Here is a 57,671-nt window from a genome sequence, read left to right on the forward strand (position 1 = left end):
ACCGCTCCTCAGTTGAGGGAAGCGCAGACGGTCGGTAGTCACGCTCGATGACGCCGTAACCGACTTGGCCGTCAGGCGCCACCACACGAACCGTGCTCTGCGTGACGACGAGAGGGTCGGGCTGGGTAACTACGTCGACTCCATTGATGTTCTCGTTGGGCTGTAGATACGTCAACGAATAGCCGTGCAACCACGTGGCTTTCAAAATCTCCGAGGAATGGTCCGCGCGCTGCAGGGTGATGTCCATCGAGCGTGGTTCGTGGGTCGCGACCGAATGCAAACCGGTGACTCGGACGTCGGCCCCCACCTCGCAGACACCGGCCTCCTGAGTGCAGAAGGTGCGATGGTCGACACTGCCGTCCTGACGCCAGTTCACCAGGCCGTTGACCACGCGACCACTCTCGGGGAACACCAACAACAGAAAGTGCAGCCCACCCAACTGCCCGACGTTCCGTGGCCCGCTGGAATGGTCCCGAATTGCGACGCCGTCGATGTCCCAACGCTGCGAGCCCGCGGTCAGCGAGCCCTTCGTTCGGAACCCCTGGTTGTGGTGGAAGGAGGCCCAGCTCAGGCGGTCGATCCCCAGCGCGCCGTGCAGGTCCCACACCGGGGCGGCGGCTTGTAGTTCCAGGTCGAAAGACAGCCGGCGCGCCGGTCCGGCGCCCACCGGGCCTGCCGCCATTGCGCTGAGGTCACAGATAGCCCCAGCCCCGTCAAAGACCAAGCGCCAGCTGCGCAACGGAGTAGTGCACGTGACTTTGAGGTTTCCCGTCGCCGGACCTCGATTGTCTGTTGCTCGCCCCCACGACCGATCGACCAGCAACTCACCATTGGGGAGCAACGCGATTACCTGAGCCCACCACAGATCGAGGTCGCCCGGCCACCTGCCGGTGTGTACGAATACACCGACATTCTCCCGGGGAGACCACGCGTGGAAGAACATCGTCTCGCTCCAGCCCGGTGCATCAGCTGGCGCTGTATGCAACAGGTCCATTTCGGGTTCGACATTGAAGGGATTGCTGCCAGTGAGTAACCGGTTTTTGGCGGTCACGTGATGGGACACATTCGCAAGATTATAATCTGGATTAAATTTGTACAACACCCTGTCAACTTGGGTGACCACGGCTTGACCAAAAAGTCCAGAGCCACGAGCACCGACGAAACAACCAGCAGATATCCCTCGAATATTCCGCGCAGAAGCACTGGGGCAGAACTTAACTTGATGAAGTGGATGCCGATCAGCCGCACTTTGAACATTGCCCGGCTAGGACCCGCTACAGCTATCGGCCGGCGTTGACCGGCGAGACCGTGCGGCGGCCCGTTCGTGGGTCGCCCAGGACTTAGCCCGGGCGACCCACGAAGGCGATCAGAACGCGGCCACGTCGCGCCGCGATGCCCGGCTCGCGCCGTTGGCGATCACTACGGTGGGGCCAACGATCAGTGCCTGATCCGTATCCTCGGGATCCGTCGCGATTCCGTCGGAGGGCTGAACGCCGCCTTCCTCGCACATCTTCTGCCACATGCTCATACGTGTCGCGCGGCGGGGTGTGATCTTGCCGTAGGCGAAAATCCGCCACAAGGTCCAGTTCGGTGCCGCCAGATCGTTCGGTCGCCCGACGAGGTGGTGCAGCACGAACATCCAGCCCACCATCATCGCCATCATGACCGTCGTCGCCACCCATCTGAGCACGACCGGCATCGTCGAGTTGCTGGCAAGAATGTGCACCCAGCCAACTCCGAAGTAATTGATCATCATGCCGGTCGGCGACGCGAGCAGCAGCAGCCACAGTTTGCGGGTCCCATCCAGACGCGGCACCGCGTAGGCGAAAATTGCGCCGATGGTGACGAACGAGCCTCCGTTGATGAAGCCCCACCAGTATGGGAAGTTCAGGAATGTGTACGGCTGCACTCCGTAGTAGGTGTAGACGCCCAAGTTGATGCCGATGGTCTCCATCAGCGCATCAGTGAAGATGCCCAGTCCAAGCAGCATCACGAAGTGCCGGGCGCGCGCGCCATTGCGGATGACGAAATAGCAGAAGTGGGCTTCAAGTCCGAGAAACGCCACGTAGCACAGTGGAATCAGGGCGGGTACGGTGATGCCGAAGTTGGTGAAAGCGGGCACCAGGTTCTTCGCCCAATGCAAATGACCCAGCATGTCGAGCATGGGCTCCAGCAGGGAACAGATCAGACCACTGGTCAACGCCAATAGCGGCACGTAGTTCTTCCTGCGCATCGAGGCCCCCCGCCCGAGGGCCGCCCTGATCGCCCAGGGCAGCGCGAAGAGGACCACCGCAGCGCCGGCTACGAAGAAGAAGATGATCTGGGACGTTGTGCTGCATTCGAAGTCACCCGGACTTGGCACGATATTGGGTGGCCACCCCTCGTGACCTACCAGCGGCCACGCGCTGACGCTGATCATCGAACTCATCCGAATCTGACCTTTCCGCCTATCCATCGGCAATCTGTGCAATAGCGAGAGACACCCCTGGGCGCCAGTGACGGCGCTGACAGCTCCCCGCAAGTGTGGACCGGCTCACACTAACACAATGTCCATACATCGTGTATACCCTCAATTGAAGTTAGTTTAAATCCGCCGTCCGGCACCGCTGAGATGGGCAAATCGGTAGTAAGGTGGCCGCGATGACCGAAACGACGAGGCGAACGCTCGGTCGACGAAGAGTCGCAGACACCGACAGCGCCTCAGCAGCCGAGAACATCCTGGCCGCCACCACGCGCCTACTCGCACGCCAATCGTTGACGGACATCAGCGTCGCGCAGATTCTCACTGAAGCAAAAGTATCGAGGGCGACCTTCTACTTTTACTTCGCCTCCAAGTTCTCCGTCGTCAGCGGTTTGCTCGAGCGCGCGATGGAAGACATCTTCCAGACAGTGCAGCCGTTTCTTGCTCGATCCCCCGAGGACTCCCCAACGGTTGCCCTGGAACGCAGCATTCGGGCCGTGACACACGCCTGGCACCGACACCGACCGGTATTCCAGGCGACCAACCATCACTGGCATGCCGAGCCCGAGCTGCGCGATCTGTGGCTGGGGATAGCCGAGCGATTCATCGCCGCCGGGGCGGCGGAGATCGAACGCGAACGCGCCGCCGGGATGATCACCTCGCCGATACCGAGCAGAATGCTTGCGGCAACCCTGTTCTGGGGCACCGAAAGAGTGCTGCACATCGCTGGGCTCGGTGTCGAGTCGAGCCTTCGAGACGAAGAGAGCGCGGTCGACGTTCTGGTGGCCATGTGGCGAGGCACTCTGTACGCGGTCTGAATGCCGCCCGCGACTGAAGCCCACGGTTGACTTTCGCGAGGTATATTCTAATTCCAGTTAAATTTTTGTTGTATCGACATTAGATCGAGGATGATCATGGCGCTGAAGAACAAACTGGACGCGGATGTCGTCGGTGAACACCTTGCCGCCTGGCTGCCGACCGTGTTAGATGCCTCCGGGCCGGTCAAGGTGTCGAACGTGATAATTCCCTCGGCGAGTGGAATGTCCAGTGAGACAGTATTATTCGAGGCCAGCTGGCGGCAGCACGGTGAGCTGGTGAGAGAGGGTTTAGTCCTTCGGATCCCCCCTCAGGACGGCGGATTGTTCGAGACATACGATCTGGGCCGTGAACTCAGAGTGATGTCACTGCTGTCGGCACACACCGATGCCCCGATTCCCCGGGTCCTGGCCCACGAGACCACCGGCGACGTTCTCGGTTCACCATTCGCATTGCTGGAGCGAGCGTATGGCGAAGTGCCTGGTGATGATCCGCCCTTTGTGACCGCGGGCTGGGTAGTCGACCTGACCGCCGAACAGCGCGCGACCATGTTCGACGAGGCTCTGAAGGTTATCGCGGACATCCAGCGGGCGGATCCCGTGACGCTCGGCCTGACCGAGCTACTGCACGCCGACCTCGGCGACACGGTCATAGAGCAAGAACTGCAGTACTGGCAACGCTTCTACAGCTGGGCCGCCGGCGACACACGCAGCCCGACCATCGATAAGGCCTTCGAGCTGCTGGCGGCCTCCCGACCGACACGGGACAACCCGCTGGTCGTCTCCTGGGGCGACGCCCGATTCGGAAACCTCATGTTCGGCCCCGACCAGAAGGTCACCGGTGTCTTCGACTGGGAAATGGCCACCCTCGGGCGCCCCGAAGTCGACCTGGGCTACTTCTTGTTCTTCGACCGTGTCTATTCGGCCGGGATCGGGCTGCCGCGCCTGGAGGGCTTTCCGGACCGTAGTGCCGCGATAACACGTTTCGAGCAGCTCACCGGCCGCACAATGCACGACCTCGACTGGTTCGAAGCGTGGGCTGCGCTGCGGGGCGCGATCCTGCTACTGCGCGTCGGCAAGCAGATGATCGAGCTGGGCCTGCTGCCCCCGGATGCGCCAATGCCGTTCAACAATCCGGCCTCGCAAGTCTTGGCCTCCCTGCTCGATCTGCCCGCACCGACCGGCGCCGTCGGGTGGATCACCGGGCACCGCTGACCAGTCCTCGGCCCCGTTGCCGGTCGTCCTGGTCGGCGCGGGTGCTCGATGGCTAGCCGTAGAACACTCGATCAGAACACTCGGTGCAGGATGCCTTGCTCGAAAAAACCCGCACCGGAACTGTTTTCGCTGTCGAGCGACATGAAGTCGTCATAGGTTCCAAAAGACGGGCCCTCGGAGTCTGCGCCCATTGGCACAAAGAATCCGGCCAGCCTCGACGAGACCGTCACCAGCCGGCTGCCACCCTCCGCGTCTCGCAGACGGGCCAACCGGAACTGCCCGGCAGCATCGCGCCCGAATGCGACGTCGACGATGGTGACCGATCGATTCGCGTTGATAAGGAACCCATCCGACCGTAGCGAGCCGTCTGCTCCCAGAAATTTCATGACGGTGACGAAGGTGTCGCCGATGACGGCCACCAGACCCGCATATTCGATCCACTGTGCGGACTCGTCGCGGAAACCCCATGTGCGGTCGCGCATTCCCTGCGCTCGCACCGGTGCCTCGACGCCGTCGAGCACCAGGGTGCCGTTGATCTCGCAGGCCTGCTGGAAGTGCTGCAGCGGCTTGCCGGGCACCAACTCGGGAACAACCCCACTCACCGCATAGTCGGCCGCGACGAACAGCGGAACATTGACCAAATCCGCCTGTAACCGCTCATGGCGCACTGCGATCTGGCCGTCGAGCCCGAATTGGATCGACGCGCTGTCAAAGCTGCCCGGTGGCAGATCTTCGATGATTTCCAGAACCTTGCCCTGCACGGACACGCTGCACCGGGCCCGCCGGGCGCCCGTTCCGTTGGGTGATGTGGAGACATGGAACGTGCCGAACACCTGGTTATGGGTGTCCCAGAAGGACAGGTAGGCGTTGTCTTTCCAGACCGGATCGTTGGGACCGGCGGCGTCGGCGTGGATGGGTTCGGCCAGTGGCCCCCATGCCTTGGTGATTTCGGCAGCGGTCATCAGGTGGTGACTCCTATTCGTTGCAGGATTTCAACGGTTCCGGCGGCACCGTCTATGCGGATCAGGTCGCCGGTCTGCAGAGTGGACGTACCGCGGGCGGTGTTCATGACGCATGGGATGCCGAGTTCGCGCGCGACCACCGCGGCGTGGCTCATCATGCCGCCGATATCGACGACGAGCCCACTGGCGAGAAACATCAGCGATACCCAGGACGGATCGGTGGTGCGCGCGATCAAGATGTCACCGTCGTTGATGTCGGCATCCGCGGGTTCGTCGACGACCACCGCGCGACCTTCGACGACGCCTCCGGACGCGCCCACACCGGCCAGGGTGGTCACATCCTCGGCCTCTCCGCCGGTCCGCACGACCGGTTGCGGCTGCCCCTTCCACGACGACGGGACCGCGACCTGACGGTACTCGTCTCGAAGCTTGCGGCGCTGAGCCACAATGGTTTTGACGTCGGGCGGCAGGCTGGCGGATAGTTCTTCTGCGGTGAGATAAAAAGCATCGTCACGGTCGCCGAGGACACCTTCAGCGACCAACTGGTCCCCGAGACGACGCGCACAGGCCCGCACCACGTCGAGGCTTTGCAGGTATGAAACTTTCCCGACACCGCGCAGCGGCAGAAATCGGCGGGCGAGTCGCAGGACCAGCCGAGACTTGAGCCGTTGCGCACCCCTGAACGACGCGTAGAAGCGGCTCTCGGCTGGCTTGCCCGCGCGGCGCTGCGCAGCGGGATCGCTGTCGGGCGCTGCCGTATCGTCCATCGCCCGGTATTGCGCGACCAGCTTGCGCACGGGTTCAGGGTTCTCCCGCCATGTCACGCTGGACAGCTCGCCCTCACCGGGACAGTGGTAGCCGTGCCAGGCCAGAAAGTCCGAGAGTTCGAGGCTGCCGCGCGAGACGCGCCACAGGTCGGCCAAAACCCGGGCCTCCTCGTGAGAGCCGTGGCCGCGCAACAGTTCAGTGGCATCCACGCCGGCCATGGCGGCCAGGTTGGTCAGTTGCTCGTGCAACGGCTGAATAGCGCAGGCGCTGACCACGGCCTGCACGGCGAGTGTTTGCTGGAAGCGGAGAATCGCCTCTGCCATCAACGATCGGAGCTGCTCGCCGGACGCCGAATCGATCATGCCGATCGCGCTGCGCCACCACGCGTCAGTTTCGGTGCGTAGCCGCTCGATTCGCCGCGCGATGCACAGCAGCGTCCGGGGATAGCGTACGGCGATCGACGGGAGTCGCCGGATAGACGGCCTGCTGACGAAATCATCGGGAACAAAGCCGAAGAAGTCCCGGGAAAGCGCTTCGCCTGACTGCCCAGGGATCAGATCACCCATCGCGCAGAGGAAATCCACCCGCACGGCCATCCGGCCATAGAAGGCACCAGTGATCCGGTGCTCGCCACGCTCTGGGATAGCCGCCTGATTGGCCGGTAGCACACCCATGGCCACGAACGGGGCACGCAGTCCGAGTTCGCTGGCCGGAACCCACACGCTGGCGCACAGCGGCGTCATCACACCCGGGACGGCCTCAGCCAGGTTGACCGAACTCCACGACGCATCTGGAGGCGAAACGGCATGTAGGGCAGACGCCGCCACAACGCCGGTCGCTTTCGCCACGCGAGCCTCCCGCTACTGAAGTATCAGAATTTTTTTATCCGGATTAGAAATATCATATGCGCTCGTCCCGCGGAGGCATAGTGCGAAACCGTTGATTGACGCGGGAAGTTCTTCCATACCCGTGACGACGCCCGCGCACTGCCCGCGTCCTCATTCTGCTCGGGGCCCTACGCAAAAGGCAAAGCGGGCCCGCCCAGCTGAACGCCGACCGCCAAGGCCGATCGAGGGTCAAATACCGCCGCGCGAAACCAGCTGACCTGCAATGACATTACGCTGAATTTCGTTGGTTCCCTCGCCGACAATCATCAGCGGCGCATCGCGGAAGTACCGCTCGACGTCGAACTCGGTCGAGTACCCGTAACCACCATGAATCCGGACGGCATTCAGCGCGATCTCCATTGCCGTCTCCGATGCGAAGAGCTTGGCCATGCCGGCCTCCATGTCGGTGCGCTCGCCGCTGTCATAACGGTCGGCCGCATAGAGAGTGAGCTGCCGGGCGGCGGTGAGCTTTGTCGCCATGTCGGCCAGATAATGGCCGATGGCTTGATGCTTCCAGATCGGCTGACCGAAGCTCTCCCGCTGCTGGGAGTAGGCGAGCGCGTCCTCAAGGGCGGCCGTGGCCACACCGAGCGCACGGGACGCGACTTGGATCCGGCCGGTCTCGAGGCCCTTCATCATCTGCGCGAAACCCTTGCCGGGCACCCCACCGAGGATCGCCGATTCGGCGACGCGGTAGCCGTCGAAGGACAGCTCGCAACTCTCCACCCCCTTGTAGCCCAGCTTGGGCAGATCGCGCGAGATCGTGAGTCCCGGGCCGGGTTCGACCAACAGGATAGAGATGCCGGTGTGTCGCGGCGTCGCCTTTGGATCGGTCTTGCACAGCAGAGCAATCAGACCCGATCGGCGCGCGTTGGAGATCCAGGTCTTAGCACCGGTGACCACAAAGTCGTCACCGTCACGGACCGCGGTGGTCGTCATGCTCTGCAGATCTGATCCGCCGCCGGGCTCGGTGAGCGCCATGGTCGCACGCATATCGCCGGATGCCATCGCCGGGAGATAGGCTCGCTTCTGCTCCTCGGTCCCGAAAAGTGTCAGCAATTTGGCCACCACGGTGTGCCCACCCATGGCCCCCGCCAGGCTCATCCAACCGCGCGCCAATTCCTGCGTCACCAGCACATAACATGCCATCGACACCGGAGAGCCGCCGTATTCTTCGGGGATCGCCAGTCCGTATATCCCGATCTGTTTCATCTGTTCGATCCACTTCTCGGGGTACTCGTTGTCGTGCTCGACCTCGCGAACTGTCGGCTTGACCTCCCGATCGATGAACCCGCGCACGGTCTCGACGAGCAGGGTCTCTTCATCGGTCAATACAGTGCTCACGCCATCACCTCTCGCGCCAGATTTTATTCTAGATTAAACGAGGGTCCGAGCACTTGATGCATGCCCACCCTTCTTTCGATCGGCCGGAGATGACGCGGGCCAAACGGTGATCGATGGCCGAGCCGACTACCCGACGCGTTTAGCTGGCGTGCCCGGCGCGTGCCTCATCCTCACGGGTGAGACCCGAGGCCTCGATGAATTCCTGATGAAGTTCGAACCATACGGTGTGGTAGGAGTCGGCGATCGGCCTGGCCAGCCAACTGGTATCGCCGGCTTTGACCTTCGCCAAGGCCGACTCGAGTTTGTCGGCGTACGCCTTCAGCCGATTCAGATATGTTGCAGCAGAATCGATGACCGGCCGCACCATTCGATGGACGTCATCGAGACGAGCAATCACGGCTGCGTCGTAGTCGAGGTCGTCGTGGGCGTTCGGTTGACCGTCCTTGATCTGCCAGTCCGTTATGAGAGCTTTGAACTCGTTGTTGGCGTCACGGAAACTGTCGTAGATGCCGGCCAGTACATCTTGGTCGACGCCCGACCGCTCCTCAGCCAGAAGAGCGTTAAGCCGCTCGCGTCCCTCAGGACTGAGCCGGACAGTCTTTCCCTCGACGACGAGACCCTCTGAAATCAGTTGCGCCAGAGTCGATGCGACCGCTGCAGGATCTTCACCGACGGTGGCCATCAAATCCGGCTCACGCACCCGACCCTTGAGGCGGATCGCTTGCAGGACGGTTAAATCAGACATCGGTCAGTACCTTTGTGTTGTTGTCGAGTTGGTGCGCAACCAACATGGTGATGAGCGGGTGCGGGGAAACGACGTCGGTGAGGCCGGCAGCAAGCGCGTTGGCCACCGCTGATGGAGACGAATCGGTAAGCACCGGGTGATCGCCCACTGCATGGCCGCGAAGCGGGCTGACACGGCGCGCGATTTCGGCTAGCTCAGCAAGGTCCGGGGAATCAGTCTCGGACCACGCGGTGAGTTCCAGGATCCCCTCGCGCACCTCACCCTCGGCCCCATCAACCGTTATCAGCTTGCCCTCGAGCTCCGCGACGACCCCGTCTCCGCATCCGACGACGGCCGGTCTGCCTATCTCGCGGCTCACCACCGCGGCGTGCGATGTTGCGCCACCCGTCTCCGTGACGATTCCCCGCGCAGCCAGCATGCCCTGGACGTCGTCGGGGCTGGTTGCTGCACGCACCAGGATCACATCTTCCCCCTCCTCGGCGGCATCGATTGCCTCATCGACGTCGGAATAGGCTTTGCCCGATACCACGCCTGGGCACGCCGGCAGTCCGCGTGCTAATAGTGGTGCGGCTAACCGGGTTTCAGGGCGAAGCGCCGGTGAGAGCAGCGTCTCGATCTGGCCCGGTGTCACACGGCGCAGTGCCTCCGCATCGTCGATCAGCTCTTCGTGGCGCAACCGCAGCGCCAGCCGTAGCGCAGCCTGAGCGGACCGCTTGGCCGCCCGAGTCTGCAGCAGCCACAGTTTGCCCTCCTCCACGGTGAATTCGATGTCCTGGACGTCTGCGGCGAGCCGCTCCAGGGTCTGCGCCGCGCTCATGAGTTGGCCGTAGACAGCGGGCTGCTCATCCCGCAACGCCGCGATAGGTTCGACATCGACGTTGCCTGAGACCACGTCCTCACCTTGGCCGTTGGCAAGCCACTCACCGAATGGTTCGTCGGCTCCGGTGACAGGATTGCGCGAGAACAGCACCCCGGTACCTGAATCGCGCGCGAGATTGCCAAACACCATGGCTTGCACGACAACTGCCGTTCCTGCGTCGGCATCCAAGCCATGGTGTCTTCGGTACGCGACGGCCCGCGGGCTGTTCCATGAGGCAAAGACGGCTTCGACCGCTCCCCGGAGTTGCTTCCACGGATCCGCCGGTACCTCGACCTCTGGGTTTCCTCCCAACACGATGCGCCGGTACATCTCGTTGAAGCGCTGGCGAGTGTCGCGGGCGAATTCAGCGGAAGCGGCGAGTGCCAGTGCCTTCTCGACGTCATCATTGATCCCAAGGTCGAGCACGGTGTCCATCATCCCGGGCATCGATAGAGCGGCTCCGCTGCGCACGCTGACCAACATCGGCCGTGGGCCGCGACCAAAGGTGCGGGATGTCTGATTCTCCAGCCCCCGTACGTGCTCGCATACTTCGGGCCACAGCCGGTCGATGCACTGAGTGCGATCGGCGAAAAACTCCGCGCAAACGTTGGTCGTGATGCAAAATGCCGGCGGCACCGGCAACCCCTGCCGTCGCATCGAGTCGATGCCGTACCCCTTGTTTCCAAGCACCTCACGGCCAAGGCCGGCCCGGCCGTCCAGAGCGACGACCGAGGGACTCGCTCCCTCGCCTATTTTTGACATGAGATTAGATTCTAGATGAGTGTCGGAGATTTTGACACAAGATTAGATTTCCAGCGAAGTTCAGGCCACAGTGCATGACTCGGCCACGGGAGCCGGGCTGATCGCCTGATATCGGCAAATCTCGGTGACGACCAAAACCGTTCGACCAGCATCATGAATCATGATGCGCTCCACGCTCGCGAGTGATCGCGTACCGCTCCGGTCTCGCGGGGGTTCAAGCCACGCTGTATGTCCTCGCCGAGCCTCTTCGGGCCATCGAATTCGGCGCTCCGCTCGTTGCTGCTGCTAGCAAGAAGAGGGCGGCATTGCCGTAGGGTTCTCGCCGATGCTTGGTGCTTGGTGGCCGGAAAAGGCGGCGAAACCTACAACTTGTGTTGAATACTATTGAACCGTGCCTAGAAACCCGTCTTCTACGAAGGCCGACGCTGACAGCACGAACACGAAGTCGCAACGCACGCGGGCGCGAATTCTCGACGCAGCCGCCCGTGTGCTCAGCGTCAAAGGTTTCGCCGGGACGCGGCTGACAGATGTAGCGGATGACGCCGAGATACAGGCACCGGCGATCTATTACTACTTCCCGTCCAGGGAGGACCTGATCGAGGAGGTGATGTATTGCGGGATCCACGATATGCGCACGCACCTCCAGAAGACGCTGGACGCACTGCCGGCCGGCATGGCGCCCATGGATCGGATCATGGTCGCGGTCGAAGCTCACCTGCGGCACGCGCTCGAACTCTCCGACTACACCACCGCGTCGATCCGGAACTCAGGACAGATCCCCAGCCGGCTGAGCAAGCGGCAGAAAAAGGAGGAGGCCGCCTACGGCCGGATCTGGCAGGGTCTGTTCGCCGACGCCGTCGCAGAGGGTGAAGTCAATCCCGAGTTGGATCCGCAGTTGGCCCGATCCTTGGTGATGGGAGCTATGAACTGGACTGCGGAATGGTGGGACCCCCGCCGCGGATCCGTCGACGCCATTGTGGCCAACGCGCAACTTTTGGTCCGAAGTGGTCTCACCTCGGCGACTAAGGCATCCGTACCGGCAACCCAACGCGCTGCCAAGCGTGCGGCGACATCGGCACGACCGACCGGCGCCCGCGCTCGCTCCCGCGCCCGTCGGCCATCTGAGTGACGCTGCCCGACGAGACCGCTCACGTGGCACTTCCACCCCAGCCGTATCGCGCGACCGGCCTAATCCAGTCCGGGTGAAGGGATTCGACGGACTGCCGCCCCTCGACCACCGCCACCTCCAACCGGCGCGGTGAGCTTGCGTCCCCGATCACCCGCACTATGGGGCAAATTCCGACTAGTTCCTGCTGCAAGGCCCGATCGGGTGTCCCTCCGCTCATCAAGACCACATCGTCGAAAGCAAGTCGTTGCACCCGGTGCGGCGCCTCGAAACAGGCCACCTCCGCAGAACCGGGTGACAGTCGGTGGATGACCGTTCGCGGGAAAAACGTGAAGTCACCCTTCAGAAGCTTCGCTAGAAGTGGGCTACCAACCATTTCCCACCGCATTTCCAGGTTCGCCGCTACCAGCGAATAACGGCTGACCATGAGGACGCGGCGGCCGCTGTCGACGAGCTGTTGTGCGACGTCAGTGCTCTCGTAATGGCCGATCTCGTCGAGCATCAACACCGTGTGCCCGAGACTGGCTCCGCGCAGCACGTCCCAACCGGTGTGGACGCTGACCGTGCTGATCCCGGGAAGCGGCAGGCGCGGCTGCAAAGTCTGGAATCCGTCCCGGCGGGGCTTGACGCCGGTAGCGACGATCACGGCGTCCGGTGCCATTCGCCGCACCGTCTGGACGTCAGCGGGAGTCCGCAGCCGCACATCGATGGCATGCAAGCGCATCTGGTGCTCGTAGAAATCGAGCAACCTTGCGATCTCCGGCCGGGTGGGCGGCACCAGCCGGAGCTGTCCCCCCAGTGCGTCGTCCGTCTCCAACAGAGTCACGCGGTGACCGGCGATAGCGGCGCTGCGGGCCGCTTCCATGCCGGCCGGGCCACCGCCGATCACAACTACCTTCAGGCCTGGCGCGTGCCGGACGATGGTGCCGTCATCGTGGGTCAGCTCTCGACCAGCAGCGGGGTTGACCGTGCACATGGCGCGACCGCGGGTGTTCAGCCCGCCCGCACAGCTCTGCAAGCACGCGATACACGGGCGTATCTCGGCGCCGCGACCGCTTACCGTCTTGGTTATGAGCTCGGGTTCGGCGAGGGTGGCGCGAACCATGGCGACGAGATCTCCGACGCCGGAAGCCACTATCTGATCGGCCTGTTGCAAAGTGGCGATGCGACCGGCGACGATCGTGGGCAGCGTTGTCACGCGGGTCATTTGTTCGCTGACCGGCAGCATGTATCCGGGTGGTTGATGCGCGCCGCCGATCAGCAGGTCGCGCGCGTAATGCGATCCCAGCGACACGTCCCAGAAATCGACCAAAGACTCACGCTCCAGCATCGAGATGAGCGTGCTGAGGTGCGACGGCGTCGTTTGGTCCTCCGGACCGTCGGGAGATATCCGCAGTCCGACGGGATAGTCCCGTCCGGCCGCGGTACGGACCGCGCGGAGAACCTCCACCAGATATCGGCACCGATTTTCCAACGACCCGCCATAGTCGTCATCGCGCAGATTGGTCGCCGGGGAGAGAAAGCTCGAGAAGAGGTAGCCATGTCCGGCGTGTAGTTCGATGCCGTCAATCCCCCCTTCGCGCGCGCGCAGCGCGGATGCGACGAAGGCTTCGGTCAACTCGTCCATCATCATGCGGGTCATCGGCACAGGCAGCATCCCGAGGCCTGGATCGGGAACGTGCGACGCGGCCCACGGCGCTGAGCTGTCCCGGGTCAGCTGGGTCGGACCGCCATGCCAGATCTGCTGAAACAGCTTCATGCCCTCGGCATGCACGGCGGTGGTGAGCTTTGTCAGACCCGGCAGGACGCGGTCGCTGGTCAAATCGAGCATGGCCGGCGAACTCCAGTGGACCTGCGCGACATCGGCGAATGCGAGCGCTACCCCACCGCGGGCCCGAGCCAGCAAGAACGCGATCATGTCGTCGCTCACCAACTGGTTGACCGCCAGCCCGCTGCCCTGGGAGGTGCGGACCACCCGATTGCGCAGCAATACGGGACCGATGTGTGTCGAGCTCAGCACATGCTCGTAGCCGCTCATCGCGGGACCGGAGTGAAGACCACCTCTAGCTTCGCGGGACCACGAGTATTGCCGCCTCCCCGCCATTCAATATCGGCCGGGCCGCCCTCGCCGGACAGCCGGTAGTCGGGAATGGTCGCGAGGATCTCCTCGAGGACGATCAACATCTCCGTCACCGCGAGGTGCTCGCCGAGACACCTGTGACGCCCGGACCCGAACGTGAGGTGGGGGTTCGGCGTCCGATCGATGTTGAAGGAGAACGGTTCGCTGAATTTTGCCGGGTCGCGGTTGGCCGCACCGAAATTGAGCATCACTTTGTCACCGCGGTGTAGCCGTGCGCCCGCTCGATCGTGGTCGTCGACGACGGTGCGGGCCATGTGGATGATCGGCGGGTCGATGCGCAACGACTCGTGCACCGTCGCTTTCATCAGGGTGGCGTCGCTGAGCAGGCGGTCCTTGAGACCGGGCTCGGCGGCAACCCGGAATAACATGCTTCCGATGCCGTGGACGGTCGTCTCGTGTCCGGCCAATACCGTCAGTTGCACCATGCCAAGGGCGATTTGGGGCGGGATCTCTGCACCGTCGATGCGGGCATTCACAAGTTTGCTGAGTGTGTCATCGGTCGGGTTGGCACGCCTGCTGCGGATCAGTTCTTCGAGCCAATCTTCCAGCTCCTTGGCCGCCGCTCGTTTCGCCTCGATGCCCACCTTCGCCGTCGACAGGAAATTTCCGGTCAGGCGGCGCGCCACCGACCAATCCTCGCACGGAAGGCCCAGCGCGAGGCCGATCGCCAGCGACGGCACGATCTCTGCCACAGATTGTACGAGATCGGTATGCCCATCGGCCGAGAACGCCGCGATGCAGTCCCGAACTATCTCGCGTAACTGCGGCTCCATAGCCGCGACGGCGGGGGCGGTGAAAAACGGCATGACCAGTTTGCGGTACGGGGTGTGCTCCGGCGGGTCGAGTTCCGCTGGGACGACCGGCATCGATGCACCCGTTGGCGGGATCATGATGCCTGCCGTAGTGGTGTAGCGCTCGTGGTCGCGCGCCACCTCGAGCACATCGTCGTAGGTGGCGAGCAGCCAGAAGCCGCCATATTGATCACTCCACCCGACCGGACAGGTCTGCCGAATCGCCGCGAGGCTTTCATGCAAGTGGGACTGCACGGTTGGGTCGGCGAAGTCGTAGTCGATCGCTGGGCAGCGAACGCTCCCCGGGGCATCGGTGGTCATCGGGGACTCCTCACCGCGAGTCGTTCCATGGGGCAGCGCGGAAGCCGACCGAGGCAGATGCCACATTCGCCGCGCTGCGCCCTTGCGGATGTGCGGCCGCCGCAGGGCATTGCGATTCGAGCTACCGCTAATCTAACGTCGTTAGGTGCGGACCGCAAGCAATCCCTGGACAGAATGGAGCGTCTGATGCATGTGCTGCTGTTAGGGGCAACCGGCAAGGTCGGCGCACCGATCCGCGATGAATTGCGGGAGCGCGGCCACGAGGTGACCGCGGTGGTGCGCGATGGATCGCGACTGCCCCCGGCCGACGCGTCCCTACATCACCAGATCGGAGACGTCTTCGACGGCGCATTCCTCGACAACGCTGCGCAGGGCACCGAAGTCGTGCTCTGCTCGGTGGCGCTGCGTGACGAGGCCCAGCGTGATCGGACACCCGTGACGCTGATACGTCGTGCCGCCCACGCCGCCGGCCGCGCGGGCGCCCGCCTGATTGCGCTCGGCGGTGCGGGCAGCCTCCGAACGGCCTCAGGTGTCGACGTGGTAGACACGCCAAGCTTTCCCGAAGTGGCCAAGCGAGAGTCACTGGGATTCCGTGCCGCGCTGCATGATCTGATCGACGACGCCCCCGAGGACCTCGTGTGGACCATGGTCTCGCCGCCCCTCGCTATCGAGTTCGACGGGCCACGCACGGCCAGCTACCGGACCGCCTACGACGATCTCATCGTCGACGAGGCCGGCGCCTCGCGCATCTCCGCCGCCGACCTCGCCGTCGCCGTGGTGGACGAGGTGGAGAAGTCCCAATATCCGCGCCGACGATTCACCGTTGGATATTGACGGTCCGCGGCCAATACCAATCGTTGCTTGATTAGGGTGGGCGTACGTCGATAAGCTGCACGGATGACAGTCCGGCACGGGGACCTTCGACTCGAGCGCCACGGCAACGTCGCAGAGATCATCTGGGCAGCGCCCAAGCTGAACTTGTTCACCCCACACGTGGCCGAGGCGTTCGAGGCGATCCTCGGCCAGCTGCCCAGCGGCATCCGGGCTCTGTTGCTGCGCGCCGAGGGCAATGTTTTCTGCGCAGGGGTTCGGGTCCAGGAATTCACCGTCATGGACGACCGGGCCGGCACGGATTTCAGCAGGCGCCTACTCACGTTGGTCCGCCGGATCGAGCAACTGCCCATACCGACGGTGGCGGTCGTCCACGCGCTCAACCTCACGATCGGTCTGGAACTGGCGTTGGCATGCGACTTCATCTGGTCGGCCGAGAACGTCGGGATGGGCCTGGTCGAGGCCACCGTTGGCATCACGCCGGCGGCGGGCGGCACCCAACGCCTGGTCGCGCGCGCCGGCGTGGCACGAGCCACCGAGATGGTCTACACCGGACGGACCTACGACGCGTCGCGATTGCGCGAGTGGGGTGTCGTCGACAAGGTCCTGCCATCCGACCAGCTCCTCACCCAGGCCCGCGCCTTCGCCGATGAATTGGCCACGGGCCCCACCGTCGCGACAGCGATTGCGAAACAGATCATCGCCGTGGCCCGCGATCGCGGCGTGGCCGCCGCCGACGACATCACCCCGGACCTGGCCGGACCGGTTCTCATCAGCGAGGACGCGGCGATCGGGCTAGAGACCATGCTGTCGCAAGGGCCGGGCGCCAAACCCGCATTCGTTGGTCGGTGACGCTAGGCGCGCTTACCGAGCTCGGCGGCAGGCAACCACCGTGCCTGACGTTCCTTCACCGCCGTGTCGATCGCGTCCAGAATGCTGTTGGTGACCAGGTCGTAGATCTCGTCGAAGGACAGTCCACGTTCCGACAATGCTTTGGCCAACGCCGGATATTGATCGGCGTCGATGTCGTGCCGACTCTCGGGCGTGTATCCCTGCGTTTCGTGCAAGGCGCTGCCGATGGCGAAGAGCTCGAGAGCATCGAGCAAGGGCATCACCGCCGCGCCCGGAACGCCCTCCTCAACCAACCGCTGCGCCGAAGTATCAAGCATGCGGGCTCCCATTCCGAGCGAGCGTTTGCCGACGATCAGCGGGACCAACGCGGGGTGCTTGAGTAGCGCGGCACGCAACTTTCGGGCATTTTCGGGCAGCCAATGCCGCCAGTGGTCGTCAGATTCCTCCGGAGCGCGAACATCAGACAGCGCGAATTCCGCTGCGCCGATGAGGATTTCATCTTTGTTGTCGAAGTGGTGATACAGGGAAGCTCCGTTGACTCCGAGGGCGTCGGCTAACCTACGGATGCTGAGCCCTTCGAGTCCATCTTCGTCGATGATGGCCAGGGCCGTCTCCAAGACTTTCCGCCGCGAGATCAGCGCCACCTTCGGTCGAGCCATGAGTGCTCCTCCCACGATGTTGCTGACAGCTTAACCAAACGCCGTACCCGCTGCTGAGCACCGCAACGGCGGTGTCATCACGATGGCTCTCGCGCTAAGGAGCGGTCCGCGTTGTCGCGGTGATTCGTCGGACCCGGTCGTCACCGCTGTGCCGACGCCACGGTCGAACGTCGAGAGCCGTACTTCTGCTTCAGCTCGGCCTTCGGGATCTTGCCGGTGACGTTGCGTTCGAACGGCTCCACGACCAGGAAGTCGGCGGGCACCTTGTATTTGGCTAGTCGGGTCCGACAGTGTTCGGCGATGGCCGTCGTATCGAGTTGCACACCGGGCCGCGGCACGATCAGCGCGCGACCGACCTCGCCCCAACGCTCGTCAGCGATCGAGATAACCGCGGCGTCGGCCACGTCGGGATGCTCCGCAATGACGCGCTCGACCTCGGCCGGATACACGTTCTCGCCTCCGGACTTGTACATGTCCTTATAGCGGTCGACCATCGTCAAATATCCGTCCTCGTCTTGGACGAGGGCATCTCCGGTGCGGAACCATTCACCCGCGAATGCTGAGGTGTCGTCGCGGTCGCGGCGCCAGTAACCCGGTGTGACGGCCGGGCCGTGCGCCCACACCTCACCGGTCTGGCCGGGCGCGACGTCCTCGCCGTCGGGCCCGACGATCCGAATAGCGGTGTACTGCACGGGAAGTCCACATGAGCCGAACTTGGTCAGCGTGGCCGTGGGCGGAACGATGCTGACGATCGGACCCATCTCGGTGGAACCGTAACCGACACTCAGCGGCAACCCACGATCGTGGAAGGCTGTGGTGACCTCCCAGTTAAGGAAGCCGCCGCCAATCTGACCGTGCACCATGTGGTTGAAGTCAGCGTCGGCGAACGCGGGAACAGCACTCATCATCTGATACATGACCGGCGCCCCGGAGAAATGCGTGAAACCTCTGTCCCGGCCGGCCAGCAACTCGACCACTCCGACCGGATCGAACCTGGGTACTACCGCCACCGTTCCGCCCAGTGCCAGCACCGGATTCGTCATGCTGTTGAGACCGGCCGCGTGAAAGAACGGCAACACCGCCAGATAACGACTGGACGACGACAGCCCGTAGGGCTGCACCGAGTTCAGCAGCTGGTAATGCAACGTCTGATGGGTGCAGATCGCCGCTTTGGGCCGGCCGGTCGTTCCTGAGGTGTAGAGGAGTTGCACCGGATCGGTGATGCGGCTTATCGGGCGGGCGGCTCTCGGTGCGGCGGCCGCAGCGCCGGCGACGATGTCGTACGCGCAATCGGCTGGAACGCCAGACTCGTCGGCTCCGGCCACGCCGGGGAAGGATGCCAGCCGCGGGATCCCGGCCGCCGCCGCGATGTCGACAGCCACCTCGCGCATGCCGGCGTCGTGGATCAACACGATCGGATCCGAATCAGTGCACAGGAATTCCAGTTCCGGGCGAGCCAGCCGGAAGTTCAGCGGGACGAAGATCGCGCCGAGTCGCATACAGGCGAACTGCACCACTAGCACCCAAGGGTCGTTGTTCGCCAGCACGGCCACCCGATCGCCCTGAGCGACCCCCAGGTCGTCGGCGAGCGCGCCGGCCAGACCTCCAACCACCTCGTCGAGCGCGCGCCACGTCATGACCTCTCCGGTCGTGACGTCCTCGAGCGCGGGTGCGTGCGGCCTGCTGCGGCTGTGATAGCTGACCGGGTCAGAAGCCAGGTGGTGAACGCTCATAATGTCCGTCCTGCTGCGTCGTCAGTCAAGCTGCGGAATGACCGCGCTACCGATGAGTTCGACCATCTCACGGAATTCGCCCGCGGGCTGGCCACCCATGTCGATGTAGATGAGGTTGGTGGTGCTGGACAACAGCTGTGCCCAGGTGTTGAGCCGGTCGGCGACCTCTGCCGGACTACCTACGATCGCAGGGCCACGCGTGGTGAGGAATTCGAAGTCGAACGGCTTTTTGATGAATGGCGGCGGGTCCGGGTTGACCCTGCAGATGATGGTCTTCATCAGCTCGAAGTAGTTGTGGTAGCGCGGTTCCCACCGCTGCCTGGCCGCCTGGCTGCTTTCGGCGACATTGACATGCCAGCAGGCGCCGACCCGGGGTTGACGCGAGTGGCCGTACGAGGCGAACTTTTCCAGGTAGCTTTCGACCACCGGCTTGAACATCTCCGGATTGCCGAACGCCGAGGGCAGCATCAGATCGAGACCGAGTCGGGCGGCCAGTTCGAGCGACGATTCCGAGGCGCCACCGCCGATCCACAACGGTACGGCGCCGACCGGCGCGGGTTGAAGCACGAAGTCGTCGATCGGCCCACGGTGGCGCGATCCGGGCCAGTCGATCTTCTTGCCCGCCCACAACTGGGTGAGCAGTTCGATGTTCTCGGCGAAGAGCTCGTGGGAGTCTTCCAATCGGTTGCCGAACAGCGTGTAGGTGGAGACGAAGAAATTGCCGCGCCCAGCGACCACCTCGCAGCGCCCTCCGGACAACGCGTCCACGGTCGCATAGTCCTCGGCCACCCGTATCGGGTCGAGGTTCGCGACCAGCGTGACCGCGGTGGATAGTCGCAGGTGCTCGGTGCGCTCGCCGATCGCCGACAGGATCACCGGCGGTGCCGACGTTGTGTACTCCAGTCCGTGGTGCTCGCCGATATGAATGCCGTGGAAACCGACGCCGTCAGCTGCCACGGCAGCTTCGACGATGCCGCGATGCCGTTCGGCCGCGGTCTCGGTTGCACCGGTGACAGGATCGGTGACCACGTCCCCCAGCGACATCAAGCTCAAATTCATGTTGGCCTCCTGTAGGAGTAGAAAGGGTCGGTCAGGAAGTGGCGAAGCCGTGCCGCTGCATCCAGTCGTGGACGTGATCGGCGGCTTTTGACAAGTGGGAGCGCTGGTCGTTGCCGGTGAAGTAGTGGTTCGCGTCGACCAGATCGATGCGTTCCTTGTCCTGGTGGCCGATGGCGTCGAACACCTGCTCTTGGTGGCTGGTAGGCACGGCGTCGTCGGTGCCGTTGCACATCATGAGGATCGGGACCGACACCCTTGGTGCGGCGTCGCCTGCGTCGACCTGTGCGGTGTCCAGGCCCCACTGGGACAGCCAACTGCGCGCGGTGGTGAAGCGCATCAGCGCGCCCGGGCTGGTATTGGCGATCTCGGGGTCGCCGAGGTAGCTCCAGCGGGGCCGGCGTCCGTTGGGTTCGATGGTCGGGTCCAGCCAGCGAGGATCGGCCATGGTGCCGTGTACGACGAACGCGTGCTCGGCGTGTGGGCGGCCGTTCCGACGAAATTCGTCCAACTTTTCCTGAGCGAACGCGGTGATCCGACGGTTGCGCTCACGTTGCCGGTTCCGGTATGCGGCCAGAAAATCCGCCGAGTATGGCGGTTGATTCGGGTTCGCCGGATCGTAGAGATCGAACTCGGCGTCGCGATTTCGCTCGGGCACCAATTCGTCGGTAACCGAGGCATCCAAGAATTCGGTGAGCAGCCGGTGGCGACTGCGCGGGGCGGCCAGCAGCATCACGCCGTCGGCGGCCGTCAGCGTGGTTTCGGCCAGCGGCGTCGGCTCCCCCGCCGCGGTCTGGGTGATACTAGGTTTTTCCGCTTCGGCCTGGTAGCCCATCATCGGTGAGCCGCCGCCGCTCCACCCGGCCAGCACAACCTTGCGGTATCCCAGCCGTTCTTTGGCGTCGCGCACGCAGGCGCCGACATCGAGGAGATGGTTTTCCATCTGCAGCGCCGAGTCGCCCAACGTGTAGCGATTCGCGCAGCCGATGACATGCAGGCCGGTCCGCGCCAACTCGGGGAAGAACGGCAGGTAGGCCGGCGAGCCGATCGGGTGCGACGCCACGATCACGGTGTCGGAGTCACGGTCCCCGCGCAGTAGCTGGGCCTGACGCACGACATTATCGCCGATAGTCCCATACACGTCCTTGCGCGCCGCCCGTTCGGTCGACACCACCAGATAGGGCGTCCGCCGGTACTTGGACCGCTCAACCGAGACTGGTTCGGCGGTCATAAGTAGCGCACTTTCCGCATGTTGCGCATCGCGTCCCTCATTTCCTGGTCGTGGCGACCACAGCATCGTAACCATACATTGTTTGGTTTGTGAAGTCGCGGGTCAGGAACGTCGCGTCGCGCGCCACGGGATGCCAGTGTCGACCCGAGGCTCACCAGGCAGGCCGAGAACGCGCTCTCCGAGGATGTTGCGCAGGATCTCCGAGGTTCCACCCTCGATGGAGTTGGCCAACGAGCGCAGATAACCCTTGCGGACATCGTCGCCGCCGTACGCCGACGATGCGGTCGGCGCGGTCTCTGCGTAACCGTCGATCAGCAGTCCGGCCGTGCCCGAAATGTCAACGCCGAACTCAAATATCGCCTTATTAAGCTCGGCCATCTGCAGCTTGGCGATCGAGCCCTCGGGCCCGGCTTCCCGGCCGGCCTGCGCGGCCCTGACATTCGTCAGGCGAGCGGCTTCTGCCTGCGCCCACAGCAGCATGAGCCGCTCTGTGGCGACGGCCGTCACCCGCCCGGCCGCGGCCGCCGCACGGTAAGTCGCGACGGCTCGGGCGATCGTCCCGTGCCCGCGGGGCGTGGTGCGCGCGCCGATGGCGATCCGCTCACTGGCCAAAGTGGTAATTGCGACTCGCCAGCCCCCGCCGACCTCACCGAGCACATTGGCCGCCGGGATGCGGACGTCCGTCAGGAACACCTCGTTGAACTCGGCCTCACCGGTGAGCTGACGCAGTGGCCTCACCTCAACCCCCGGCGTGTGCATGTCGAGGATGAAGTACGTGAGCCCTTTGTGTTTGGGAACGTCGGGATCGGTACGCGCGAGCAACAGCCCGAACCGAGCGACGTGGCCCAGCGACGTCCAGATCTTCTGGCCGTTGACGACGAACTCGTCGCCGGCGGACACCGCACGGGTCGCCAACCCGGCCAGATCCGAGCCGGCGCCCGGCTCGGAGAACAGCTGGCACCAGATCTCCTCGCCGGAGAAACAGGGGCGTAAATAGCGGCGCTTCTGCTCTTCAGTGCCGTGCGCGTGAATGGTCGGCAAAGCCATCCCAAGCCCGATTACATTGCGCGCCTGATGATCCGGACAGCCCGCAGCAGCGAACCTGCGATCGACGACCGACTGCAGCGAGCTGTCGAGGCCGCGCCCACCATACCCGGGGGCAAAGCTCACGACCGCGAGTCCGTCATCGAAGCGAGCTTCACGGAGCGCGCGATCCGATTCGCCGTCAGCCGGATCGCTGACCGGGTGTCGCCGCAGAAAATCAGCAACAGCTTCTTCGACCGCGTCGACTTCAGGCGACGGATCACCGGGCTCCGTCTCGTTGAAGGTGCCTTCAGCGGCCGGCCGTCCGGACGCGCCAGCCATGTCGAGCAATTCGGCAAGACGGTCGCGGTGGCTGGACGGGGATCCGAATAACAGCTGAGAGCTCTTGGCGCGCTTGAGATACAGATGAGCCGGGTGCTCCCAGGTGAACCCGATACCGCCGTGGATCTGGATATTGTGCGCCGCCACTCGGGTATACGCGTCCGAACACACGCTGCGGGCCAGGCTGGCTGCGACGGACAGGTTGGCCACATCGTGCACGGCCGTCCATAAGCCGTGGTAAACCACCGACCTCGCCGATTCGACATCGACGAGCATGTCAGCGCAGCGGTGCTTGATGGCCTGGAACGAGCCGATCGCCCGGCCGAACTGCACCCGGGTGGCGGCGTGCCGCACCGCGAGGTCGAGGGCCCGTGTCGCACCCCCGAGTTGTTCGGCGGCCAGATAGAGGGCCGCCAGGTCCGCGCTGCGCTGCAGAGCGTCTGCGGCGCCACCATCGACGCCCAGCAGGTCAGCCCGTGCGTGGTCGAAGGTGACTTCAGCCAGCTTGCGGGTGGTGTCCATGGTGCTCAGCGTCTTGCGCTGGACCCCGTCGGCATCACCCCCGACGGCCAGCAGGCACGGGCCCGCTGCACTGCGGGCGGCGACGAACAACACATCGGCCGCGAGCCCGTCGACCACTATCGCGGCGGTACCGGATACCTCCCACTGGCCGGCGTGCTCTGCCGCGGCCAACGTACTGTCCGCGGAGCCTGGGCCCGACCACGCCAGGGTCGCGATGGTCGTGCCGCCGGCGATTCCCGGCAACCATCGAGCCGCGGCAGCGTCGTCATCCAGCCCGAGCAGAACGCTCGCCGCCATGCCCACGCTGGACAGAAACGGCCCACCGAACAACGCGGCGCCCATCTCTTCGAACACCACGCCGAGCTCGACCGCTGTCGCACCGCTGCCACCGAACCGCTCGGGAATTGCCAGGCCCTGCAGCCCCAGCTGGTCGGCCGCGCGACGCCAGACCGCCGGGTCGAAGCCGATATCGGTCTCCATGCACCGGCGCACCGACGCTTCATCCGAATGCTTCTCGAGGAAGTCACGGACCACCGCGCGCAGCTCCTCGGCATCCTCCCCCGGAAGGAAGTTCACACGTCTACCTCCGCGTCAGTGGACCGCGTCGAAAACCAAGGGCAAACTCTCCGGGCCGTTCGCGATTCCCGCCGCCCAATGGACCTCGGCCTCGGGGTCGGCGAGGCGCAAGTTCGTGATCCGTTTGAAGAGCTCGTCGAAGGCGATCGCGATCTGGATTCTGGCGAAATGCGCTCCCAGGCAACGGTGCAACCCGAGCCCGAACCCGACATGGCCGCCGCGACGCAGATCGAATCTCAGGTGCGAGGCATCCTCGAAGTGCGTCTCGTCGCGGTTCGCCGAGTCGAACCGCACCAGGATCTGCTCGCCCGCTTTGATCTGCAATCCGCCGACTTCGACGTCCTTGGTGGCCGTTCGCCCGAGACAGCCGACCGGCGATGTCAGCCGGATGAGCTCATCCATGTCCTGGCGGATCCAGGCAGGGTCGCGGAGCCGCGTTTCCAACTCGGGATGAATTGCCAACTGATGGGCGATACTGCCCAGCGCACCCCGCGTGGTATCCAGGCCTCCGAGGAACAGCACGGCCACGACGCCGAGTCGCTCCATCTCGGTCAGGTGTCTACCGCCTTCGACGGTGCCGGTGGAGATGGCGTTCATCACTTCGTTGGCCGGATTGGGGTTTTCTGTCTGTTCGGCAAGGTACTGCACGGACAGGGCGACGAGTTCGCCGTAGGCCTCGTCGGTTCCTTCGACCGCGACGCGGACCACCACGTCTTGGGCGTGCGCCATTCGCACGGGGTCGTCTTCGTTGAAAACAGCGCGCGACAAGGCATTTCCGACGAACGGCCCGGCGAATTCCCGGACGAAATCGAACCGACCGTTGCCAATGAATCCATCAATCAACTCGGCTGCGTTCTTGCGCAGTTCAGGCTCGAACTTCGTCAGGAAGGTGCGGGTGAAAAGGGGGTTGAGAATCTTGCGCAGATCAGGCTGATAGGGCGGATCGGCGTCCAGCGGGTTCAGTCCCACCGGAGACGGCCGAGGTGCCACACCCTTCGACGAGAAGGTGTATGGATCTTCCAGAATTCGTCGCACATCCTCGTACCGGAAGACCATGTACTGGCCACCGCCGTCGGCATCAGTGTGCGCGACAGGGCATTTTTCGCGGGCGTACGCGAGCACATCCCACTTGATCTTCTCGTGCGCGGGATTCCACATGTCAAAGTGCGGAAGCAATTCTTCGTAATCGATCCCCGGGTTGGACACCATCCACCACCACGCCCTTCATCGCCACGTAGTCACCCGCGGAGTTCGCGCGGGAGCGTAAGTCAGATTAAACCATCACCGTTTGGTTAGGGCCACCATGGCGAAATAGCTTCCATCGGTCAGAACGTGATCATGCCGCGCATGATGGTTCCGCTGAGCAAATCGTCGTAGCCCTCGTTGACCTGCTCGAGGCGGTAGGTCTTGGTGATGAGCTCTTTGAGCTTGAGTTCGCCCCGTTTGTACAACGAGAGCAGACGGGGCAGGTCGGCGTGCGGGTTGCACCCTCCGAACACGTTGCCGACGATCTCTTTTTGGCTGAGGATCACGTCGACCAGCACGACGTCGACGTTGGTCACGGTAGGAGGCGCGACGGATGTCAGGCAGGCACGACCGCCCTTGCGGGTCAGCAGCATGAGGGGCATCAGCATCTCGCCACTCATCAGGCTTGCCGTCATGATGGTTTTGTCGGCCATGACACCCCGGGTCAGCTCGGTGACTAGAGGCATCGCCTCCTCCATCGACGCGACCGAGTGGGTGGCACCGAGCAACTCGGCCTGCTGCCGGCGGAACGGCACCGGATCGACCGCCACGATGACCTCGGCGCCGGCGATCCGCGACCCCTGGATGGCACTCGACCCGACGCCGCCGCACCCAACCACGACGACGGTGTCCCCTGGACCAACCTGTGCGCGATTGACCGCCGCCCCGAATCCCGTTGCCACGCCGCATCCCACGAGCGAAGCCAAATCCAGCGGGATGTCGTCATCGATCTTCACGCACGAGTCTTGGTGAACCACGGCGTACGGGCTGAAAGTGCCCAACAACGACATCCGGGCCAAACCTTGTCCGCGAGCATGGGTGCGCGGTTTGCCGTCCACGATCGGCATTCCGGCCATGATGACGGCACCGTAGTCGCACAACACTGAATTACCGCTCGCGCACCACCGGCAGTGCCCGCATGCCGGCATGAAGGCCATCACAACGTGGTCACCCGGCTTGAGCCGCGTCACCCCAGCGCCGACCTCTTCCACGACACCGGCGCCTTCGTGTCCACCCACGATCGGAAGACCAATTGGCATGTCTCCCTTGACACCATGGTCGTCGGAGTGACACAGGCCGCTGGCGGCGAGCCTGACCCGCACTTCGCCGGGCAGCGGGTCGTCGAGTTCGACGTCCTCAACACTCCACTTCTGCCCGACTTCCCACAAGACCGCCGCCGTTGTCTTCATTGGTTCTCCTTCGTGACTGAAGAGTAAGGGAGCGTGCAGAAGTCGCGGATCTAGCGGATGTCGAATTCGATCGGCAAGGCGTACAGGACGCGGCTCATCCCGGGCCGTCGCGCGATCTCGGCCCCCGGAGCAAGCCGCAGGTTGGTGATCCGTTCCAGGAGCGTGTCGATGGCGATGCGAATCTGCTGGCGCGCCAGGTGCATGCCGATGCAGCGGTGCACGCCCATACCGAAACCGACATGCGGGTTGCGTTCCCGGGTGTAATCGAGTTCGTCGGCATGGTCGAAAACGTCGGCGTCACGGTTTGCGCTGCCGAAGTGCACCAGCACCCGGTCGCCGGCGTGCAGCTGAGTGCCGTTGAGCTCCACGTCGCGGGTCACGATGCGGCCCATCGCATTGACCGGCGAGGTGTACCGCAGGAACTCATCCAGGATCGTGCGTTCCCAGCCCGGCTTGCGCACCAGCTCCTCGAACGAGGGGTCGGTGGCCAACTGGAGCACCATGTCGCCGATCGCGACCTTGGTGGTGTCCAGACCGCCGACGAACAGCACCTGCACGACGCCGATCCGTTCGGCATCGGTCAACGGGCGGCCCAGCACTGTTCCCGTCGTGACGGCGTCGACGATGGCTCCCGGCTGCGAACTCGCCGCGCGTTTCTCGACGAATTGCACCATCAGCTGGTAGAAGTCCAAGACACCCTGAGTGTCGCCGGTGATGAAGCGCTCGTTGCACTCCGCGGCGTTGCGGAAGAGCTCGCCGTCGTCGTCTTCGAAGATCACCGACGCCAGGACGTTGGTGACAAACGGTCCGGCGAAATCCTGCATTGCTTCGCATCGGCCCGACCCGACCCAGGTGTCCATGGCGCAGCGAGCGATCTCGCGGACGCGCTCGTCGCTGGCGGCGAGCCGTTTGGGGTGAAAGAACGGATTGAGCAACTGGCGAAAGCCGTGCTGCAGCGGCGGATCGGTATCCAGCGGAGGCAGTGGCACCCCGCCATTGCCGGAGATGTTGGTGTATTCCGTGGAGGAGAAGGTCTCGGAGTCGGTCAGCACGCGCCGGACGTCGTCGTAGCGGGTGACGATGTGGTAGCCGCCGTTGGCCGAGGTGTGTGGGACCGGACAGTGCCGGCGCGCGTAGCCAAGAATCTGTATCGATCGGTCCGCGTGCTCTTTGTCGAAGAAATCGAAATCCGGTAGTAGGGCCGCTATCTCCGTTTCGGTCAGCACTGACGCGAGTTCAGCATCACTATTCGCCGTGTCGGTCATGGAAACGGTCCCCTCTCGCCGCTGGTGCAGCGTTGTGCGGCCGACCGATGTGCATGCCGACCGCGTGGAGCGATCCGGCTCTCGCTGTTTCGGAGTAGTCCGGATCACAGTCGCCATTAATCTAACGATGATTGGCTACCGCGAGCAAGCCTCGGCCGTCGGCGCGCCTTGCTTCGACTGTCACGACACGGGAACCGCCGTCCGCGCTCGACGCCAGTCAGACCCCGACCGAGGCCGGCCGCGCCGCGCGTTCACGCCAACACCGGATGAGCTCGGCATTCTCGGCCGGCGTGCTGCCGTAGATCGCGATCTCGTCGACCCCCGCCGCCCGGTACTCGGCGAGCCGGTCGGCACAGTGCTCGACGGAACCGATCGCACACGACTCGGCCATCCACTCGTCGGGCACGAGCCGTGCCGGCTCCATCAACTCGGCACGGTGGAAATCCTGATCGGCGTTCTTACCCATCAGCTGTTTGTGCGTCCGCAACTTGCCCAGCACCGACTGATCCCAACCGTTGGAGTTGGTCAGCGCCTCGCCATGCCCGGGCCACTCGAGGTAGGTGACCGCACGTGCGTGCGCGTAGGCGCGCGTGCTGAACTCGTCCAGCTCGGCGGCCACCACGATCGGGTGGCAGATACGCAGCGAGGCCGGGTCGCGATTGCGGTCGGCGCAGGCGTTGCGCAGCCGCTCCACCACCGTGCGCACCGCATCGACGGTGAGGAAGGGATAGAGCATCACGGCGTCGAACGCGTCGTGGGCGACGGCCTTGGCGAACTTCGGTCGGCCGTACCCGCACGCCCAGACCTCGGGCTTGGGAACATCACCCAGCGCATCGATGGTCCGCAGTTGGGTGCCGTTGTAGTCGACCACGCCGCCTTGCCAGAGTGCTTTGACGGTCTCGGCGTAATGAACGAAGTGGTCGTAGGACAGTTCCGGCATGTCCGGTAGCGGCACGCCGCGCCCAAGTCCGAGCACGAACCGCGGCCCGTAGAGGGCGTTCATCGTCGCGCCGAAGCTCGCTGCCACCATGGGGTGGCGCGAGGACGCCGACCATACCCCGGTGCCGACGCCGAAACGTGTTGTGCGCGCGGCGATGCCGCCGAGAATGGCCCCGGAGTCCTTGAGGTCGAAACGTTCGCTGAGCCAGCCACGGCGAAAGCCCAGGCGCTCGGCGTCCTGCGCATCCGTCAGCGCGGTACTGATGTGGGTGAAGCCGCGCTCCCGCTTGGTGGTCACCCGCCCGCAGATGAGGTAAATGCTGAGGTCGTCGACGACCGGCGCGAGTTGGCCGCTCGGGTCGTGATCCACGGTATCCATTTGCTGTGCTCCTCGGTGACGTCGCGCGTGCAGCCGTGCTCAATCCCATTGACCACCGGCATCTTTCAATCAATAACAGTAAGAGTACTTGTACGCAACGCATCAGTGCGACAATCTGCAGATGCCGGCATCGCTGAAAAGTGGAGGCCAACTCACCCGTCGAACCGTGATCGCGACCGCCATCGCACTGATCGAATCCGACGGCGTCGACACGTTGACCATGCGCAAGCTTGCCCGTGCCTGCGGAGCGGCGCCGATGTCGCTGTACCGGCACGTCGCCACGAAAGAGGAGCTGTTGCACGCCGTCGTGGATGCCTATCTCGCCGACGTCGAACTGCCGTCCACGGACGACCTGCCCTGGGATGAAGCGATCGAACGGGTCGTGCTGACCGTCGCCGCGGCGTTCGACGCGCACCCACAGCTAGCGGAGATTCTGGCAGTTCAACCGATCGATGCCGCCGCGGTGTTGGACGCGATGGAACGCATCGCCCGAGCCTTGAGGTCCGCGGGGTTCGACGACGGCGCGGTCAGAAGTGGACTGGCGACACTGAGTGCCTTCGCCACCGGCTACGCGCACCGGCGTGCCGCGCATCGCCGCGCCCCGGATGTCCGCGACCGCCGTTTCGGTCGCCTCGCCGAGGAGCCGGAACGCTTTTCGGCTCTATTGTCGGTCTCCGCGGGGGAGGGTCTCGACACTCCAGAAAACTTTCGCGTCGGGCTCGGATGCATCATCGACGCCCTGCGGCGTCAGGCGCCGGGCCCACGGCGTCGAGTCGTGTAGCCGACACGACCGGGCAACCCAAATCGTCACTGCCTCAACGATTGATCACGGAACTGAGCTGTTCGATCAGCTTGTGTTTGCGGACTTTTCCGGTCGGTGTGAGCGGCAGGTCCTCGGCGCGGTAGAACACCACCCGCTTGGGCACCTTGAACCGCGCCAGATTGTCCCGGCAGAGGTCGAGGACGTCGTTTTCGGTAATTGTCGCGTCCGGCGCCGGAACGACGACCACCCAACCGGCCTCACCCCAGCGGTCGTCGACCATGCCAACAGCGAAAGCCTGGCTGATCTCGTCGTGGGATGCCAGCAGATCCTCGATCTCCTTGGGCATCACCAGTTCGCCTCCGCTCTTGTACAACTCGCGGCTCCGACCGGTCACCTGCAGGTAGCCGTCGGCCCGCACCCGTCCAAGGTCTCCGGAGAACAACCGCCCCTGCCGCAGCGTCGCGGCGGTCTCCTGTGGACGGTTCCAATACCCGAGCATCACCGTCGGCCCGGACGACACCAACTCGCCTTCCTCGCCGGGCGGCAGATCCTTATGCGTCTCGGGATGCACTGTCGCGTAATGCACCAGAGCGTCGGTGCCTGGAATAGACGCGGCACCGGCCATTTTCGCCTTTCCTGCGGTTTCGGCGGTCAATTCCAGCGGGTCTTCGGGTCGTGTCAACGTCATCGCCCCGCCGCACTCGGTCATCCCGTAGCCGGTGACGATCTCGCTGACACCGAGACGGTCTTCGACGTTGCGCCACAACCAGATCGGCGCAGGGGCCGACCCGCAGAGCATCGCCCGCAAGGAGGTGAGGTCGTAATCGCGGCGTGCGGCACTCTCGACCAACGCGACCGCCATGGTCGGCACGCACAGGATGTCACTGGCGCGGTGCCGGTCGACACCGGCAAAGTACCCTTCGGGACTGAACGTGGGCTGCAGAACGACCGCACCGCCGGCGAACATCGCCGAGAGCAAGCCTTCGATGTAACCGAACATGTGATAGCAAGGCAACGAGAACAGGATGCGCCGCCCGTCCTCGTAGGCTCGTGTCAATGCCGACGCATAGGCGGTACGCAACACCGCGTCGTGGGTGACCAGTACGCCTTTGGGTGAGCCCGTCGTACCCGAGGTGTACAGCATGTCGCCGGGGTCGGTGGGGTGGGCCGCCAAATCGTCGGCGGCACCGCGGTTCTCGTTGCCGAGCTCACCGAGTCCGGGCACCGTCAGGCAGCCGCGGCGTGCCCGGCCGTCGTTGTCGAGCAGCACTACATCGAGCGCGAAACCGGACCGCGGTGAATCCCAGCCGGGCATGATGTCGTCCAGCATCGACTGATAGTCGAGGCCACGGAAGCCGGTCATGGTGACTAGCACGCGGCACCCGGCGTCATTGAGGACAAAGCGCAATTCGTCCTGCTGGTAGAAGAAGTTGACCGGAACGGCGATGGCTCCGACGCGAGCGATAGCGAACTTGACCGTCGCAAACTCTGGGTAATTGGCCATCACCATGCCGACCCGATCGCCCGCGCGGACACCGAGTGCCGCGAGGCCGTCGGCAAGCCGGCGTGACTCTGCCGCCACCGCAACGTAACTGAGTTCTGCATCGTCGGTGAGCACAAAGGGCCGCTCGCCGTACTGCGCAGCGCACCAATCAAGCCACTCGGATAGGGTGTGAGATCGCCAAACGGGGAATCGCGCGCGAAGCAGGTCCCGTCGCGCGGCGATGCTCGCGGTCAACGACTTACCCACACCATGTCCGCCGCTGCCCTACCCCACCGGGTTGGTGCCGAGTTTTGCATGAGACATGTCGCTGATTTCGGCCCAGCGCTTGGTTATTTCGTCCAGAGTCGGTGGTGTGCCGAATGTGACGCCGTCGTTTTGGAACTGCGCGACGCGCTGCACCAGGCCGCCGCCGACGACGAAAACCGAACCGGATTCCTGGTTCTCTTCTGAAACCAGGTAACCGACGGCCGGGGCGACGTGGTCCGGGTTCAGCTTGTCGAGCACCTCCTGGGGTGCGATATCGGCGGTCATCCGAGTGGCAGCCATCGGCGCGACCCCGTTCGCGGTGATCCCGTACTTAGCGCCTTCGATCGCCAGGGTATTGAGCAACCCGACCAGTCCGAGCTTGGCGGCGCCATAGTTGGCCTGACCGAAATTGCCGTAGAGCCCGCTTGTCGACGTCGCCATGACGACGCGGCCGAACTTCTGCTCGCGCATGTGCGGCCACGCCGCACGGGTGACGTAATAGCCGCCGTAGAGGTGCACTTGAATGACCGCGTCCCAGTTCTCATCGGTCATTTTGTGAAACGCGCCGTCGCGCAGGATTCCCGCGTTGCTCACCACACCGTGCACTGCCCCGAAGTTATCGATCGCGGTCGCAACGATCGCCTCGGCCCCTTCCCGCGTGGCCACACTGGAATAGTCGGCGACCGCACGGCCACCGGCACCGACAATCTCGTCTACGACCTTGTCCGCCATGCTGGTTCCCGATCCGGAGCCATCCCTTGCCCCGCCGAGGTCATTGACGACGACGAGCGCTCCGTTGCCGGCCAGGAAGTGGGCATAGGACCGACCAAGGCCCCCGCCGGCGCCGGTGACGATGACAACCTTGTCCTGCAATCCGGGCACTTAATGATCCTCCAGTCGGTTTCAGACGCTGACAGCTTGGTTTAATTTAGATTCAAATTTTCACTCGAGTCAACCGGCGCCCGGCAGAGTCGCGAAGATCTGGCGGTTTCGAATCCCTTGCACACGCCCACGCACCCCGCGACGCTGCAGCCGACTAAAGTCCCAATGATGGCGAACGGCGTCTCCCGAGGGGCCTACTTCGACACGGGTCTCGACGTCCTCTCCGACCTGGGCTACGGCGGGCTGAAGTTGGCCGAGGTGTGTCAGCGGCTCGGGATCAGCACCGGTTCCTTCTATCACTACTTCGAAAACTGGCCCGCCTACACCCGCGAACTGGTCGAGCACTGGCGCCAGGTAAACACTGTTCGGTTGGTGGAGTGGATTCGGACCGAACCCGATCCGCGCCGACGCATCGACCGCATCATCGACATCGGCCTGAATTTGCCCCACGGCGCTGAGGCGGCTATCCGCGCGTGGAGCAGCGTGGATGCCCACGTATATGCGGTACAAGCCGCCGTCGACAAAGAGCGCCACCAGATTCTTCGAGAGTGCGCATTCGAGATTCTGCGTAACGATCGGCAGGCGCAATTGTTCGCCGACTGGGCGGTCTACCTGCTGGTGGGCTACGAGCAGGCCACCTTGCCTCCCGACCCCGCCGCGCTCGAGTGGATTGTCAGCCAGTTGCTCGACGCCTTGGACGCCGGCCGATTTTCTTCGGTGCCGCGCAGCTGAGCGACACGCTCATATCGCCAGCGCGGCCTGATGGGCTTCCTTGAAGCTGTCGAAGGCGGTTCGCGGTGCTACGGCGTCTCCGACCACCGAGTGGGGAATGCTGAGCGCCTGTACGACTGGAAGCAGACTGAGCGCCGGCCGCATCGGCACTGCGGCGACCACCGATCCGACGGCCAGCTCATCGATCGTCTCGCCGTCCGGCCGGACGATGGTGGCCACGCCGTCCTCCAGCTCGCCGAGAATGCCCTGGGTGATGATGCGTTTCAGCCGGCGGTGCCAGGTGCGGGGGGCTTCGAAGCGATGCAAAGTTCCGCCGAACGGCATCACCGTCTCATAGCAGGTGACAAAGGTGACGGACCTGCCGTCGGCGGCCAGCGCCTCGGCGACCAGCGCCGCTTCGTTGGTGCCGAGCGCGTCGTAGACGAGGACGTCGTCGTGCACGCTGCCGGAGAGCGCCGCGGCGGTGCTGATCATGTGTTCGGCGCCCACCAGGTCCGGCGCGAACGTCGCCCCCGTTGCCAGAACGACGTGATCCGGCACGAGGTCAGCGAGCATGGCTGCGGTGACCTCCACGCCGAGCTCGACTTTGACCTGTGCTTCGGCGAGTTCGCTTACCAGATGGTCCAGCGAGCTGGCCAGGTCGGCTGCCGCGGTGAGTTCGACGGCGCGCAGCCGACCGCCGGTGCGTGTTCCGGCGTCGAGGATGCGAACTTGATGCCCGCGCTGCACGGCGATCTCGGCGGATTTGAGACCCGCCGGCCCGGCGCCGACGACCAGGACCTGCTTGCGGTGGGTAGCGGGCCGGATGCGGAGCTCCTCCTCGCGCAGCACGGCCGGATTGTGAAAGCAGCTTGCGGTCGGCGAACCGGCGAGTTTGCGGTCGACGCAGACATTGGCGGCGACACAGGGACGGATCCTATGCGCCTGCCCGGACTCCAGCTTGCGTATCAGCGCGGGCTCGGCGATATATGCGCGGGTCATCGCGACCAACTCACACTCCCCCTGAGCCAGCAGCGCCTCGGCGGTACCGGCCGAAGCGATCCGCCCGGTCCCGATCATCGGGACGGTTGTGTTCAGGGCTTCGCGCAGCCGTCGCAGATAGCGGATGTTGGCGCCCTCGGGCTGCCGGTAGTTCGGGATCGCACGGTCGTAGCTCGGCCCGCCATAGCCGACGGTGGTGTTGAGCACATCGATCTCGCCGGTGTCGAGCAGGCGTTGCAGACCTTCTGCGATACCTCGAGGGCCTTGTCCCCCGTCGTCGGGGGCACGCAGGTCGTCGGTCGGAGTCCGATAGCCGAGTATGCGGTTTTCGCCGATTTCGGCGCGGACCTGATCGATGAGGCAGCGGGCGAAGCGGGTCCGATCGCCGCTGTCAGACGGTCCCCACTCGTCCTCGCGCGAATTGTTCCACGGCGTCAGGGACTGCTGAATCAGATACCCGTGCCCGCCGTGGAGTTCCACGCCGTCACATCCCGCCTGCGCGACAAGCCGCGCCGCGCGTCGAAAGGCGTCAAGGACCTGGTCGATCTCTGCGCTGGTCATCTTGTGCACCGGCTCGCCCTCGGGCGTCTGGGTGTGGTCAAACCCCCACAACGCCGGCCGGGAGACGTCGTTGTCAGTGCGGAACGTGGCGCCGAAGTGCACCAGTTGCACGATCAGCGGCGTACCTTCCCGGTGCACCGCCTCTGCCAGACGCGCGTGCCGGTCCAGGATTTCGGCCGAGTATTCGCCGAACGGGTTGACGTAAAACGGGTGGGCAATCAGCAGCCCCAGGCCGCTCGCAGCTCGTTGCCTGGCGAACTCGATGTACGGGTCGGCCGGCAGCATCGGGTTCCGCCAGGGCTCGCTGATGCTCGTGGCGGTCATGACGACGCGGTTGCGCAACTCCACCGTCCCGACCTGAAGCGGGGACAGCAGCGTAGGAAAACCAGTCACGGACCGGTCTTCTCCGGTGTGAACACGATCGGCAGTGACTCGACGCCCCGGGTGTTGCCGCCTCCCGTCCAGCGAATCTCGGCGCCCGGAGCGACCCGGGCGTCGGGCAACCTGCTCAACAACTCGTCGACCACCGCGGAAAGTTCGGCCACCGCGAGGTGTTCGCCCAGACAGCGATGCCGGCCGGTGCCGAACGTCACGTCCGACGGCGAGCGCGGCCGATCCAAGCTGAACGTGTCGGGCTCCGGAAACACCTCGTCGTCACGGTTGGCTGCGCCGAAACAGAGCATCACCTTGTCGCCGCTGTGCAGGTGTTGCCCGCGCTTCTCATGGTCGGCCACCACCGTCCTGGCCATGTGCATGACGGGCGCATCGAGTCGCAGGGCCTCGGCGATAGCCACATGACGCAGAGACGGGTCAGCCAGCAGCCGGTCCCGCAGGCCCGGCTCGGCCAGGATCCGGTAACAGAGGCTGCTTATACCGTGCACCGTCGTCTCGTGGCCGGCAGAGATGATCAGGCGAACCATTCCCAGGATCGCGGCGGGCTCAAGCGGGTCGCCGTTCTCGCCAGACAACGCCATACCGATGATCTTGCTCAGGGTGTCGTCGCCCGGCTTGTCGATTCTCTCGTCGATCTCGCGTTGGACGAAGGCCTCGAACCGTTTGGCGCTGGCCATCTTTTCGTCGAGACTCACCTTGGCCGACGAGAGGTACTCCATCATCAGCCGGCGCATCTCGTCGGCTCGATTGCGGTCCAAGCCGAGATAGTGCGCCAGTACCGCGGGCGGTACCGGGTCGGAGACAGCTGACACCAGGTCCGCGTGGCCGTCCGCGACGAACTTGTCGAAGCACTCCCGCACCAGCTCCCGGATAGCATCGTGGTTCAGCGCGACGGCCTTGTTCGTGAAGAACGGCATGACCATCTTGCGGTACGCGGAATGCTCGGGCGGATCGAACTCCGCCGGCACCAGGCGCATCGATGCCCCGGTCGGCGGGATCATGATCCCCTGCGTTGTCGTGAACATCGAGTGATCGCGTGCGGCATCGACAACGTCGTCGTAACGGGTCAGCGTCCAGAACCCGCCATAGTTGTCGCTCCAGCCGACCGGGCAGCGACTCCGGAGATCCGCGAGAGTCTGGTGCATCCGCGGTGGCAATTCCGGGTCGCCGTGGTCGAATCCGGTGGACGTCGGCCGAGTGCCCGGTGATGTCCCCGACTCCCTCATCCGGAAACCCCACGCCTGATCCCGGCCGCAGCGGGTGCTGACACTACGGGTCGGCCGAGCTCGAGCTTTGACATCCAGTTATCGCAGTAATCCCGCCAAGTGGTGACCTTGTTTGCGTCGAATTCGAGAACTCCGGTAACCGGAATTTCCGCGATCACCGTGCCGTCGGCGCGGTACAGGTTGTCCGACCTCTCCACGACCACTCGGCCCGAGGTTGCGAGCAAGGTCCGGATCGGGCACTCGACCGTGGCGATCTGCAAGGCGTCGAACATCTCGTCCAGCCCCCGCAAGCAGGCATCGAGACCCGTCAGGGCACCACGGCCGCTGTTCCACCAGACCAAGTCGTCCGTGCCGTACCGGCGGAACGACTCCTTGACTCCTTCGACACCCGGTTCCCACATCTCGAAAATGTGTCGCACGATCCGTTCCTCGTTGGTCACCATCGGCCGCCTCAATCGAGCTGGCCGACGGCCAGCAGTGGGCCGGGATCGAAATAGTCGCGCCACTGGGTGATCTTGCCGTCCGCCCACTCCAGAACACCGACCACGGGAGCGGCGAAGATCTCCTCTCCGTCGGCGTCGAACACGCGGTCTATCCGCTCGACCATCACCAGGCCCGGCGTGGCCAGCAGGGAGCGGACGTCTACCCTGGTGCTGCTGAACTTCCATGCCTGGGCTTGCGCAGTCAGCAGTTCGATACACGCTTCAAGGCCTTCGACGCTGGGAATGCCGGTATTGATCCACTTCACGTCGGGGGCGCAATACCGCTTGAACGCATCGATGATGCCGTCCACCCCTGATTCCCAGAGCGCGATCATGTCCCGGGTGTGGCGTTCTTCCTCAAGCATGTGTCCGCCTCCTTCGTTGTCCTAAGCCGATCAGTGGAATAACGGGCCGCGCTAGACGAGCGCGGGAACCTCCGAGACGCCGATCTGGCGCAGCACATCGGCCAGATTCCAGTAGTCGCGGTTCTGCGCGATCAACTCGCCGCGAATGACACCGGTCGAAATGCCGCGGATGGTGAACGGCTGGCCCTGTCCGGTGAAAATGCCGAAGCTGCCGTCGATCACACCGGAGACAGTCCACTCGAAGCTGTAGCTGTCCTCGTCGACCACGAGGCTTTCCTGCACCGCATTGAAGGAGTCGCCCGCCGCCTCGAAGTAGAGCTCCCAGAAAGCCTGCACCGAATCTTTTCCCCGGTGGATCTGCTGGACAGCGAGGTCCTCGTAGCTGATGTCGTCGGTGAAGCAGGCAAGCGCCGCTGGAATATCCTTGGCCGCGAACGCATTCCAATAGCGGGTCAGCATGTCTCGATTAGCGGCGACTGACATCGTGACTCTCCTTCTGGTGAGCGACCAGGGATTCGTGGTCGGTTCGCAGGGGCACGGCCGAGTGGTAGTGCTCACGCAGCGCCATCTTGGCCACCTTTCCGGTGGCATTGCGGGGCAGCGCCGCGACGACGTCGAGATGTTTGGGGTACTTGTAGCGGGCGATGCGGCCCGCGCACGCAGAGTGCAGCGCGTCGAGGGTCACGTCGGCACCCGGGCTCGCGACCACGACCGCCAGCCCTACCTCGCCCCACTTCGGATCGGGCACACCGATGATCGCCACCTCGGCGACCTCGGGCAGGTCGATGAGAACGTTTTCGACTTCAGCCGCATAGACGTTCTCGCCACCGGACTTGTACATGTCCTTGTAGCGACCGGCGATATAGAAATAGCCGTCGGCATCGCGGCGGGCCGCATCGCCGGTGCGGAACCAGCCGTCCACGAAATACTGTTCGTTGGGCAGGTTCCAGTAGCCAGGGGTGACCGCCGGCCCCTTCAGCCACACTTCGCCGACCACGTCGTCGGCGACATCGGTCAACGTGTCGGGGTCGACCAACCGCACCGCGGTATGCAGCACCGGCTTGCCGCACGTCCCCGACAACGCCCGCTCCAGTCCCTCCTCGAGCACCAGCGCGGCCGGGCCGGTCTCGGTGCCGCCGTACTGCGGGTGCAGCGCGACGCCCTTGGCAGCGAAGGCCCGCAGCAGATGCGGAGTGGTGGTACCGCCGCCCAGGACGATCTTGCGCATGGTGCCGAAGTCGGTGGTGCCGAACGTCGGATCCTCGACGAGGGTCTGAAGCAGCGACGGCGCGGTGGTCAGATGGGTCACCCCGTTGGTCTGGTCGCCGATGTAAGCCAGGATTGCGGCCGGGTTCCAGCGCGCCATCGTGGTGACCTGCCCGCCATGCATCAGTATCGGGTTGGCCAGCACGTTCAACCCGCCGGCGTGGAACAACGGCATTGGGTTGAGCATGTTCACATCCGGGGCCGCCACCTGAGCCGCGGTGAGGATGTTGAAGGCGTTCCACATCATCGAGGCGTGCGAGACCAACGCTCCCTTCGGCGTGCCGGTGGTGCCGGACGTGTAGAGGATGTGCGTGATGTCGTCAGGGTCGTGAGGTTGCGGCGGCAGCGGAACAAGTCCATTCCCGGGCTCGGCGCTGGTCAATGTCTCCAGCTCGAGAATGGTCTGCACGCCCGCGGCGTCGGCCACGTCGCGCGCGGGTTCGGCCCAGGTTGCGTCGTGGGTCAGTGCGGACACGGCAGCGTCGATGCACTGGTGCCGCATCTCCGCGGTGACCAGCCGCCAGTTCAGCGGCACCATGACCACACCCGCCCGCATCGCGGCGAACTGCAGCACGAAGGCCCGTGGCGCGTTGTCTGCGACGACGGCGATCCGGTCTCCCGGCCGCAGTCCATGTGCCAGCAGCGCGGCAGCGGCCAAGCCCACTTGCTGCTCCAGCTGGGCCCAACTCACCCGCTCGCCGGTGTCGGCGCTGGCCAGCGCGATAGCGTGCGGCCGGACAGAAGCGTGGTGCGCGACCCAATCCGATACCGGAAATCGGAAAGTCCTCGACGGCATTGTCATCACACACGACCTTCTGAAGTCGGCGTCGTGACAACGATGTACGGACATTGCATGCTTCGTCAGCCCGCCCTTCTCCTACGCGCCCGATGGCCATCGAAGGCATTCGTCCGCGCGGTGGGCACGAACTTGATCACGACGCGCCCCGGGTGATCGGCTGCGCGAGCATGGGCCTGCTGCGCCTGCTCATCGTGCGGGTCGTAGCGCCGGGCGATCTCGGCCAGGAACCACAGAATGCGTTCGCGGTCCCGGACGACTTCGCTAATTCCCTTGAAAGACAACGACTTAGAATGACCCATCGAGGTGCCCATCGAAGAGATGACCACGCACGAGCGGGGATCGCGCATGATCGCTTTGACGCGAACGCGGGATTCCTCGGCGCACAACCAGATTGCGCCTTCAGCGTGGATGAAAGCCTCAGTCAGCGCGACCGGGTCGCCAGCGCGGTTCGTCCAGCAGAAGGTGCACTCGAATTGCTCTGCCAGCAGTTGCGCGACTTCCTCGTCGCTGAGTGTGAAGGCGCGGGCATCAGCGAGCGAGTCAACCTGCACGTCGCCACGTGAGGGCGGCGAGGAACTTCGGGTCATCGAGCATGTCCTTCCATGCGCCTCAATGGGTTTCGGATACGCCCGACGGGACGTCAGGCACGTGCGGTGTGCACCACTTGAGGCTCGGTGAACGCCAGCAGCCCGTCGACCCCGTTCTCCACACCGATGCCGCTCCATTTGGCGCCGCCGAACGGCACCGTCGGCAGCAGCGCCGCGTGGGTGTTGACGAAGGCTGTACCGCATTCGAGGCGTTCGGCCACCTCACGCGCCGCCACTTCATCGGAGCCCCACACCGAACCGCACAGGCCGTACATCGTCGCGTTGGCCCGCTCGACCGCTTCGTCCACCCGCGAATAGCGCAGGATCGGCAGCACGGGGCCGAACTGCTCCTCATCGACGACCGCGACACCCTCTGCGACATCGGCGAGGATGGTGGGCTCGAAGTAGTAGCCCGGCCCGTCGATCGCGTCGCCACCGGCGACCACCCGGGCACCGCTGGCCACGGCGTCCTGCGCCAGGCCTTTGACTCGCTCGAATTGCGGTCGGGTGGACAGCGGACCCATTTGCGTGGCCGGATCGGTCGGGTCACCGACGGTGATCGCCGATGCCGCGGCTCCAAAGGCCTCGATCGCCTCGGCGTACACCCCGTCCGGCACGTAGATCCGCTTGGGCAGGGCGCAGGCCTGGCCGGTGTTGAAGAACGCCACGCCGAGCAGCGCCGGGATCACCGAAGCCAGGTCGGCGTCGGGCAACACGATTGCGGCGTCGTTGCCGCCGAGTTCCAATGTCAGCCGCTTGAGGTCGGCGCCGGCCGCGACGGCGACCTCCTTGCCGCCGGCGATCGAACCGGTGAAGGTGATTTTGCGGGAAATCGGATGCGCTACCAGCGCCCGTCCCAAATCGTCTCCACCCGAGACCACGTTCAGCACGCCGGGCGGCAACACCTCGCCCATGATCTCGCCCAGCAGCAGGGTTGCCATCGGGGTGAAGGGCGAGGGCTTGACGACGACGGTGTTGCCGGCCAACAGCGCCGGCGCGATCTTCCACATCGCCAGACCCAGCGGGAAATTCCACGGTGTTATCGCCCCGACAACACCGATGGGCCGCTGCGCGACTTCGATGAGCGCGCTGCTGTCGTCCTGCAGGGTCCGGCGGGGGATTTCCATCTGGGCGAAGACCTGCAACCACGCGACGCAGATCTGCACCTCACTGGCGGACAGCGGAGCGGGCTTGCCCGTCTCCGCGGTCAGCGTGGTCGCGAGTTCGCTGTGGGCAGCGGCGATCGCGTCCGCCAGCCGCAGTAGCGCTTTGCGTCGCTCGGATTCGTCGAGCCGCCACGACCGCCCGGCGGCTTGGGCGGCCCCGAGCGCGTCGTCGAGTTGCGCCGCGGAGCACTCCGGCGCCTGCCCCGCCACCTGGCCGGTCGCTGGATTGATGACGTCGAAGGTCGCTTGACCATGGACTTTGTTGCCGTCGATCGTCATCGCGACCATAGTTCTGGCCTTCTCTTTCTCGAGTGAGGTAGCAGGTAGTCGATGCGGCCCTGTGACGCCAGTGACCGCAATCACATGGCGTAAAGCTAACACCGATTGGTTTAGCGCAAAAGCGCCGGCGTCGTCCCCCGACCCCTTTGCGCATAAACGGCATTGAGTAGCCCAACGCTGTTTGATAACCTCAGCCCCCAGCACGCTGCTCGAACGCGTCGGGTGAGGAGACAGTCAGTGAGCGGACCCTTGTCCACAGAGCGCGACGCGGACGTCCTCGTTGTCGGCGGCGGCCACAATGGGCTGGTAGCCGCGTGCTATCTCGCTCGAGCCGGGCTGGACGTCCTGGTGCTGGAAAGCCGCGATGTGCTCGGAGGCTGTACGACCACGGAGATTCTGATCCCCGAAGCGCCCGAGCACTGGTTCAGCCCCTGCGCAGACGACGTCATATCGCTTCGAGCCTCGACGGTTCCCAGGGATCTCGAGCTCGCCCGGTACGGCTACCACGAGATCGACGTCGATCCCCCGTACGTAGCGCTCGCCCCCGACGGCGGGTCGCTCGCGTTCTGGCGTGACGTCGGTCGCACCGTGGCAGAGGTAGCACATTTCTCCCGGCGCGACGCCCGGACGTTCGAACAGCTCATCGAGCAGCTGATGCCGATATCGGATGCCGCGATCGAACTGATGGCGACCAATCCGACGCGACCCGATCTGGGCAGCGTGCTGCGCGCCGCGAGCAAGCTGCGCCGCCCACGGGGTATCCCCACCCTCGCCTCGTTGGCCACCGTCTCGGCCGCCCAGGCGATTCAGGAGCGGTTCGAACATCCGCTAGTGCAAAGCGGCCTGGCTCAGCTCGCCAACTTCGGTTCGCCGATCACCATGGAGCACACCGGGATCAACTTGCTGATCGTCCCGCTGATCATGCGTGTCGGCATGGCACGCCCGCGCGGCGGGATGGGCATGCTGCCACGAGCGCTCGAACGCTCACTGGTCGCGGCCGGCGGCCGGGTCCAGACGTCTGCCCGCGTCCAAGAACTACTGGTCGACGGCGGTCACATCGCCGGCGTGCGGCTGACCACGGGTGCGGAGCTGCGCGCCCGCACCGTGCTGACGGCGACCGAGCCGACGCAGGTGTTGAACAAATGGCTACCGGACGGTGCATTGTCAGAACGCATGGCCGCGCGCGCTTCACACATACCCACGCGTAGCGGCAACTGCGCACACTTCAAGATTCAGGTCGCTTTTCGCGGCAAGCTGCAGTTGAAGCGGCACAACGCCGCGCGCACCGACGGACTCGATCTACGGACGCCCACCCACGTCGTGGGAAGCATCGACGATATCTGCCGGGCGATCACCGACGCGGGCAGCGGCCGACTGCCCGACCCACTGCCTTACGCGAGCATGATCAACACCGCGATGGACTCAACCCTGGCGCCCGCCGGCCAAGACTGTCTGAGCCTGTGGTCGGGATGGGTGCCGTTGGAACCCGCCGAAGGGTGGGACGACATGAAGGCCGCCACGGAGAAGGCTCTGGTCGAACACGCAATGAGTTACCTGGACGGCTTCGAGTCTTTGGAGGTCGCCCGCTGGGTCGAGTCACCACCGGAGATGATGGCGCGAACCAGCGTGCCCACCGGCAACGTCTACCACGTCGACATGACCATGATGCACCTCGGCCCATTCCGGCCGGCGTGGGGTTTCGGGGGCTACCGGACACCAGTGCCGGGCCTATATCTCAGCGGCGGCGGCACCCACCCGGGCCCCTCGGTATCCGGCCTGCCCGGTCAGCAAGCTGCCCGCACCCTGCTGCGCGACCTGCGCAAAGGGAGAACACCCACGTCGGACAACGCACGACTGGCACAGCACGCGACCTGATGTCGACCGTCGGCACGACCGCCGGAGCGGCCGGGCGACTCTCAATTGCTGCCGTAGTCCAACTTGAGTTGCGCCCTGGACACCTTGCCGGTCACGTTGCGTGGCAACTGATCCACCACCGACAGTCGCTTGGGCAGCTTGTAGCGCGCCAACCGCTGCGCGGCAAAGGCGTTGAGCTCGTCGAGGGTCACTGCCGTGCCCGGGGCCGGTACCACGACCGCCAGCCCGACTTCGCCCCACGTCGCGTCGGTGACGCCGACAACGGCGACGTCATGGACGTGCGGATGCAGAGCGAGCACCTGTTCGACCTCGGCCGGGTAGACGTTCTCGCCGCCTGATTTGAACATCTCCTTGGTGCGTCCCGACGGGTAGTAGAAGCCGTCGACGTCGCGGTAGGCGGCGTCGCCCGTCTTGAACCAGCCGTCCTGGGTGAAGTATGCGGCCTTGTCCTGCCCCCAGTAGCCGACGGTGATGCTCGGACCGCGCAACCAGATTTCACCCGTCACCCCGGTTTCGACGTCACGGCCGGCGGAATCGACCAACCTGATCTGGGTGTGTGGTGCCGCGCGGCCCGTCGACCCCTTCTTGGCAACGCCGATGTTCGCGCTTTCATTGTCCAAAACCGTTGCCATCGGCCCCATCTCGGTGCCGCCGTACTGAGGCTGAAGCGGAAAACCGTGGTCGGCCCACCGCTGTAGCAGCTCCGGTCCGGCGACCGCCCCGGCGATCACCCCGTGCCGAAGGTGCGACAGGTTCGCACTCGAGAAGCCGGGCAGGTCCGCGATGCGCTGGTACATCAGTGGAATCGCGGCGAAATGCGTGATCGGCGGCTGCCGGCTCAGCATCTGCTGCAGCACCTGCTCGGGGTCGAAGCGCGCCATCGTCGTCACTGCCCCGCCGAAGTAAAGAATAGAATTGGCCATCACGTTCAGTCCCCCGGCGTGGAACAACGGCATCGGGTTGAGATGGTGGCAGCCGGGTTGTGAGAAGCCGGTGGTGTGCGCGGCGCTGAGGGCCTGCCACACCAAAGTCGAGTTGGTCGAGATGGCACCCTTCGGCTTTCCCGTGGTGCCCGACGTATAGAGGATGTGGGTCGGGTCATCCATCGTGATCTCACCCGTCGCCCGCAACGGCCTGGCTGTCCAGATCGCATCTTCATAGTCGATCGGGCCTTGCGGGCAATCCCAGGAGAGCTGACGCGGGATCCCTGCCTTAGTGGCGACCTCGAGAGCGACCTCTGCCCAGACACCGTCGTAAACAATGATGCGTGGCTGAGCGTCCAGACATATCTCTTGGATCTCAGCGGTATGCAGGCGCCAGTTGAGTGGGACGAACAGCGCCCCGAGGCGCATGCACGCGAATTGCACCTCGAACACCCGGGGATGATTCTCAGCGATCAGCGCAACCCGGTCACCGTGACCGGCGCCGAGTCCGCGCAGCGTGGCGGCAAGGCCTGCCACCCGTTGCTCGAGTTCGGCCCACGTCGTTCGGATTCCGTCTTCGGCGCAGCCGAGCGCGAGCGCATCCGGGCGGTGCTGCGCGTGGTAAGCCACCCAGTCGATGGCGAAGAAGGCCAATTTCGTTCCAATCGCAACGGAGTTACCAAACGACGTATGAATGGTAGTAAAAGGCGCGCATTCTCACTCCGAAGCCCCACGGCGGGCAGGGCAATGTTGTTTTACCAAACGCTGATCGGTATCGTCCATCCCAATGGCGCCGGACGAAGAGGCCCTGTCGATAACCGGAGATCACCATGACGCAGTTCGACCACCATTCCGAGGATTTTGCGCAGAACTGGCGAGAGATTTACGCCAGCATGCGCAACGAATGCCCGGTGGCGCACAGCGACCAGCACGGGGGCTTTTATGTCCTCACCCGCTACGACGATGCGAAGCGGGTGTTGCGGGAGTCCGACACTTTCGTCTGCGGGCGCGACCTGACATTTGGTGACACCGTCGTCAAGGGCGGGGTGACAGTGCCGACCAACCCGGTCCGGATGGGCATGATGGAGATGGACCCTCCGCAGTCACAGACCTATCGACAAGTGCTGGCACCGTGGCTGTCACGCAAGGCCGTGGAGAAATACCGGCCCCGCATGCAGGAGATCGTGTCCTGGATCGTCGACCGCGTGATCGAGGCCGGTGAGCTCGATTTCGTCGACGACATCGCCAACCCGCTGCCCGCGATGGTCTCGCTGGACTACTTCGGCTTGTCGCTGGAGAAATGGAGTGACTACGCGACAATTCTGCACAAGGCCGTCTACCGTGAGCCGGGCTCTGCGCGCGACCTCGCCGGGCTGCTGGACGACCTGCGCGCCACCGTCAAGGCGCGACGCGCGACGGCGCACACCCCGGCGACCAATCTCACCGAGGCGCTGCTCAATGCCGAGGTCGAGGGCGTGCCCATCGACGACGAAACCGTCACCGAGATGGTGTTCATGTTGCTCAACGGGGGTGTTGACACCTCCACCGCGCTGATCGCGAGCATGTTCCTCTACTTGGACGAGCACCCCGACGAGCGGGCTAGGTTACAAGCGGACCCCGGGCTGATTCCCGCAGCGATCGACGAGATGCTGCGTTATTTCACGCCCGGTCCCGGAGTCGCCCGCACGGTCGCCCGCCCGGTCGACATCAACGGCCAGCACCTCGAACCGGGCGACCGGGTATGGCTCGCACTTGGTTCGGCGAATGCCGATCCCGCCACCTTCACCGATCCCGAGCGGATCAATTTCGACCGCGACCGTGGCAGCACGCACCTGGCATTCGGGTTCGGCATGCACCGCTGCCTCGGCGCGTTTTTGGCTCCAGTGGAGATCGCCATCCTCCTTGAGGAGGTGTTGCGCCGGTTGCCGGACTACCGCATCGATCGGGAACGGGTCCGGCACTATCCGACGATTCCACTGGTCAACGGCTACCTCGCGATGCCGGCAACATTCACACCGGGACCACGGGTACTGAGCGGCTACGCCGAGGCGCTGCCGATTCGGCTGGAACCCGAGGTCGTGGGCCGAGGCTGATCGTCGATGCCCCGACGGCGCGCGCGATTCCCGATCTAGCGTCGGGTCGGCGATGGCACTCCGGTCGAACTCCCTCCGCGCGCCGCGCGTACGGCGGTGGCCGCGCCTCAGCGCCGTCGACCGCCGCTCAGCGTCATCCGCCCTTGGCGAGTTCCGCATGCAAACCGGCCATCAGCAGTTCAAGACCGAAGGTGAAGGCCTCGTCGTCCAGGTGGATGGCGTAGTCCGTTGCCAGGGCGGACAGGCTGGGGAATTCGGTCTCGGGCAGCTCTCGGATGCGCTCCGGCAAGTCGATCGGCGCCGCCGCCGCCTGCGCTCCCGCGAAGCCGAGCGCGTAGTTACACAGCACGCCAAGGGTGTGCAGCGCGGTCACCTCGGTGAAGCCGGCATCCAGCAGGGCGGTCAGCATCCGCTCACGCAGACGAAACAGGCCGGGGGTCGCGGAGTGCTGACCCAGCACGAGGATCACCAGGTTCGGGTGGCGGCGGCCGACACCGTGCAGATGGCGCGCCTCGGCCCGCAGGCACTCATCCCAGGTCGGGGCGGTCCCCGCGGTGGGATGGGCGTCTGACATGAGCTGCGCGACAAGGCCTTCCAGAATTTCTTCTTTGCTGCGTACGTATCCGTACAGGGTCATGACCCCGACGCCGAGATCATCGGCGACCCGACGCATCGTGAAGGCGCTAGGCGGGACCGAGTCGATGACCCGTAGCGCCGCCGACAGGACCTCGTCGCGGGTGAGCCGGGGACGCGGCCCTCGCTTCGCGGGCAGGGTCGTCGACTCTCTTGACACTCCCACACCGTACACAGTACGGTCCGAGACAGAAATTCCGTACAACGTACGGTAATACGTTCAATACTCAGCGAGGAGTCCGGACCGATGACCGTTACCGCAGATAAGGGACAGCTGGGCAGCGTCGAACTCCCGCCTGTGGCAGACGATTTCAGCGCCTTCATCATCGCCGGCGCGGTGAGTTCGGATGGGAGCAAGTTCGAGCGCGAGACCGAAGGCCGGACCCCGGCTCAGGGCATCCAGGATGGGGTCGACGCCGAGCAGATCGGCTTTCGACGCGTCTTCATCTCCGAACGATGGGATCTGAAGGAAGCCGACGTCATCCTCGCTGGCATCGGTGCGCTGACGACCCGCCTCGAGCTGGTCACCGGGATCATCGTGCCGACCACGCGACATCCCTGGATGCCGGCCGCACTCGGCGCCACGATGCACTCTTGTTTCGGTCCGCGTTTCGTGCTCGGGCTCGGCCGCGGTGAGGCCGGTGCGTTCCGCGGCATGGGCATCCCGGTGACCACGACCAAGGCAATGGTGGAAAGCGCTAAGATCACTCGCCGCCTGTGGGCCGGCGAGTCGGTGTCCTACACCGGTCAACTCGGTTCGTTCACCGCGTTGGCTTTCGCCGAGACCTATCACGGACCGCAACCGCCGATCTGGATCGCGGGCTTCTGCCACGAACGCGGTGCGGCGGCCGCGGCCGAGGCGTTCGACGGGGTGATCCTGCCGCCCATGCTGACGCCCGACGCCGTCGCCGACGCGGTCCAGCGCATCCGGACGGCTTGCGAGCGGATCGGTCGCGACCCCGCAGAAATCCACATCGTGGCCCCGGTCGTGACCGCCCCAGACATGGACGAGATCGAGACCAAGTCCATATCGGCCGGACGACTGGTGACCTATCTCCAATACCCGCTGTACGGCGACGTCCTGGCCACCGCGAACCACTGGGATCTGGAGACCGTCAACCGCATGCGCGACCACGAGCAGTTCCACAACCTCAACCGCGCCGCGGACCTGACGTTCCACCGGCACGAGATGCTGGGGCCGGCATCGGTGCTGCCGTGGAGCTGGATAACCGACTGCAGCGCGGTCGGCACCGTCTCCGAGTGCGTAACGTCGCTGCAGCGTTTTATCGACGCCGGCGCCGACGAGGTCACCACATACGGGTCCACTCCCCGGCAGAACGCGGCGCTGCTCGCGGCATGGCGGGAGCGACCACAAGCGACGACCTCGGTCGCGGCGAGCTCTCGGGTCGACGCGTCGTGACCGTCGCGGCGGACGCCCGGCAGTTCGCCAACGCCCCGGCCGAGTTCTTCGGCCATTCCTGGCACGCGATGCAGCATGTGCCGGTCGACGAGCTCGCTGCTCTGCAGCTGGAGGCACTTCAGCTGCGCTTCGGCGAGCTCCGTCACACCGTTGCGACGCTCACCCGGCTCGCCGACGAAGCCGAGATCGACGCGGTCGGTCAGCTCAACGACGTTGTCCCGCTGCTGTTCCAGCATTCGGTGTACAAGTCCTACCCGGCCGCGCTGCTGGTGCGGAGTCGGTTCACCGAACTCACCCGCTGGCTTGATCGGCTGACCACGATCGACCTCGCCAGCGTCGACGTCTCCGAGTGCGAGACGATCGATGCCTGGCTCGACACACTGGAGGCGGCCACGCCACTGCGGGCCGTGCACTCCTCGGGCACCACGGGGACGATGTCGTTTCTGCCGCGCTCGACACATGAGTGGGATCAGATGGGCCGGGCGTCGCGGTGCGGCCTGTTCCAATACAGTGACCCACTCGGCATGGGGGGCCGCCACGACGGCGAATGGTTCGAGCTGATCTGGCCGCTGTGGCGCTCGGGCCGCAGCGCGATCACCCGCTTTCCCGGCATGGCCCTTCCCCACCTGCTCGGTTCGGAGGACCGGCTACATGCGCTGCGCCCGGGGCGGATGAGCTCGGACGCGGCGTATCTCGCCGGACGGGTACGCGCCGCCGCGGCCCGCGGCGAGCTCGCCAAGCTCGAGATCAGCCCCGCGTTGCGGGCGCGGCGGGAGGAGTTCGAACGCGAGCAGCGCGAGATGGCGGAATCACTGCCGAAGTTCATCAACGAGATCAGCCGGGATATGCGCGGACGGCGGATCTGGATGCTGGCCACCTGGAACGTGCTGTACAACATCTCCAAGGCCGGCCTCGACGCCGGCCTGGAGAACGTGTTCGCCTCCGATTCGCTCATCACCACCGGCGGTGGCGCCAAGGGCCAGGTCGTCCCCGATGACTGGGAGGAGACGGTCCGGCGGTTCTCCGGCGTGGAACACATCCAGCACAGCTACGTGATGTCGGAGATCACCGCGCTCAACAAGATGTGCGAACGCGGCCGCTACCACTTCGAACCGTGGATCATCCCGTTTGTCCTCGATCCTGTCGACGGATTGCCGTTCCCGCGGACCGGCGAGCACACCGGGCGGATGGCGGTATTCGATCTGCTCGCCGCCACCTACTGGGGCGGTTTCGTCAGTGGCGACGAGTTCACCCTCAGCTTCGAGCCATGCGGATGTGGGCGGACCACCGCCCACGCCGCGCCGACCATCGAGCGCTACAGCGACAAACACAACGGAGACGACAAAATCACCTGCGTCGCCGCTGAGGACGCGCACCGCGCGGCGCTGGAATTTCTCACCGGCGAACTCCTGTGACCGTCCGCCAATGAAAAACACCATGACCGGATTCGCCGCACCCGCGATCATCCGCGGGCAGTTGATCGACGACGACCTCGTAACATTCGGCGGCCGCGGCGGCACCGCCACCTTTCGGGCACCGGACCCGCACCGCCTGCTGGGTTCTTTGGAGCTGTCGAACCCCAGCCGGCTGCGCGAGGTTCAGGACCTGCCGTTCAGCGAGATCGTCTCCTACCTGGCGGCCCTCGGTGACGCGCTGGCGCTGCCCCGTAATACCCACATGCAAGAGGCGCTGGAGCTCTCCGCGCAGTTCTCCGACATGACCCCTCCGCTGGTCCGCTCATCGTTCGAACAGCTGCCGGCTCTGTTCAGCGCCGCCGCGGTGCGCGAACTTGCCGAGACCACAATCGGGATCCCGTACCTCGAGGGCTGGGTCCCTCGGGTAATGGCCGACGGCCGGACGGCGTCGGTCCGGGCGTTCGGCGCCCGCACCGTACACATCATCGCCGGCAACAGCCCACTGATCGCGGCGCTGAGCATCATCCGCAACGCGGTCGGGCGCTCGGACGCGATCATCAAAACCCCGTCCAACGATCCGCTGACCGCGCTTGCGATCGCCCGCACGATGCGCGAGCTCGACCCGGCGCACCCGATCACCCGTCATTTGTCCGTCGCGTACTGGAAGGGTGGGGATACCGGGTTCGAGGAGCGGCTCTTCCAGCCCGCCGGCGTTGAGAAGATCATCGCCTGGGGCGGGCTCGCCTCGGTCACCCATGTGCTCCGCTATGTCCAGCCGGGGCTCGAGCTGATCTCGCTCGATCCGAAACGCAGCGCGACGATCATCGGGCCGCAGGCTTTCGCGTCCGAGGAGGCGTTCGTCGATGTCGCGTTGCGTACGGCCACCGACATCGGTGCCCTCAACCAGCTCGGGTGCGTCAACGCGCGCGTTGTCTACGTAGCCAGCGGCACCAATCCCGACGGTCTCGAGCTTGCCAACCGGCTCGGCGAGGCGATCTATGCACAACTGCAGCGGTTGCCGGAGCGCCTCAGCACGCCTGCGAAATGGTCGGATCCAGAACTCGTCGCCGAGATCGACGCGCTGCGGTCCAGCCCCGACTGGTACCGGGTCATCGGCGGCGGCGGCGGCAAGGGGGCCGTCATCGTGTCGCAGCTCGATGAGCCGGTCGATTTTTCGGGACGGCTGTCGGGGCGGGTCGCCAACATCGTGCCCATCGACGATCCGGCAGACGCGATCCGCGGGATCAACGCGTACACCCAGACCGTTGGCATCTATCCCGAGTCGCTCAAAGCTCAGCTGCGGGAGCAACTTCCGTTGCACGGAGCTCAGCGCCTGGTGTCGCTGGGGTACGCGGCCGACCCGAGCGTGTCGCTGCCACAAGACGGAATCGAGCCGATGCGTCGAATGGTGAAGTGGATCGTCGACGAGCGGTGCGAACCCGACGTGGTTCGACCCCTGTGGGCCGGCGCCGACAGTAAGGAAGTCCGATGACACATATCGTCGACACGACCGACGAGCTGACCCCGCAATGGTTCACACAGGTGTTGCGCACCAACGGCGCCCTCGGAGCGCAGGACGCGGTGGGCTCAGTCGATGCCCGGGTGATCGGTACCGGGCAGGCTGGGTTCGTTGCTCGCGCACAGTTGGGGTACGCCGGTGGCGCCGCCGGTCCGGCCTGGCTGATCGTGAAACTGCCCTCGGCAGATGCCAGTTCGCGGCAGATGGGTGCGGCGATGGGCATCTACGAATCCGAGGTTCGCTTCTATCAGCAGGTTGCGCCCAGACTCAGTGCCGCGATACCTGCCATCTACTGGGGCGACGTCGAGCCGGCCAGCGGGCGGTTCACGCTGGTGCTCGAAGATCTGCAGGCGACCTCGGACGTCGGCGACATGGTCGGCGGCGGAACCCTGACACAGGCCGAACTGGCGATCGGAGCGCTGCCCGGGCTACAGGCACCGATCTGGAACGACCCGGGCCTGGCAGAGCTGCCGTGGGCCGGCCTCGCGCGCACCGAATTGTTGTTTGCCGCCGTCGAACCCTTGATCGAGGCGTTCGTCGCTCGATTCCACAACCGGGTCGACCCCACTCATCTGGAGTTGGCCAAGCGGCTGGCTCCCGCCGCGGCCGGCAGTGCACAGCGGCTGTGGGGTCCGCCGTTCGTGATAGCCCACGGCGACTACCGGCTGGACAACATGATGTTCGCCCGACTCGGCGGGGCGCCACCGGTCTCAGTGATCGATTGGCAAGGCGCCCGGCTCGGACCACCTCTGCTCGACGTGGCGATCTACCTGGGGTCGTGCCTGGGCGTCGACGAGCGCCGGGCGCACCAGGACCGCCTGCTGCACCTGTATCACGACGGACTGCGGGCGGCCGGTGTCGACGACTTTTCCTTCGCCCAGTGCCAAGACAGCTACCGGGTGAGCTCGCTGTATCCGTTCTTGCTGACGATCGCGGTGTCGATGACGCTGCAGCAGACCGAGCGGGGTGATCAGATGTGGGCGCAGATGTTCACCAATTCGGCATCGATCGTCGCCGACACCGGCGCGGACGCGCTGCTACTGAGCTGATCGAGACGATGGCGATCCCCTCTCCCCGAAGCGGCGCGGCGGCGCTGATCACCGGTGCGTCCTCAGGCATCGGCGCCGAACTGGCGCGCGGCCTGGTTGCGCGCGGCCATGACGCCATCTTGGTGGCGCGGCGGCGTGATCGGCTGACGGCGTATGCCCGCGAGCTGTCCGCCGGCGGCCGGCGCCGCATCGAGGTGATCGCCGCCGATGTCAGCGATCCCGACGGCCGCGCCGGACTGCTCGCGGACCTGGCGCAGTCCGGTTTGGAGATCGACGTGCTGGTGGCATGCGCCGGGTTCGGGATGGGAGGACCGTTCATCGACGCCGACCCCGGGCGGATCCAGGAGCTGATCCGCACCAACGTCGAGGGAACTTTCCTGCTCACCCGGGCGCTCGCTCCCGCGATGGTGGCGCGGGGTGAAGGGGCGATTCTGCTGGTCTCATCGATGGCGGGCAACCAGCCGATGCCGAACTTCGGGGCGTACGCCGCGACGAAGGCGGCGGTGACCTCGCTCGCCGAAGCGCTGCACTGGGAGCTCGGGCGCCACGGGGTGACGGTCACCGGGTTGTGTCCCGGTGGCGTGCGAACCGAGTTCTCCGAGGTGGCGGGGATGCTCGGCACCGAGAGCCGCACCCCGAGCGCGTTGATGGCCGAGCCTGCCGAGATCGCCGAGGCCGGGTTACGGGCGCTCGCACAGAGCAAACGCGTCGTCATCCCGCGCCGAAGCGTTCGCGCCTTCGCCTGGGTGGGTAGCCACGCCCCGCGGCGAATGTGGTTGCCGTTGGTCGGCCGCATGATGGGCGACGGGAACTGACTCCGACCGCCGCGCGATCACGACGACGACGCGGAGGTGTCGCTCATGTAGCTGTCGCGGGTGCCGTCCAGAAAGGTCTGGCGGGCTTTGCTGCTGTCGCCGAGCATATTCAGCTCGAAGGTGTAGCTCAGTTCCTGCCGATACAGCCGGCGCAAGTCGCGCCCCGCGGTGTTGTTGAGCGTCAACTTGAGGGCCCTGATCACCCGGGGCGCTTTGGCCGCGATCGTCGCCGCGACCTCGTAGGTTCTGACCAGCGCGGCGTCGGCCGTCGCTTCCACGTGGTACACGCTGCCATAACTGTGCAACTCGGCGATGTCGAACGGCTCGCAGGTGAACATCGCCGAACGCAGCCGGCGTTCCGGCAGCAGGCCCAGCGCCTGCACCGCGCCGGTCGTCGCGCCGTTGTCCGCCTCGGCGAGCACGAATCGTGTTCCCCGGGAACCGATCAGCACATCGCAGGTGCCGGCCAGCAGCACCCCCAGGCCGACGCAGTAGCCGTGTACGCAGCCGATGACCGGAACCGCGCACTCGGCAATGGCCACGCTGGTGTCCTGGGACCCCCGAGCCTGACCGAGGATGCCGTCGAATCCCGGCAGGCTCTGCACCTCTTTGACGTCACCGCCGCCGCAAAACCCTTTGCCCTGCGCTCGCAACACCACGGCCCGGACTTCTTCGCGACGCTCGTAGCTGCGCAACAGTTCGGTCAGCTCGGCCAGGTCGCCGATCGAATAGGCGTTGACCGGCGGGCTTTCAACGACCAGTTCCGCGACACCCGCCAGTCGGCCGCTGTCGTGGACGGTCTCGGTTACCGGCACGCAGGTTCTCCCAGCGCCACCCCTGCCTCGCCCAGCAGTCCGCGCGCCTGGGTCACGATTCGCCCGACCAGGTCGGCGACCGTCGGGATGTCGTGTATGGCCGCGGACACCTGACCGGCCACCATCAGGCCTTCCACCACGTCGCCCTCGCGCTGGGCCTTGCGGATCTGCTCTTCCTCCCACACCTGAAAGTCCTCGGGAGACATGGTCTTTCGCACGTCCTCCATGAGCTCCAAACCCTTGTTGCGCAGGCCACGGATCGGGGCGTAAATGCCGCCGTAAACGACATCCTCCCACTCCTTCGCCTCGACGATGCGCTGTTTGTACGCCGCGTGCCACTGGTGCTCCTGGGTGGCGATGAACCGGGTGCCCATTGCGGCGGCGGCGCCACCCATCGCCAGCACCGCGGCCAGCCCGCGGCCGTCGCAGATCCCGCCGGATACCACGACGGGGATGTCAAGCGCGTCGATCACCTGCGGGGCCAGCACCATGGTGTGCACCCCTTTGGCGTGCGTGTGGCCCCCCATTTCGTAGCCCGAGGCGATGATGACGTTGGCACCGCTCTCGGCAGCCTTGAGCGCGTGCCGGACCGACCCGACCTTGGCCATGTGCACCAGGCCCGATTCCCGGATGGCTGCGCCGAACTCACCGGCGAAGCCGGCCGAGGTGACGATGGCCCTCAGCTGGTCGCCGGTCCGTCCGCCGTCACGTTTGACCGCGATGGCCTCGTCGATGCAGATGCGGCTGACCAGCAGGAGCTCGCCGCTGGCCGTCCGGCCGACCGGGACGTTGACGGCAAACGGACGGTCCGTGCTGGACGCCACGTGCTCGATCGCCGCGCGGAATCCCTCGCGGAGGAACTGCTCTGAGCTGTTCACGATGGAAGGACAGCTGACGGTGCCCAGCCCGCCGGCCGCTGACACCGCGGCGGCCAGCAAAGTGGTCGGCGACGGGCCCATGCCGTCCTGCATGATCGGGTACTCGATCCCGACCATGTCCTGAAAACGACGCCACATGGTCGTCATGGGTTCCTCCTGCAAGAAATCAACGGCCGTCCTGGTCACGGCCAACGGAAACGGTTTTCGGATGGGGCATCGGGTGACGCACGTCTGGCGCCTCGTCCGGGGCCTGGTCTCGCACCCAGCCGACGGCCTGCGTGTAGGCCTCGATCAGTCGGTCCTCGGCCGGGTAATCGAACCTCGCCGGATACAGCGGGTAGTCCTCGCTGGTGACCGGATGCGCCTCGAGCCACTCTACGGCCTCCACCATCGCGTCGCGGGCGGATATGACCTCGCAGTAGCCCAGCTCGCGCTTCGCCTTATTGGTGTCCAGCAGGATGTGCGGCCGCCCGGTCGGCGGCAACAGTTCGATCAGCGCCGAACCCGCGAGCTCGCCGGGAATGCCGACGAATTCGAGCTCACCGCCCATGATCTGCGCGATCGCCTCGGCCCACTGACGCACGGTGTATTGGTCGTCGTCGCCGGCGTTGTAGGCCTGGCCGTTGGCGACGTCAGGGTTGTCGACGGCGCCGAGCACGACCTCGGCGGCGTTACGCCCAGCGGCCCGGGAGATGATCCATAAACCGTTGTCGGGCAGTATCATTCGGGTCCTGCCGTCGCGGATACGGCGCATCACAGACCATTCCCAGGGCACCAGGTTGCGTGGGCCGTAGATCGCGGGGTACCGGATCACCGTGCCGCGGAACGCGCCGGACGCCGCCCGATCCAGGACGGCGCGCTCGGCCGACCGGATCAGCTTGGCGAAACGCGGCACCGGTTCGGTGCCGTCGGCCAGCGGGCCATCCTCACGCGCGTTGAGCGCCATGCCGTAGGGCGTGACGGTTTCGGGCTGCAGACAACCGCGGTAGGCCGGCACCCCGCCGATGCTGATCAGCTGCCCGCACCGTCCGGCGAACACCTCCGCGATCGCAGCGACTCGCCCGTACATCGCCAGCACCACGTCGAAGGACTGGTCGCCCACCGCCTCGGTGATCGATTCGGCAAAGTGTGGGTCGGCGTGGATGTGCGGAACGTCCGGCAGGTCGGCCGGCTCGTGCACGCCGCGGTGCAGCATGGTCACGTCGTGACCCCGTTGCAGAAGTCCCTGCAGTACCGGGACGCCGGTTGCGCCGCTCCCGCCGATGACGAGCGCTTTCATACTTCATCCGCCTATCTACCGAACCAAACGGCAATTGGTTCTCTATACAACCACACGCCCGGCCGCCTTGGCCACCGCCTCCCCGATGAGGGCGCGGTCGTCGTGCAGGAGGGCCATCTGGCGGCTCGGCGCTGCTATTGCGTCGGCATTAGGCGTAGCCCGGTCGACCGCAGCTATGATTGAATTCTAAATCAACCAATGTTTGGTTTGAGCGGAGAGTTGCATGAGCCTTGCCTACGTCAGCACCATCATCGAAAGCGACGTCGACACCGTGTGGTCGGTGATCGGCGACTTCCACGGGTTGCCCGCCTGGGTCACGATGGTTCGGTCCAACACGCCCGAGAACGGTGCCGGACCGGGCGCGGTGGGTTCGGTGCGCAACCTCACGCTGGAGCCCGGCGGCGGCACCGCCCGCGAACGGCTGGTGCGCTATGACGCACCCGCCCGCAGCTATTCCTACGACTTCGCCGACGAGATACCTTTTCCGGTGTCTACCTACCGCGGCACCATCCGCGTGCTGCCAGTGACCGACTCGAACACCACATTTCTCGAGTGGTACGGCGAGTTCGACTGCGAGCCAGCTGTTCTCGAGACGATGACCGCGACCTTCCGGGCGATCTACTCGCAATTCATCGAAGATCTGCGCCAACACCTCAAAGGCCGCGATTTGGCCGTCCCCCAAGCATGAGCGGCGAGCTCGACGGCCGGGTCGCGCTTGTCACCGGCGCCGCGTCCGGGATCGGCGCGGCCAGCGCGCAGGCGCTCGCCGAGGCGGGAGCGGCAATCGCGGTCACCGACGTCAACATCGACTCCGCCGAAGCCGTTGCCGCAGCGATCGAGCGAACGGGTGGGCGGGCCCTCGCGCTGCGGCTCGATGTGGCCGACGAAGAACACTGGGCCGCCGCGATGCCGGTCGTGCGCGCCCGGTTGGGGCCCGTCACGGTCTTGCATAGCAACGCCGCCGATGTCTCGATCTTCGACCGCGACAACGACTTACTGACGTTGGAGGTCGCGACGTGGGACCGCGCATTCGCCGTAGCGGCCCGCGGATCGATGCTCAGTGCCAAACACACCCTGCCGGACATGATCGAAGCCGGCCAGGGCAGCATCATCTACACCTCGTCGGTCAAAGGGCGCTCGGGCTCCACCCGCCAGGTCGCGTACTCGTCGGCGAAGGGCGCCATTGAGTCACTGACGCGCATTATCGCGACGACATACGGTCCGTCAGGTGTGCGTTGCAATGCAATCGCGCCGGGCGTTGTAGATACGCCGGCTGCGCGCGCGAACGTCTCTGACGAACTGCGCAGGCTGATCATCGAGGGCCAGGTAGTGGGTCGGCTCGCCGAACCGGCGGATATCGCCCGCGTCGCGGTCTTCCTTGCCTCCGACGCCGCCGCGATGATCACCGGTCAGGTTCTTGTCGTCGACGGCGGGATGACCGGACACATTCCGGCGCTGTCCTCACGGTGACGCGACCGGCCACTGGTGCCGGAGTCAGGCGCGGGTGACGCTTTGCGCCGAGGGCGACATCGCGGCCCGGATTCGCTCGGTCACCAAGCGTGCGGATTGCACGCAGCCGCTCTGGCCTGCCGTGGCCCACTCACGCACGCCGTCCCCGACGTTGAAAAGGTTTGCGATCGGGGTGGTTTGCGGCAAATCGCGGCCGGCGATGGCTCGCTGTGCGGG

Annotated in this window: 50 protein-coding genes (2 of these 50 running past the window's edge); 16 read left to right on the plus strand and 34 right to left on the minus strand. The window is 65.1% G+C overall.

Going from position 1 to position 57,671, the window contains the following annotated elements; translation table 11 throughout:
- Window positions 1-682, minus strand: partial view of a hypothetical protein gene (locus QGN31_RS25155; protein ID WP_233425314.1) — the 5' portion only. 2 nt of this gene lie to the left of the window's left edge; 682 of the gene's 684 nt are visible here — the first part of the coding sequence; its start codon is at window positions 680-682; only part of the stop codon is in view: it crosses the left edge, with 1 base visible at window position 1.
- A 684-nt stretch (window positions 683-1,366) separates the two neighbouring features.
- Window positions 1,367-2,428, minus strand: coding sequence for a hypothetical protein (locus QGN31_RS25160; protein WP_014941087.1), 1,062 nt, complete (start codon window positions 2,426-2,428; stop codon window positions 1,367-1,369).
- A gap of 212 nt (window positions 2,429-2,640) precedes the next feature.
- On the opposite strand from QGN31_RS25160, the gene QGN31_RS25165 reads away from it, so the two are divergent.
- Both QGN31_RS25165 and QGN31_RS25170 read left to right on the plus strand, forming a co-directional pair.
- Entirely contained in the window at window positions 2,641-3,279 is a 639-nt protein-coding gene (locus tag QGN31_RS25165) for a TetR/AcrR family transcriptional regulator (RefSeq protein ID WP_176218134.1), read from the plus strand.
- 96 nt (window positions 3,280-3,375) lie between these two features.
- Window positions 3,376-4,491 carry a phosphotransferase family protein gene (locus tag QGN31_RS25170; RefSeq protein ID WP_043955562.1) on the plus strand — a complete coding sequence of 372 codons (1,116 nt, stop codon included), beginning with the start codon at window positions 3,376-3,378 and terminating at the stop codon, window positions 4,489-4,491.
- Window positions 4,492-4,562: 71 nt separating this feature from the next.
- Here the strand turns inward: QGN31_RS25170 and QGN31_RS25175 are convergent, their stop codons facing one another.
- The 5 genes from QGN31_RS25175 to QGN31_RS25195 all read right to left on the minus strand — a co-directional run bounded on the left by QGN31_RS25175 (window position 4,563) and on the right by QGN31_RS25195 (window position 10,818).
- Window positions 4,563-5,453 (minus strand): hypothetical protein, encoded by an 891-nt coding sequence (locus QGN31_RS25175; protein ID WP_014941084.1) that lies wholly within the window; start codon window positions 5,451-5,453, stop codon window positions 4,563-4,565.
- On the minus strand, window positions 5,453-6,964 hold the full coding sequence (locus QGN31_RS25180; RefSeq protein ID WP_043954282.1) for a PEP-utilizing enzyme: 1,512 nt from the start codon (window positions 6,962-6,964) through the stop codon (window positions 5,453-5,455). Before QGN31_RS25180 ends, QGN31_RS25175 begins: the two co-directional genes overlap by 1 nt.
- Window positions 6,965-7,297: 333 nt before the next feature.
- A complete protein-coding gene (locus QGN31_RS25185) occupies window positions 7,298-8,452 on the minus strand; it encodes an acyl-CoA dehydrogenase family protein (RefSeq protein ID WP_014941082.1) in 1,155 nt (384 codons plus the stop codon).
- A 139-nt stretch (window positions 8,453-8,591) separates the two neighbouring features.
- Window positions 8,592-9,197 (minus strand): hypothetical protein, encoded by a 606-nt coding sequence (locus QGN31_RS25190; RefSeq protein ID WP_043954281.1) that lies wholly within the window; start codon window positions 9,195-9,197, stop codon window positions 8,592-8,594.
- Entirely contained in the window at window positions 9,190-10,818 is a 1,629-nt protein-coding gene (locus QGN31_RS25195) for a pyruvate, phosphate dikinase (protein ID WP_043954279.1), read from the minus strand. The genes QGN31_RS25190 and QGN31_RS25195 overlap by 8 nt, the downstream gene beginning before the upstream one ends.
- A gap of 487 nt (window positions 10,819-11,305) precedes the next feature.
- Here QGN31_RS25195 and QGN31_RS25200 point away from each other — a divergent pair, with 487 nt between their 5' ends.
- Entirely contained in the window at window positions 11,306-11,947 is a 642-nt protein-coding gene (locus tag QGN31_RS25200; RefSeq protein ID WP_014941078.1) for a TetR/AcrR family transcriptional regulator, read from the plus strand.
- A gap of 19 nt (window positions 11,948-11,966) precedes the next feature.
- Here QGN31_RS25200 and QGN31_RS25205 read toward each other — a convergent pair whose 3' ends face one another.
- Both QGN31_RS25205 and QGN31_RS25210 read right to left on the minus strand, forming a co-directional pair.
- Complete coding sequence (locus QGN31_RS25205) at window positions 11,967-13,982, minus strand: oxidoreductase (RefSeq protein ID WP_014941077.1); 2,016 nt, start codon at window positions 13,980-13,982, stop codon at window positions 11,967-11,969.
- On the minus strand, window positions 13,979-15,196 hold the full coding sequence (locus QGN31_RS25210) for a cytochrome P450 (RefSeq protein WP_014941076.1): 1,218 nt from the start codon (window positions 15,194-15,196) through the stop codon (window positions 13,979-13,981). Before QGN31_RS25210 ends, QGN31_RS25205 begins: the two co-directional genes overlap by 4 nt.
- Window positions 15,197-15,382: 186 nt before the next feature.
- On the opposite strand from QGN31_RS25210, the gene QGN31_RS25215 reads away from it, so the two are divergent.
- Entirely contained in the window at window positions 15,383-16,030 is a 648-nt protein-coding gene (locus QGN31_RS25215) for an NAD(P)-dependent oxidoreductase (protein ID WP_233425312.1), read from the plus strand.
- Window positions 16,031-16,093: 63 nt separating this feature from the next.
- A complete protein-coding gene (locus tag QGN31_RS25220; protein WP_014941074.1) occupies window positions 16,094-16,879 on the plus strand; it encodes an enoyl-CoA hydratase/isomerase family protein in 786 nt (261 codons plus the stop codon).
- 2 nt (window positions 16,880-16,881) lie between these two features.
- On the opposite strand, the gene QGN31_RS25225 is transcribed toward QGN31_RS25220, so the two are convergent.
- The 9 genes from QGN31_RS25225 to QGN31_RS25265 form a co-directional block, all read right to left on the minus strand.
- A complete protein-coding gene (locus QGN31_RS25225; protein WP_014941073.1) occupies window positions 16,882-17,523 on the minus strand; it encodes a TetR family transcriptional regulator in 642 nt (213 codons plus the stop codon).
- Between the two features lie 155 nt (window positions 17,524-17,678).
- Window positions 17,679-19,271: an AMP-binding protein gene (locus QGN31_RS25230; protein WP_014941072.1), complete on the minus strand. Its 1,593-nt coding sequence runs from the start codon at window positions 19,269-19,271 to the stop codon at window positions 17,679-17,681.
- Window positions 19,272-19,292: 21 nt separating this feature from the next.
- On the minus strand, window positions 19,293-20,330 hold the full coding sequence (locus QGN31_RS25235) for an LLM class flavin-dependent oxidoreductase (protein WP_014941071.1): 1,038 nt from the start codon (window positions 20,328-20,330) through the stop codon (window positions 19,293-19,295).
- A gap of 31 nt (window positions 20,331-20,361) precedes the next feature.
- Complete coding sequence (locus QGN31_RS25240; protein WP_014941070.1) at window positions 20,362-21,558, minus strand: alpha/beta hydrolase; 1,197 nt, start codon at window positions 21,556-21,558, stop codon at window positions 20,362-20,364.
- Window positions 21,559-21,660: 102 nt separating this feature from the next.
- Window positions 21,661-24,021, minus strand: a complete 2,361-nt coding sequence (locus QGN31_RS25245) for an acyl-CoA dehydrogenase (protein ID WP_014941069.1) — start codon at window positions 24,019-24,021, stop codon at window positions 21,661-21,663.
- Between the two features lie 15 nt (window positions 24,022-24,036).
- Window positions 24,037-25,230 (minus strand): cytochrome P450, encoded by a 1,194-nt coding sequence (locus QGN31_RS25250; protein ID WP_014941068.1) that lies wholly within the window; start codon window positions 25,228-25,230, stop codon window positions 24,037-24,039.
- Between the two features lie 116 nt (window positions 25,231-25,346).
- Complete coding sequence (locus tag QGN31_RS25255) at window positions 25,347-26,456, minus strand: NDMA-dependent alcohol dehydrogenase (protein ID WP_014941067.1); 1,110 nt, start codon at window positions 26,454-26,456, stop codon at window positions 25,347-25,349.
- A 50-nt stretch (window positions 26,457-26,506) separates the two neighbouring features.
- On the minus strand, window positions 26,507-27,682 hold the full coding sequence (locus tag QGN31_RS25260; protein WP_233425311.1) for a cytochrome P450: 1,176 nt from the start codon (window positions 27,680-27,682) through the stop codon (window positions 26,507-26,509).
- A gap of 256 nt (window positions 27,683-27,938) precedes the next feature.
- The gene (locus QGN31_RS25265; RefSeq protein WP_014941065.1) at window positions 27,939-29,039 is read right to left on the minus strand and encodes a TIGR03857 family LLM class F420-dependent oxidoreductase; all 1,101 of its coding nucleotides are present in this window, start codon (window positions 29,037-29,039) and stop codon (window positions 27,939-27,941) included.
- A gap of 166 nt (window positions 29,040-29,205) precedes the next feature.
- Here QGN31_RS25265 and QGN31_RS25270 point away from each other — a divergent pair, with 166 nt between their 5' ends.
- Complete coding sequence (locus QGN31_RS25270; RefSeq protein ID WP_236593138.1) at window positions 29,206-29,820, plus strand: TetR/AcrR family transcriptional regulator; 615 nt, start codon at window positions 29,206-29,208, stop codon at window positions 29,818-29,820.
- A gap of 34 nt (window positions 29,821-29,854) precedes the next feature.
- Here the strand turns inward: QGN31_RS25270 and QGN31_RS25275 are convergent, their stop codons facing one another.
- The gene (locus QGN31_RS25275) at window positions 29,855-31,552 is read right to left on the minus strand and encodes a class I adenylate-forming enzyme family protein (protein ID WP_014941063.1); all 1,698 of its coding nucleotides are present in this window, start codon (window positions 31,550-31,552) and stop codon (window positions 29,855-29,857) included.
- A gap of 18 nt (window positions 31,553-31,570) precedes the next feature.
- On the minus strand, window positions 31,571-32,434 hold the full coding sequence (locus QGN31_RS25280) for an SDR family oxidoreductase (RefSeq protein ID WP_007170510.1): 864 nt from the start codon (window positions 32,432-32,434) through the stop codon (window positions 31,571-31,573).
- Window positions 32,435-32,599: 165 nt separating this feature from the next.
- Between QGN31_RS25280 and QGN31_RS25285 the strand changes: the two genes are divergently transcribed.
- Window positions 32,600-33,166 carry a TetR/AcrR family transcriptional regulator gene (locus QGN31_RS25285; RefSeq protein WP_014941062.1) on the plus strand — a complete coding sequence of 189 codons (567 nt, stop codon included), beginning with the start codon at window positions 32,600-32,602 and terminating at the stop codon, window positions 33,164-33,166.
- Window positions 33,167-33,175: 9 nt separating this feature from the next.
- On the opposite strand, the gene QGN31_RS25290 is transcribed toward QGN31_RS25285, so the two are convergent.
- The 8 genes from QGN31_RS25290 to QGN31_RS25325 are packed head-to-tail and all read right to left on the minus strand — an operon-like array spanning window position 33,176 to window position 41,271.
- Window positions 33,176-35,101, minus strand: coding sequence for an oxidoreductase (locus QGN31_RS25290; protein ID WP_083862980.1), 1,926 nt, complete (start codon window positions 35,099-35,101; stop codon window positions 33,176-33,178).
- Window positions 35,098-36,327, minus strand: coding sequence for a cytochrome P450 (locus QGN31_RS25295; RefSeq protein WP_014941060.1), 1,230 nt, complete (start codon window positions 36,325-36,327; stop codon window positions 35,098-35,100). Before QGN31_RS25295 ends, QGN31_RS25290 begins: the two co-directional genes overlap by 4 nt.
- A complete protein-coding gene (locus tag QGN31_RS25300) occupies window positions 36,324-36,770 on the minus strand; it encodes a limonene-1,2-epoxide hydrolase family protein (protein WP_014941059.1) in 447 nt (148 codons plus the stop codon). The genes QGN31_RS25295 and QGN31_RS25300 overlap by 4 nt, the downstream gene beginning before the upstream one ends.
- Window positions 36,771-36,778: 8 nt before the next feature.
- A complete protein-coding gene (locus tag QGN31_RS25305) occupies window positions 36,779-37,174 on the minus strand; it encodes a limonene-1,2-epoxide hydrolase family protein (RefSeq protein ID WP_014941058.1) in 396 nt (131 codons plus the stop codon).
- 51 nt (window positions 37,175-37,225) lie between these two features.
- Complete coding sequence (locus QGN31_RS25310) at window positions 37,226-37,657, minus strand: nuclear transport factor 2 family protein (RefSeq protein ID WP_233425310.1); 432 nt, start codon at window positions 37,655-37,657, stop codon at window positions 37,226-37,228.
- Complete coding sequence (locus QGN31_RS25315; protein WP_233425309.1) at window positions 37,641-39,242, minus strand: AMP-binding protein; 1,602 nt, start codon at window positions 39,240-39,242, stop codon at window positions 37,641-37,643. Before QGN31_RS25315 ends, QGN31_RS25310 begins: the two co-directional genes overlap by 17 nt.
- A gap of 59 nt (window positions 39,243-39,301) precedes the next feature.
- Window positions 39,302-39,826, minus strand: coding sequence for a hypothetical protein (locus QGN31_RS25320; protein ID WP_043954271.1), 525 nt, complete (start codon window positions 39,824-39,826; stop codon window positions 39,302-39,304).
- Between the two features lie 53 nt (window positions 39,827-39,879).
- Entirely contained in the window at window positions 39,880-41,271 is a 1,392-nt protein-coding gene (locus QGN31_RS25325) for an aldehyde dehydrogenase family protein (RefSeq protein ID WP_233425308.1), read from the minus strand.
- 237 nt (window positions 41,272-41,508) lie between these two features.
- Between QGN31_RS25325 and QGN31_RS25330 the strand changes: the two genes are divergently transcribed.
- Window positions 41,509-43,146: a phytoene desaturase family protein gene (locus QGN31_RS25330; protein WP_043954269.1), complete on the plus strand. Its 1,638-nt coding sequence runs from the start codon at window positions 41,509-41,511 to the stop codon at window positions 43,144-43,146.
- Window positions 43,147-43,187: 41 nt separating this feature from the next.
- Here the strand turns inward: QGN31_RS25330 and QGN31_RS25335 are convergent, their stop codons facing one another.
- Window positions 43,188-44,723 carry an AMP-binding protein gene (locus tag QGN31_RS25335; protein WP_014941052.1) on the minus strand — a complete coding sequence of 512 codons (1,536 nt, stop codon included), beginning with the start codon at window positions 44,721-44,723 and terminating at the stop codon, window positions 43,188-43,190.
- A 176-nt stretch (window positions 44,724-44,899) separates the two neighbouring features.
- Between QGN31_RS25335 and QGN31_RS25340 the strand changes: the two genes are divergently transcribed.
- Window positions 44,900-46,162 carry a cytochrome P450 gene (locus QGN31_RS25340; protein WP_014941051.1) on the plus strand — a complete coding sequence of 421 codons (1,263 nt, stop codon included), beginning with the start codon at window positions 44,900-44,902 and terminating at the stop codon, window positions 46,160-46,162.
- Window positions 46,163-46,295: 133 nt separating this feature from the next.
- Here the strand turns inward: QGN31_RS25340 and QGN31_RS25345 are convergent, their stop codons facing one another.
- On the minus strand, window positions 46,296-46,955 hold the full coding sequence (locus tag QGN31_RS25345) for a TetR/AcrR family transcriptional regulator (RefSeq protein ID WP_233425307.1): 660 nt from the start codon (window positions 46,953-46,955) through the stop codon (window positions 46,296-46,298).
- 87 nt (window positions 46,956-47,042) lie between these two features.
- Here QGN31_RS25345 and QGN31_RS25350 point away from each other — a divergent pair, with 87 nt between their 5' ends.
- From QGN31_RS25350 to QGN31_RS25370, 5 genes are read left to right on the plus strand one after another with little or no spacing between them, the layout of a single operon-like run.
- Entirely contained in the window at window positions 47,043-48,215 is a 1,173-nt protein-coding gene (locus QGN31_RS25350; RefSeq protein WP_043954266.1) for a TIGR03857 family LLM class F420-dependent oxidoreductase, read from the plus strand.
- Window positions 48,152-49,630, plus strand: a complete 1,479-nt coding sequence (locus QGN31_RS25355; RefSeq protein WP_139811231.1) for a hypothetical protein — start codon at window positions 48,152-48,154, stop codon at window positions 49,628-49,630. The genes QGN31_RS25350 and QGN31_RS25355 overlap by 64 nt, the downstream gene beginning before the upstream one ends.
- 10 nt (window positions 49,631-49,640) lie before the next feature.
- A complete protein-coding gene (locus tag QGN31_RS25360; protein ID WP_014941047.1) occupies window positions 49,641-51,122 on the plus strand; it encodes an acyl-CoA reductase in 1,482 nt (493 codons plus the stop codon).
- Window positions 51,119-52,198: a phosphotransferase gene (locus QGN31_RS25365; protein WP_014941046.1), complete on the plus strand. Its 1,080-nt coding sequence runs from the start codon at window positions 51,119-51,121 to the stop codon at window positions 52,196-52,198. The genes QGN31_RS25360 and QGN31_RS25365 overlap by 4 nt, the downstream gene beginning before the upstream one ends.
- 8 nt (window positions 52,199-52,206) lie before the next feature.
- Window positions 52,207-53,013 carry an SDR family NAD(P)-dependent oxidoreductase gene (locus tag QGN31_RS25370; protein ID WP_014941045.1) on the plus strand — a complete coding sequence of 269 codons (807 nt, stop codon included), beginning with the start codon at window positions 52,207-52,209 and terminating at the stop codon, window positions 53,011-53,013.
- Between the two features lie 17 nt (window positions 53,014-53,030).
- Here the strand turns inward: QGN31_RS25370 and QGN31_RS25375 are convergent, their stop codons facing one another.
- Genes QGN31_RS25375 through QGN31_RS25385 form a run of 3 tightly spaced genes read right to left on the minus strand, consistent with a single transcriptional unit; the run spans window position 53,031 to window position 55,985 of the window.
- Window positions 53,031-53,828, minus strand: coding sequence for an enoyl-CoA hydratase-related protein (locus QGN31_RS25375; protein ID WP_014941044.1), 798 nt, complete (start codon window positions 53,826-53,828; stop codon window positions 53,031-53,033).
- A complete protein-coding gene (locus QGN31_RS25380) occupies window positions 53,819-54,853 on the minus strand; it encodes an NAD(P)H-dependent flavin oxidoreductase (RefSeq protein WP_014941043.1) in 1,035 nt (344 codons plus the stop codon). Before QGN31_RS25380 ends, QGN31_RS25375 begins: the two co-directional genes overlap by 10 nt.
- Window positions 54,854-54,872: 19 nt before the next feature.
- Window positions 54,873-55,985, minus strand: coding sequence for an epimerase (locus QGN31_RS25385; RefSeq protein WP_014941042.1), 1,113 nt, complete (start codon window positions 55,983-55,985; stop codon window positions 54,873-54,875).
- Window positions 55,986-56,208: 223 nt separating this feature from the next.
- Here QGN31_RS25385 and QGN31_RS25390 point away from each other — a divergent pair, with 223 nt between their 5' ends.
- Together QGN31_RS25390 and QGN31_RS25395 are read left to right on the plus strand one after the other, a co-directional pair.
- The gene (locus tag QGN31_RS25390) at window positions 56,209-56,673 is read left to right on the plus strand and encodes an SRPBCC family protein (RefSeq protein ID WP_014941041.1); all 465 of its coding nucleotides are present in this window, start codon (window positions 56,209-56,211) and stop codon (window positions 56,671-56,673) included.
- A complete protein-coding gene (locus QGN31_RS25395; protein ID WP_014941040.1) occupies window positions 56,670-57,455 on the plus strand; it encodes an SDR family NAD(P)-dependent oxidoreductase in 786 nt (261 codons plus the stop codon). The genes QGN31_RS25390 and QGN31_RS25395 overlap by 4 nt, the downstream gene beginning before the upstream one ends.
- 24 nt (window positions 57,456-57,479) lie before the next feature.
- On the opposite strand, the gene QGN31_RS25400 is transcribed toward QGN31_RS25395, so the two are convergent.
- Window positions 57,480-57,671, minus strand: partial view of a phytoene desaturase family protein gene (locus QGN31_RS25400; RefSeq protein WP_043955550.1) — the final stretch only. It continues 1,137 nt past the right edge of the window; the window shows 192 of its 1,329 coding nt (coding positions 1,138-1,329); the start codon falls outside the window, past its right edge — the gene reads right to left on this strand; the stop codon is at window positions 57,480-57,482.

This window comes from Mycobacterium sp. 2-64 (assembly GCF_035918375.1).
In the GTDB taxonomy this organism is placed as follows: Bacteria; Actinomycetota; Actinomycetes; order Mycobacteriales; family Mycobacteriaceae; genus Mycobacterium; species Mycobacterium intracellulare.

Bases quoted from the DNA above. Each gene is read 5' to 3' on its own strand.
- QGN31_RS25315 (WP_233425309.1), bottom strand. From the start codon at position 39,242: ATGACAATGCCGTCGAGGACTTTCCGATTTCCGGTATCGGATTGGGTC.
- QGN31_RS25190 (WP_043954281.1), bottom strand. From the start codon at position 9,197: ATGTCTGATTTAACCGTCCTGCAAGCGATCCGCCTCAAGGGTCGGGTG.
- QGN31_RS25175 (WP_014941084.1), bottom strand. From the start codon at position 5,453: ATGACCGCTGCCGAAATCACCAAGGCATGGGGGCCACTGGCCGAACCC.
- QGN31_RS25265 (WP_014941065.1), bottom strand. From the start codon at position 29,039: ATGGATACCGTGGATCACGACCCGAGCGGCCAACTCGCGCCGGTCGTC.
- QGN31_RS25165 (WP_176218134.1), top strand. From the start codon at position 2,641: ATGACCGAAACGACGAGGCGAACGCTCGGTCGACGAAGAGTCGCAGAC.
- QGN31_RS25240 (WP_014941070.1), bottom strand. From the start codon at position 21,558: ATGACCGCCGAACCAGTCTCGGTTGAGCGGTCCAAGTACCGGCGGACG.
- QGN31_RS25215 (WP_233425312.1), top strand. From the start codon at position 15,383: ATGCATGTGCTGCTGTTAGGGGCAACCGGCAAGGTCGGCGCACCGATC.
- QGN31_RS25360 (WP_014941047.1), top strand. From the start codon at position 49,641: ATGAAAAACACCATGACCGGATTCGCCGCACCCGCGATCATCCGCGGG.
- QGN31_RS25340 (WP_014941051.1), top strand. From the start codon at position 44,900: ATGACGCAGTTCGACCACCATTCCGAGGATTTTGCGCAGAACTGGCGA.
- QGN31_RS25250 (WP_014941068.1), bottom strand. From the start codon at position 25,230: ATGGTGTCCAACCCGGGGATCGATTACGAAGAATTGCTTCCGCACTTT.
- QGN31_RS25255 (WP_014941067.1), bottom strand. From the start codon at position 26,456: ATGAAGACAACGGCGGCGGTCTTGTGGGAAGTCGGGCAGAAGTGGAGT.
- QGN31_RS25170 (WP_043955562.1), top strand. From the start codon at position 3,376: ATGGCGCTGAAGAACAAACTGGACGCGGATGTCGTCGGTGAACACCTT.
- QGN31_RS25195 (WP_043954279.1), bottom strand. From the start codon at position 10,818: ATGTCAAAAATAGGCGAGGGAGCGAGTCCCTCGGTCGTCGCTCTGGAC.
- QGN31_RS25210 (WP_014941076.1), bottom strand. From the start codon at position 15,196: ATGACCACCGATGCCCCGGGGAGCGTTCGCTGCCCAGCGATCGACTAC.
- QGN31_RS25180 (WP_043954282.1), bottom strand. From the start codon at position 6,964: ATGACGCCGCTGTGCGCCAGCGTGTGGGTTCCGGCCAGCGAACTCGGA.
- QGN31_RS25220 (WP_014941074.1), top strand. From the start codon at position 16,094: ATGACAGTCCGGCACGGGGACCTTCGACTCGAGCGCCACGGCAACGTC.
- QGN31_RS25365 (WP_014941046.1), top strand. From the start codon at position 51,119: ATGACACATATCGTCGACACGACCGACGAGCTGACCCCGCAATGGTTC.
- QGN31_RS25350 (WP_043954266.1), top strand. From the start codon at position 47,043: ATGACCGTTACCGCAGATAAGGGACAGCTGGGCAGCGTCGAACTCCCG.
- QGN31_RS25300 (WP_014941059.1), bottom strand. From the start codon at position 36,770: ATGGTGACCAACGAGGAACGGATCGTGCGACACATTTTCGAGATGTGG.
- QGN31_RS25305 (WP_014941058.1), bottom strand. From the start codon at position 37,174: ATGCTTGAGGAAGAACGCCACACCCGGGACATGATCGCGCTCTGGGAA.
- QGN31_RS25235 (WP_014941071.1), bottom strand. From the start codon at position 20,330: ATGAATTTGAGCTTGATGTCGCTGGGGGACGTGGTCACCGATCCTGTC.
- QGN31_RS25205 (WP_014941077.1), bottom strand. From the start codon at position 13,982: ATGAGCGGCTACGAGCATGTGCTGAGCTCGACACACATCGGTCCCGTA.
- QGN31_RS25310 (WP_233425310.1), bottom strand. From the start codon at position 37,657: ATGTCAGTCGCCGCTAATCGAGACATGCTGACCCGCTATTGGAATGCG.
- QGN31_RS25230 (WP_014941072.1), bottom strand. From the start codon at position 19,271: ATGAGCGTTCACCACCTGGCTTCTGACCCGGTCAGCTATCACAGCCGC.
- QGN31_RS25325 (WP_233425308.1), bottom strand. From the start codon at position 41,271: ATGACGATCGACGGCAACAAAGTCCATGGTCAAGCGACCTTCGACGTC.
- QGN31_RS25355 (WP_139811231.1), top strand. From the start codon at position 48,152: ATGGCGGGAGCGACCACAAGCGACGACCTCGGTCGCGGCGAGCTCTCG.
- QGN31_RS25320 (WP_043954271.1), bottom strand. From the start codon at position 39,826: ATGACCCGAAGTTCCTCGCCGCCCTCACGTGGCGACGTGCAGGTTGAC.
- QGN31_RS25295 (WP_014941060.1), bottom strand. From the start codon at position 36,327: ATGAGGGAGTCGGGGACATCACCGGGCACTCGGCCGACGTCCACCGGA.
- QGN31_RS25395 (WP_014941040.1), top strand. From the start codon at position 56,670: ATGAGCGGCGAGCTCGACGGCCGGGTCGCGCTTGTCACCGGCGCCGCG.
- QGN31_RS25160 (WP_014941087.1), bottom strand. From the start codon at position 2,428: ATGAGTTCGATGATCAGCGTCAGCGCGTGGCCGCTGGTAGGTCACGAG.
- QGN31_RS25285 (WP_014941062.1), top strand. From the start codon at position 32,600: ATGATGGCGAACGGCGTCTCCCGAGGGGCCTACTTCGACACGGGTCTC.
- QGN31_RS25370 (WP_014941045.1), top strand. From the start codon at position 52,207: ATGGCGATCCCCTCTCCCCGAAGCGGCGCGGCGGCGCTGATCACCGGT.
- QGN31_RS25390 (WP_014941041.1), top strand. From the start codon at position 56,209: ATGAGCCTTGCCTACGTCAGCACCATCATCGAAAGCGACGTCGACACC.
- QGN31_RS25380 (WP_014941043.1), bottom strand. From the start codon at position 54,853: ATGACGACCATGTGGCGTCGTTTTCAGGACATGGTCGGGATCGAGTAC.
- QGN31_RS25385 (WP_014941042.1), bottom strand. From the start codon at position 55,985: ATGAAAGCGCTCGTCATCGGCGGGAGCGGCGCAACCGGCGTCCCGGTA.